The sequence below is a fragment of the Paenibacillus wynnii genome (genome assembly GCF_030812855.1).
GTDB classification, from domain to species: Bacteria; Bacillota; Bacilli; order Paenibacillales; family Paenibacillaceae; genus Paenibacillus_AQ; species Paenibacillus_AQ wynnii_A.
Genome location: NZ_JAUSTK010000029.1, coordinates 1 through 56,035 on the forward strand (window position 1 = coordinate 1; position 56,035 = coordinate 56,035).

At 44.9% G+C, this 56,035-nt stretch carries 74 protein-coding genes and 1 other annotated feature (1 of these 75 cut by a window edge); of the genes, 5 read left to right on the forward strand and 69 right to left on the reverse strand.

The genetic code is table 11. The features are described from left to right. Positions 1-382: 382 nt before the first annotated feature. Positions 383-613, reverse strand: a complete 231-nt coding sequence (locus J2T20_RS20940; RefSeq protein WP_036648017.1) for a hypothetical protein — start codon at positions 611-613, stop codon at positions 383-385. A 180-nt stretch (positions 614-793) separates the two neighbouring features. Beyond that, positions 794-1,402: a stage II sporulation protein M gene (locus tag J2T20_RS20945; protein WP_307591263.1), complete on the reverse strand. Its 609-nt coding sequence runs from the start codon at positions 1,400-1,402 to the stop codon at positions 794-796. 111 nt (positions 1,403-1,513) lie between these two features. Here J2T20_RS20945 and pdaB point away from each other — a divergent pair, with 111 nt between their 5' ends. Next, positions 1,514-2,317, forward strand: coding sequence for a polysaccharide deacetylase family sporulation protein PdaB (pdaB, locus tag J2T20_RS20950; RefSeq protein ID WP_307591264.1), 804 nt, complete (start codon positions 1,514-1,516; stop codon positions 2,315-2,317). A 17-nt stretch (positions 2,318-2,334) separates the two neighbouring features. On the opposite strand, the gene J2T20_RS20955 is transcribed toward pdaB, so the two are convergent. Beyond that, positions 2,335-3,156 carry a PPK2 family polyphosphate kinase gene (locus J2T20_RS20955; RefSeq protein ID WP_307591265.1) on the reverse strand — a complete coding sequence of 274 codons (822 nt, stop codon included), beginning with the start codon at positions 3,154-3,156 and terminating at the stop codon, positions 2,335-2,337. Between the two features lie 123 nt (positions 3,157-3,279). Beyond that, a complete protein-coding gene (locus J2T20_RS20960; RefSeq protein ID WP_373457838.1) occupies positions 3,280-3,903 on the reverse strand; it encodes a KinB-signaling pathway activation protein in 624 nt (207 codons plus the stop codon). 128 nt (positions 3,904-4,031) lie between these two features. Between J2T20_RS20960 and gerD the strand changes: the two genes are divergently transcribed. Continuing rightward, positions 4,032-4,703, forward strand: a complete 672-nt coding sequence (gerD, locus tag J2T20_RS20965; protein ID WP_307591267.1) for a spore germination lipoprotein GerD — start codon at positions 4,032-4,034, stop codon at positions 4,701-4,703. Positions 4,704-4,793: 90 nt separating this feature from the next. On the opposite strand, the gene J2T20_RS20970 is transcribed toward gerD, so the two are convergent. From J2T20_RS20970 to J2T20_RS21165, 40 genes are all read right to left on the reverse strand, one after another. Next, positions 4,794-5,900, reverse strand: a complete 1,107-nt coding sequence (locus J2T20_RS20970) for an Mrp/NBP35 family ATP-binding protein (RefSeq protein WP_307591268.1) — start codon at positions 5,898-5,900, stop codon at positions 4,794-4,796. A 76-nt stretch (positions 5,901-5,976) separates the two neighbouring features. After that, positions 5,977-6,729 (reverse strand): N-acetylmuramoyl-L-alanine amidase CwlD, encoded by a 753-nt coding sequence (gene cwlD, locus J2T20_RS20975; protein WP_307591269.1) that lies wholly within the window; start codon positions 6,727-6,729, stop codon positions 5,977-5,979. A 78-nt stretch (positions 6,730-6,807) separates the two neighbouring features. Further along, complete coding sequence (sat, locus tag J2T20_RS20980) at positions 6,808-7,977, reverse strand: sulfate adenylyltransferase (RefSeq protein ID WP_307591270.1); 1,170 nt, start codon at positions 7,975-7,977, stop codon at positions 6,808-6,810. Positions 7,978-8,017: 40 nt separating this feature from the next. Then, entirely contained in the window at positions 8,018-8,710 is a 693-nt protein-coding gene (locus J2T20_RS20985) for a phosphoadenylyl-sulfate reductase (protein ID WP_307591325.1), read from the reverse strand. A gap of 298 nt (positions 8,711-9,008) precedes the next feature. Further along, a complete protein-coding gene (rpsI, locus tag J2T20_RS20990; RefSeq protein WP_307591271.1) occupies positions 9,009-9,401 on the reverse strand; it encodes a 30S ribosomal protein S9 in 393 nt (130 codons plus the stop codon). 19 nt (positions 9,402-9,420) lie between these two features. Then, positions 9,421-9,858, reverse strand: coding sequence for a 50S ribosomal protein L13 (gene rplM / locus J2T20_RS20995; RefSeq protein WP_307591272.1), 438 nt, complete (start codon positions 9,856-9,858; stop codon positions 9,421-9,423). A gap of 233 nt (positions 9,859-10,091) precedes the next feature. Next, on the reverse strand, positions 10,092-10,871 hold the full coding sequence (gene truA / locus J2T20_RS21000; RefSeq protein ID WP_307591273.1) for a tRNA pseudouridine(38-40) synthase TruA: 780 nt from the start codon (positions 10,869-10,871) through the stop codon (positions 10,092-10,094). Positions 10,872-11,059: 188 nt separating this feature from the next. Next, positions 11,060-11,425 carry a 50S ribosomal protein L17 gene (rplQ, locus tag J2T20_RS21005; protein WP_307591274.1) on the reverse strand — a complete coding sequence of 122 codons (366 nt, stop codon included), beginning with the start codon at positions 11,423-11,425 and terminating at the stop codon, positions 11,060-11,062. Positions 11,426-11,458: 33 nt separating this feature from the next. Next, positions 11,459-12,403 carry a DNA-directed RNA polymerase subunit alpha gene (locus J2T20_RS21010; protein WP_307591275.1) on the reverse strand — a complete coding sequence of 315 codons (945 nt, stop codon included), beginning with the start codon at positions 12,401-12,403 and terminating at the stop codon, positions 11,459-11,461. A 133-nt stretch (positions 12,404-12,536) separates the two neighbouring features. Further along, positions 12,537-12,932 carry a 30S ribosomal protein S11 gene (rpsK, locus tag J2T20_RS21015; RefSeq protein ID WP_019908251.1) on the reverse strand — a complete coding sequence of 132 codons (396 nt, stop codon included), beginning with the start codon at positions 12,930-12,932 and terminating at the stop codon, positions 12,537-12,539. A gap of 19 nt (positions 12,933-12,951) precedes the next feature. Next, positions 12,952-13,320 carry a 30S ribosomal protein S13 gene (gene rpsM / locus J2T20_RS21020; RefSeq protein ID WP_307591276.1) on the reverse strand — a complete coding sequence of 123 codons (369 nt, stop codon included), beginning with the start codon at positions 13,318-13,320 and terminating at the stop codon, positions 12,952-12,954. 19 nt (positions 13,321-13,339) lie between these two features. Further along, complete coding sequence (gene rpmJ / locus J2T20_RS21025) at positions 13,340-13,453, reverse strand: 50S ribosomal protein L36 (RefSeq protein WP_003322638.1); 114 nt, start codon at positions 13,451-13,453, stop codon at positions 13,340-13,342. Between the two features lie 93 nt (positions 13,454-13,546). Then, the gene (infA, locus tag J2T20_RS21030; protein WP_036652996.1) at positions 13,547-13,762 is read right to left on the reverse strand and encodes a translation initiation factor IF-1; all 216 of its coding nucleotides are present in this window, start codon (positions 13,760-13,762) and stop codon (positions 13,547-13,549) included. Between the two features lie 2 nt (positions 13,763-13,764). Next, complete coding sequence (locus J2T20_RS21035; protein ID WP_307591277.1) at positions 13,765-14,073, reverse strand: KOW domain-containing RNA-binding protein; 309 nt, start codon at positions 14,071-14,073, stop codon at positions 13,765-13,767. Positions 14,074-14,083: 10 nt separating this feature from the next. Further along, a complete protein-coding gene (gene map, locus J2T20_RS21040) occupies positions 14,084-14,836 on the reverse strand; it encodes a type I methionyl aminopeptidase (protein WP_307591278.1) in 753 nt (250 codons plus the stop codon). 4 nt (positions 14,837-14,840) lie between these two features. Next, positions 14,841-15,485, reverse strand: coding sequence for an adenylate kinase (locus tag J2T20_RS21045; RefSeq protein WP_307591279.1), 645 nt, complete (start codon positions 15,483-15,485; stop codon positions 14,841-14,843). Positions 15,486-15,582: 97 nt separating this feature from the next. Continuing rightward, positions 15,583-16,881 (reverse strand): preprotein translocase subunit SecY, encoded by a 1,299-nt coding sequence (gene secY, locus J2T20_RS21050; RefSeq protein WP_307591280.1) that lies wholly within the window; start codon positions 16,879-16,881, stop codon positions 15,583-15,585. Next, positions 16,881-17,321: a 50S ribosomal protein L15 gene (gene rplO / locus J2T20_RS21055; protein ID WP_307591281.1), complete on the reverse strand. Its 441-nt coding sequence runs from the start codon at positions 17,319-17,321 to the stop codon at positions 16,881-16,883. The genes secY and rplO overlap by 1 nt, the downstream gene beginning before the upstream one ends. 40 nt (positions 17,322-17,361) lie before the next feature. Further along, positions 17,362-17,547, reverse strand: coding sequence for a 50S ribosomal protein L30 (gene rpmD, locus J2T20_RS21060; protein ID WP_036652983.1), 186 nt, complete (start codon positions 17,545-17,547; stop codon positions 17,362-17,364). Positions 17,548-17,561: 14 nt separating this feature from the next. Then, entirely contained in the window at positions 17,562-18,059 is a 498-nt protein-coding gene (gene rpsE, locus J2T20_RS21065; protein ID WP_036652980.1) for a 30S ribosomal protein S5, read from the reverse strand. A 27-nt stretch (positions 18,060-18,086) separates the two neighbouring features. Next, positions 18,087-18,455 carry a 50S ribosomal protein L18 gene (gene rplR / locus J2T20_RS21070; protein ID WP_036652970.1) on the reverse strand — a complete coding sequence of 123 codons (369 nt, stop codon included), beginning with the start codon at positions 18,453-18,455 and terminating at the stop codon, positions 18,087-18,089. An 84-nt stretch (positions 18,456-18,539) separates the two neighbouring features. Further along, complete coding sequence (gene rplF / locus J2T20_RS21075; protein WP_036652967.1) at positions 18,540-19,082, reverse strand: 50S ribosomal protein L6; 543 nt, start codon at positions 19,080-19,082, stop codon at positions 18,540-18,542. Between the two features lie 30 nt (positions 19,083-19,112). Then, entirely contained in the window at positions 19,113-19,511 is a 399-nt protein-coding gene (gene rpsH / locus J2T20_RS21080) for a 30S ribosomal protein S8 (protein ID WP_036652964.1), read from the reverse strand. A gap of 32 nt (positions 19,512-19,543) precedes the next feature. Further along, the gene (locus J2T20_RS21085; protein ID WP_013312154.1) at positions 19,544-19,729 is read right to left on the reverse strand and encodes a type Z 30S ribosomal protein S14; all 186 of its coding nucleotides are present in this window, start codon (positions 19,727-19,729) and stop codon (positions 19,544-19,546) included. Positions 19,730-19,768: 39 nt separating this feature from the next. After that, positions 19,769-20,311 carry a 50S ribosomal protein L5 gene (gene rplE / locus J2T20_RS21090; RefSeq protein ID WP_307591282.1) on the reverse strand — a complete coding sequence of 181 codons (543 nt, stop codon included), beginning with the start codon at positions 20,309-20,311 and terminating at the stop codon, positions 19,769-19,771. Positions 20,312-20,341: 30 nt separating this feature from the next. Beyond that, a complete protein-coding gene (rplX, locus tag J2T20_RS21095; RefSeq protein WP_307591283.1) occupies positions 20,342-20,695 on the reverse strand; it encodes a 50S ribosomal protein L24 in 354 nt (117 codons plus the stop codon). A gap of 47 nt (positions 20,696-20,742) precedes the next feature. Continuing rightward, a complete protein-coding gene (gene rplN / locus J2T20_RS21100) occupies positions 20,743-21,111 on the reverse strand; it encodes a 50S ribosomal protein L14 (protein ID WP_036652959.1) in 369 nt (122 codons plus the stop codon). Positions 21,112-21,150: 39 nt separating this feature from the next. Further along, positions 21,151-21,417: a 30S ribosomal protein S17 gene (gene rpsQ / locus J2T20_RS21105; protein WP_036652956.1), complete on the reverse strand. Its 267-nt coding sequence runs from the start codon at positions 21,415-21,417 to the stop codon at positions 21,151-21,153. A gap of 43 nt (positions 21,418-21,460) precedes the next feature. After that, positions 21,461-21,658: a 50S ribosomal protein L29 gene (gene rpmC, locus J2T20_RS21110; protein ID WP_019908232.1), complete on the reverse strand. Its 198-nt coding sequence runs from the start codon at positions 21,656-21,658 to the stop codon at positions 21,461-21,463. Further along, positions 21,648-22,082: a 50S ribosomal protein L16 gene (gene rplP, locus J2T20_RS21115; protein ID WP_036652954.1), complete on the reverse strand. Its 435-nt coding sequence runs from the start codon at positions 22,080-22,082 to the stop codon at positions 21,648-21,650. Before rplP ends, rpmC begins: the two co-directional genes overlap by 11 nt. 2 nt (positions 22,083-22,084) lie before the next feature. Continuing rightward, positions 22,085-22,750: a 30S ribosomal protein S3 gene (rpsC, locus tag J2T20_RS21120; protein ID WP_307591284.1), complete on the reverse strand. Its 666-nt coding sequence runs from the start codon at positions 22,748-22,750 to the stop codon at positions 22,085-22,087. 13 nt (positions 22,751-22,763) lie between these two features. Next, positions 22,764-23,096 carry a 50S ribosomal protein L22 gene (gene rplV, locus J2T20_RS21125; protein WP_036652942.1) on the reverse strand — a complete coding sequence of 111 codons (333 nt, stop codon included), beginning with the start codon at positions 23,094-23,096 and terminating at the stop codon, positions 22,764-22,766. 33 nt (positions 23,097-23,129) lie between these two features. Continuing rightward, positions 23,130-23,408 carry a 30S ribosomal protein S19 gene (gene rpsS / locus J2T20_RS21130; protein WP_036652940.1) on the reverse strand — a complete coding sequence of 93 codons (279 nt, stop codon included), beginning with the start codon at positions 23,406-23,408 and terminating at the stop codon, positions 23,130-23,132. Positions 23,409-23,483: 75 nt separating this feature from the next. Next, entirely contained in the window at positions 23,484-24,314 is an 831-nt protein-coding gene (gene rplB / locus J2T20_RS21135; RefSeq protein WP_307591285.1) for a 50S ribosomal protein L2, read from the reverse strand. 27 nt (positions 24,315-24,341) lie between these two features. Continuing rightward, a complete protein-coding gene (gene rplW / locus J2T20_RS21140; RefSeq protein WP_036652931.1) occupies positions 24,342-24,635 on the reverse strand; it encodes a 50S ribosomal protein L23 in 294 nt (97 codons plus the stop codon). Further along, complete coding sequence (gene rplD, locus J2T20_RS21145) at positions 24,635-25,258, reverse strand: 50S ribosomal protein L4 (RefSeq protein WP_307591286.1); 624 nt, start codon at positions 25,256-25,258, stop codon at positions 24,635-24,637. Before rplD ends, rplW begins: the two co-directional genes overlap by 1 nt. A gap of 22 nt (positions 25,259-25,280) precedes the next feature. After that, entirely contained in the window at positions 25,281-25,904 is a 624-nt protein-coding gene (gene rplC / locus J2T20_RS21150; RefSeq protein WP_307591287.1) for a 50S ribosomal protein L3, read from the reverse strand. A gap of 42 nt (positions 25,905-25,946) precedes the next feature. Beyond that, positions 25,947-26,255, reverse strand: coding sequence for a 30S ribosomal protein S10 (rpsJ, locus tag J2T20_RS21155; protein ID WP_036652923.1), 309 nt, complete (start codon positions 26,253-26,255; stop codon positions 25,947-25,949). 226 nt (positions 26,256-26,481) lie between these two features. Continuing rightward, on the reverse strand, positions 26,482-27,831 hold the full coding sequence (locus tag J2T20_RS21160) for a globin-coupled sensor protein (protein ID WP_307591288.1): 1,350 nt from the start codon (positions 27,829-27,831) through the stop codon (positions 26,482-26,484). Positions 27,832-28,035: 204 nt separating this feature from the next. Then, a complete protein-coding gene (locus tag J2T20_RS21165) occupies positions 28,036-28,731 on the reverse strand; it encodes a Crp/Fnr family transcriptional regulator (protein WP_307591289.1) in 696 nt (231 codons plus the stop codon). A 170-nt stretch (positions 28,732-28,901) separates the two neighbouring features. On the opposite strand from J2T20_RS21165, the gene J2T20_RS21170 reads away from it, so the two are divergent. The 3 genes from J2T20_RS21170 to J2T20_RS21180 are packed head-to-tail and all read left to right on the forward strand — an operon-like array spanning position 28,902 to position 29,998. Continuing rightward, positions 28,902-29,348 (forward strand): V4R domain-containing protein, encoded by a 447-nt coding sequence (locus tag J2T20_RS21170; RefSeq protein WP_307591290.1) that lies wholly within the window; start codon positions 28,902-28,904, stop codon positions 29,346-29,348. Positions 29,349-29,377: 29 nt separating this feature from the next. Next, positions 29,378-29,623: an amino acid decarboxylase gene (locus J2T20_RS21175; RefSeq protein ID WP_307591291.1), complete on the forward strand. Its 246-nt coding sequence runs from the start codon at positions 29,378-29,380 to the stop codon at positions 29,621-29,623. Positions 29,624-29,656: 33 nt separating this feature from the next. Continuing rightward, on the forward strand, positions 29,657-29,998 hold the full coding sequence (locus J2T20_RS21180) for a cupin domain-containing protein (RefSeq protein ID WP_307591292.1): 342 nt from the start codon (positions 29,657-29,659) through the stop codon (positions 29,996-29,998). A gap of 138 nt (positions 29,999-30,136) precedes the next feature. On the opposite strand, the gene tuf is transcribed toward J2T20_RS21180, so the two are convergent. The 25 genes from tuf to J2T20_RS21305 form a co-directional block, all read right to left on the reverse strand. Then, positions 30,137-31,327: an elongation factor Tu gene (tuf, locus tag J2T20_RS21185; RefSeq protein ID WP_307591293.1), complete on the reverse strand. Its 1,191-nt coding sequence runs from the start codon at positions 31,325-31,327 to the stop codon at positions 30,137-30,139. Positions 31,328-31,435: 108 nt separating this feature from the next. Then, complete coding sequence (fusA, locus tag J2T20_RS21190; protein WP_307591294.1) at positions 31,436-33,514, reverse strand: elongation factor G; 2,079 nt, start codon at positions 33,512-33,514, stop codon at positions 31,436-31,438. A gap of 47 nt (positions 33,515-33,561) precedes the next feature. Beyond that, positions 33,562-34,032 (reverse strand): 30S ribosomal protein S7, encoded by a 471-nt coding sequence (rpsG, locus tag J2T20_RS21195; protein ID WP_036652908.1) that lies wholly within the window; start codon positions 34,030-34,032, stop codon positions 33,562-33,564. A gap of 44 nt (positions 34,033-34,076) precedes the next feature. Next, on the reverse strand, positions 34,077-34,496 hold the full coding sequence (rpsL, locus tag J2T20_RS21200) for a 30S ribosomal protein S12 (RefSeq protein WP_307591295.1): 420 nt from the start codon (positions 34,494-34,496) through the stop codon (positions 34,077-34,079). 140 nt (positions 34,497-34,636) lie between these two features. Next, on the reverse strand, positions 34,637-34,888 hold the full coding sequence (locus J2T20_RS21205) for a ribosomal L7Ae/L30e/S12e/Gadd45 family protein (protein WP_307591296.1): 252 nt from the start codon (positions 34,886-34,888) through the stop codon (positions 34,637-34,639). A 176-nt stretch (positions 34,889-35,064) separates the two neighbouring features. After that, positions 35,065-38,676 carry a DNA-directed RNA polymerase subunit beta' gene (rpoC, locus tag J2T20_RS21210; protein ID WP_307591297.1) on the reverse strand — a complete coding sequence of 1,204 codons (3,612 nt, stop codon included), beginning with the start codon at positions 38,674-38,676 and terminating at the stop codon, positions 35,065-35,067. A 116-nt stretch (positions 38,677-38,792) separates the two neighbouring features. Beyond that, complete coding sequence (gene rpoB / locus J2T20_RS21215) at positions 38,793-42,335, reverse strand: DNA-directed RNA polymerase subunit beta (protein ID WP_307591298.1); 3,543 nt, start codon at positions 42,333-42,335, stop codon at positions 38,793-38,795. A 428-nt stretch (positions 42,336-42,763) separates the two neighbouring features. Beyond that, positions 42,764-43,360: a class I SAM-dependent methyltransferase gene (locus J2T20_RS21220; protein ID WP_307591299.1), complete on the reverse strand. Its 597-nt coding sequence runs from the start codon at positions 43,358-43,360 to the stop codon at positions 42,764-42,766. A 79-nt stretch (positions 43,361-43,439) separates the two neighbouring features. Next, positions 43,440-43,799 carry a 50S ribosomal protein L7/L12 gene (gene rplL, locus J2T20_RS21225; protein ID WP_036652889.1) on the reverse strand — a complete coding sequence of 120 codons (360 nt, stop codon included), beginning with the start codon at positions 43,797-43,799 and terminating at the stop codon, positions 43,440-43,442. Positions 43,800-43,868: 69 nt separating this feature from the next. Continuing rightward, on the reverse strand, positions 43,869-44,372 hold the full coding sequence (gene rplJ, locus J2T20_RS21230) for a 50S ribosomal protein L10 (protein WP_307591300.1): 504 nt from the start codon (positions 44,370-44,372) through the stop codon (positions 43,869-43,871). Between the two features lie 63 nt (positions 44,373-44,435). Continuing rightward, positions 44,436-44,588 (reverse strand) — a sequence feature (ribosomal protein L10 leader region). Positions 44,589-44,660: 72 nt separating this feature from the next. After that, positions 44,661-45,353 (reverse strand): 50S ribosomal protein L1, encoded by a 693-nt coding sequence (gene rplA / locus J2T20_RS21235; protein ID WP_307591301.1) that lies wholly within the window; start codon positions 45,351-45,353, stop codon positions 44,661-44,663. An 80-nt stretch (positions 45,354-45,433) separates the two neighbouring features. Next, entirely contained in the window at positions 45,434-45,859 is a 426-nt protein-coding gene (gene rplK, locus J2T20_RS21240) for a 50S ribosomal protein L11 (protein WP_036652881.1), read from the reverse strand. A 75-nt stretch (positions 45,860-45,934) separates the two neighbouring features. Beyond that, positions 45,935-46,468 (reverse strand): transcription termination/antitermination protein NusG, encoded by a 534-nt coding sequence (gene nusG / locus J2T20_RS21245; RefSeq protein ID WP_036652878.1) that lies wholly within the window; start codon positions 46,466-46,468, stop codon positions 45,935-45,937. Between the two features lie 21 nt (positions 46,469-46,489). Further along, positions 46,490-46,681: a preprotein translocase subunit SecE gene (gene secE / locus J2T20_RS21250; RefSeq protein ID WP_036652875.1), complete on the reverse strand. Its 192-nt coding sequence runs from the start codon at positions 46,679-46,681 to the stop codon at positions 46,490-46,492. A gap of 20 nt (positions 46,682-46,701) precedes the next feature. Next, the gene (rpmG, locus tag J2T20_RS21255; RefSeq protein WP_076099620.1) at positions 46,702-46,851 is read right to left on the reverse strand and encodes a 50S ribosomal protein L33; all 150 of its coding nucleotides are present in this window, start codon (positions 46,849-46,851) and stop codon (positions 46,702-46,704) included. Between the two features lie 417 nt (positions 46,852-47,268). Then, entirely contained in the window at positions 47,269-47,913 is a 645-nt protein-coding gene (sigH, locus tag J2T20_RS21260; RefSeq protein ID WP_307591302.1) for an RNA polymerase sporulation sigma factor SigH, read from the reverse strand. Positions 47,914-48,075: 162 nt separating this feature from the next. Then, complete coding sequence (locus tag J2T20_RS21265; protein ID WP_307591303.1) at positions 48,076-48,600, reverse strand: NYN domain-containing protein; 525 nt, start codon at positions 48,598-48,600, stop codon at positions 48,076-48,078. A gap of 1 nt (position 48,601) precedes the next feature. Next, positions 48,602-49,363, reverse strand: coding sequence for a 23S rRNA (guanosine(2251)-2'-O)-methyltransferase RlmB (gene rlmB / locus J2T20_RS21270; RefSeq protein ID WP_307591304.1), 762 nt, complete (start codon positions 49,361-49,363; stop codon positions 48,602-48,604). Positions 49,364-49,402: 39 nt separating this feature from the next. Further along, positions 49,403-49,846: a Mini-ribonuclease 3 gene (locus J2T20_RS21275; RefSeq protein WP_307591305.1), complete on the reverse strand. Its 444-nt coding sequence runs from the start codon at positions 49,844-49,846 to the stop codon at positions 49,403-49,405. Further along, the gene (cysS, locus tag J2T20_RS21280; protein ID WP_307591306.1) at positions 49,843-51,249 is read right to left on the reverse strand and encodes a cysteine--tRNA ligase; all 1,407 of its coding nucleotides are present in this window, start codon (positions 51,247-51,249) and stop codon (positions 49,843-49,845) included. The genes J2T20_RS21275 and cysS overlap by 4 nt, the downstream gene beginning before the upstream one ends. A 58-nt stretch (positions 51,250-51,307) precedes the next feature. Further along, entirely contained in the window at positions 51,308-52,000 is a 693-nt protein-coding gene (cysE, locus tag J2T20_RS21285; protein ID WP_307591307.1) for a serine O-acetyltransferase, read from the reverse strand. A gap of 527 nt (positions 52,001-52,527) precedes the next feature. Next, the gene (gene gltX, locus J2T20_RS21290) at positions 52,528-53,991 is read right to left on the reverse strand and encodes a glutamate--tRNA ligase (protein ID WP_307591308.1); all 1,464 of its coding nucleotides are present in this window, start codon (positions 53,989-53,991) and stop codon (positions 52,528-52,530) included. Between the two features lie 51 nt (positions 53,992-54,042). Further along, on the reverse strand, positions 54,043-54,531 hold the full coding sequence (ispF, locus tag J2T20_RS21295) for a 2-C-methyl-D-erythritol 2,4-cyclodiphosphate synthase (protein ID WP_307591309.1): 489 nt from the start codon (positions 54,529-54,531) through the stop codon (positions 54,043-54,045). After that, positions 54,528-55,226 (reverse strand): 2-C-methyl-D-erythritol 4-phosphate cytidylyltransferase, encoded by a 699-nt coding sequence (ispD, locus tag J2T20_RS21300; protein ID WP_307591310.1) that lies wholly within the window; start codon positions 55,224-55,226, stop codon positions 54,528-54,530. Before ispD ends, ispF begins: the two co-directional genes overlap by 4 nt. Before the next feature lie 80 nt (positions 55,227-55,306). Next, on the reverse strand, positions 55,307-56,035 hold the 3' portion of the coding sequence (locus J2T20_RS21305; protein ID WP_307591311.1) for a PIN/TRAM domain-containing protein. Its footprint extends 360 nt past the window's final position; 729 of the gene's 1,089 nt are visible here — the last part of the coding sequence; its start codon lies beyond the right edge, outside the window; its stop codon occupies positions 55,307-55,309.

Genomic DNA, 56,035 nt, shown 5'->3' on the forward strand with positions numbered 1-56,035 from the left:
TGCTCATTTTGAAACATCTGACGAGAATTAAAAAATTCTCTTGATGAAATTTCAAAAGCGTGAAACACGCTGTGAAACTCATCTATTTTGGATTTTACTCTCGTAAAATCCCACTCACTCGTTGTTCAGTTTTCAAAGATCAATGTCTCGTTTTAGCTCTTCACCGCGTCTCAGCGGCGACCTTTATAATATATCACAGTAGTTCTTGTTTTGGCAAGCTTTTTTTTGAAAAATGTTTTTTTCAATTTTGCTTGCCTGCTAACTCCTTATAAACAAAGTAAAAGGAGCGCGAGATATAATGTATCATGTCCGCTCCCTTTTCGTCAACCTATTTTATTAAATTAATTGCGAATCACTCACAATCGTTCAAAATCCGCTTACTCTAATGTTTGAATTGGGATGAACGTCCACCCCAGGCATATCTGGAGAGTTCCTTTTGCGGAGCAAATCTGGCATACATACGGAAGACAGTTTTATACCTATTAGCAATGGCATGCCTAATATTTTGGTCCAAGCGTTGATCGCTTAAATCAAGTAGCATCTCGTCAAGCTCTTTACGCAAAACATAGTCCAGCTCTTTACACTCTTTTTCATTAAATAACATACCCAACATATGCTTGGCCTCCTTTGTGTATTTAAGCCGCAATGATTACTACTTACACTAGATTAACCGGAGCGTTGAAACTATAACCATAAATATAAGTTTTTTCCTTTAGATCACATTGGAACATTCTAATACCCTTTGGTAGGGTATAAAACATGACCTTATTGTTATGCTCACTTCCCCTAAATTTTATGATAAAAGTGAGAAGGTAATTGTACTTTCAATAATAGCCGCTATAAAAAGTAGAATAACGATCCAAATGGAGGCCGTCAGCGTTTGGCGCATAAAGACAGGCCATTCCGTCCCTCTCTTTTCTAGCCGGCTTGAAGACCTGAATATACTTGACGATACCTTGCTTCCAAAATGCAACCCGAAAGCACAGGCAATTATAATAGCCGGAATCTCAATGATCCCGTGCGGCAGTAATCCTTTAACAACTAAATTGAATATATTCAGGCCTTGAATTGAAGATATGTGTATCAAGTAGCCGATTACCGCTCCGTTCACCAGTAGAAACAGGGCTGGAATGATACCAAACAACGCACCTAGGAATATCGTTAAGACACCTTTAATACTGTTGTTCAAAAAAATAAATACAAAGAAGCTCCACATAGGGTTCGAGGATTCCTTAAGATCCTTGCTGATTTCACTAAGCCCCTCTATTTGTTGAAGTAGAAGCTTTTCCAGACTGGTAGTTCCGACCCATCCGATGATTCCACCGGCCACGAACAATATGCAAGATAAAAGTAATGCAATGCGTATGGTCTTTAAGTCTTTAAGAAACGTGAAAAACGACATATATATCCTCCTGGATTTATCGATCTGTAATGTGCCAAGTCATAACGGAACAGTACGAGCATACATTTATAACAAACAAGCATTTTGTATTGGAGAGGAGCGCTGTAAATTATGAATTCTTTTTATGTATTCAGTGGCAAAAAGATAAAACGGTTCATCTACCTTTTTGCTGCTGCGCTTCTTGCCGCCGGAGTTGTTTATGTCGAGAGGGGTAATATTACGGTCTTTTCTGAAGCCGCCCCTTCTGCGATCTACAGTGTTCCGACGGAGAAGAAGCTGATTGCGCTTACGTTCGATATTAGCTGGGGGGAAAAAAGGCCTGAACCTATTCTCAAAGTACTGGAAGATAAAAAAGTAGAGAAAGCTACTTTCTTCCTGTCTTCCCCTTGGAGCAAGACACATCCGGAAATTGTAACAAGCATTAAGGCTTCCGGATACGAAATTGGAAGTCACGGTCATAAGCATGTCAATTACAGCACTCTTAGCAGTGAGGAAATCCGCAAACAAATAACAACGGCTCATGGGATTTTAACCGATTTAACCGGCAAGGAACCGAACCTCATTCGGATGCCTAACGGAGATTTTGATAAAAGAGTGCTGCAGGTCGCCAGTGATCTCGGTTACAAAGTCATTCAGTGGGATACAGATTCGCTCGACTGGAAGAACCCTGGTGTCCAAAACATTGTAAGCCGGGTTACTACAAAAGCACATCCCGGAGATATTGTATTGCTACACGCCAGCGATTCATGCAAGCAAACTCATGAGGCTCTTCCGCTTATCATTGATGAGCTTAGAAAGCAGGGATATGAATTTGTAACAGTCTCTGAGCTGCTTAGCCAAAGCAGTGCTGAAGGAAAAGAAGTCCGGGATTCAGCCTGGTTGAATGATAGGCTTGAGGATGCAGCAGGTTTATAAATTTTTGTGTACTAGCCTTAATGACGTGGAGATATAAGTTCCGAAATATCCGGAGTTGGTGTATCTAGCTTCGGATATTTTAGATCCAGACCTTCTAATGTCTTCACAACAATGGAAAGTGCCAGATAATTGCGATACCACCTGTGATTAGCCGGAATCCAATACCACGGTGATTTATCTGTGTTGCTATGCACAAATATATCCTCATAAGCTTCTTGATATTCATTCCAGTATTGCCTTTCCTGAAGATCACTCACATCAAATTTCCAGTGTTTCTTGGGATCATGTAACCGCTCCTGGATTTTTTCCAGCTGCTTTTCTTTGGAAATATGCAAAAAGAGTTTGATGATCGTAGTCCCCTCATCTGCCAACATCTCTTCAAAGTTCCGAATTTGCTTGAAACGCCTCCTCAGGTCGTCATCCTTCAAACTCCCATGCACGCGAGGAACAAGTACATCTTCATAATGAGAGCGATTAAAGGCGGAGATATAACCTTTGGGCGGTGTCTTCTGATGAACTCTCCATAGGAAGTCATGAGCCGTCTCTTCCAGTGAGGGTTTCTTGAAGCTGGTTACCATAAACCCCTGTGGGTTAATTCCGGAAAAAATATGCTTTACTGTTCCATCCTTGCCGCTTGAATCCATCCCTTGAAGAATGACCAATACGGAGTGCTTTTTCTGAGCGAACAAAATGTCTTGTAACTCGGCAAGCCGCTCCTTCAACTGCCCCATCTCGCCTTCGGCTTCTTCCCTGGATTTAAAAGAGCCCGTTTCGTTAGGGTCCAGCTGCTTTAGTACAGTTTCTTCTGTGTCTTTTATCATATAGCGCTTGATGTTCATATATTCCCCTCCTAAAGTTTTGCAAAGCAAAACTGAATTCGTAAGCATACGCTATTCTTAAAGATTAACCCTGTATCACATCTTTTAACCGCCATAATTAACAAAGAACAAAAACCCCGTGTCCTATTTAGGAACGGGGTTCGTGCTGTAATCGATTCCTGTAGCTGAAGGCTTAATAATACGATGTAGCATCAAAATCTGGAATGCATTGCAAGCGATGAGCGGAACAACAATAAAAACAGTAGCACTATCGACACCGATTCGCAGTACACCGATAACTTCCACAATTGAAACGGCCGTCATAAAGAAAAAAGTAGGAATCCAGGCTGAGATGTTGGTGTTGCGAACTTTAAAATAGGACACAATAACTGCTGTCAACAAAATAGAAACTGCCAAGGTCAGATCTGAAGCCACATTTCTCTCTCCGCCCACGAAGGTACGCAGGAACATCAGCTCAAGAAGAGACAGTACAGCAAGCACCAATTGTATGTACTTCCAGACTTTTCTCGGAAACACACCGATCCCCATATAATTTAGTATCAGATAGGCAAAAAAACCAAGCTGGGAATAGACACTGACAAGCACCCCGTAACCAAATAATATAAGCGGATATATAATAAAGTCAGTCACGCTCTTAAATTCTATTCGGCCATTGGCTAGTTGAAGTGAAAGACCTGCAATAACAGCCCCCCCTGCTCCAATCAAAAGCGTAGTCCAAAACAAATGGAACCATTTTCTTATACTCAGACAGCTCACCCCCTATGTGTGATTTATTTTACCAAGGTTACCGGCAAAAAACCATTCATCCTACAACATAAATGTTTTTGCAAGCGGCATACTACATACAGGAATCCTATAAAGGAGGTCAATGCCACATGAAATGGGCAGTTTATTGCGCACGCGGGTTGACGTTAAGTATGGTGGTTTTAGCTTTAACCGCCTGCGGTGGAGAAAGCAGCTCTTCTTCATCAAGTCAAACAAGTTATAAGGAAGCAAAGACAATGGTTGTAGATATATTGAAAAGCGATGAAGGCAAAAAAGCACTTCAGGAGGCATTATCATCCCCCTCGGCGGAGTCCGCAGGCGGCAGCGGCGGAATTAATGTTTTAAGCAAGAGTATGCTCCCCCTTCAGACATCAGAGGATATCCGCGTTGCCGTTAAAGATACAATTACAGCACCGGAGTATAAAAAGGAAATCGAGAAAATAATGACCGATCCTAAGTTCGCAGGGGATTTTGCCAAAGCGATAAATTCCCAAAGTAAGCAGCTGCACATGCAACTCATTAAAGATCCCACTTATCAGAAGTCAGTTACTGATATTATGAAATCCCCTGAAATGATGAAAATGTTTCTTGATCTTACCAAATCTCCAGATTATCGTAAGCAGACTATGACTATTATGCAAGAAACCATGCAAAATCCTTTATTCCGTATGGAAGTGCTCGATTTACTTAAAACAGTTGTGCAGGAGGAGCTAAAGCCTAAGGTTGAAAAGAAAGGCGGAGAACAAAAAAGCGGTGATGGCGGTGGAGATTCCGGTTCCTAAGAAATGCCACTACAATTTAACTTTAATAAAAAGAGGCTTGTCCCACGGTTCATGTGCGAGACGAGCCTCTTTTTAGGTTCAAAGCCAGTTTTACATCTCACATTTAGAAATCAGTTTGGCTGCAATTTCAGAAAAAATCTGAGCGGTTGGTGTTTCCGCTTTATATACAGAAGGTGAAAAATCAGGTTCAGAAATATGATTATCAGGTGCACCTAATGGTATTTGGGCGATTAGTTCCGTATGCAATGTCTCCGCCAATCTTGCTCCACCGCCCCGGCCAAATATATAGTCCTTTTGTCCGCAGGCAGAGCATTCATAATAGGACATGTTCTCAATAACACCAATCACTTCATGGTCTGTCTGCAGAGCCATAGAACCTGCCCTAGCGGCTACAAACGCCGCAGTAGCATGTGGAGTCGTAACAATGATCTCCTTGCTCTGAGGCAGCATTTGGTGTACGTCTAACGCGACATCGCCGGTACCAGGAGGTAGATCTAGCAGCATGTAATCCAGCTCACCCCAGCCTACATCACTAAAGAACTGCCTCAACATCTTGCCGAGCATGGGTCCACGCCAAATCACCGGACTATTTTCACGGATAAAAAATCCCATAGACATTACTTTAACTCCAAATCGTTCTACAGGGATGATGGTTCCTTCTTCAACAATCGGGCCTTCTTCGATCCCCATCATATCCGGTATGCTGAACCCGTAAATGTCCGCGTCTATCAAGCCTACCTTCTTACCCATTCTTGCTAACGCTACCGCCAAGTTAACGGTTACAGTTGACTTTCCGACGCCGCCTTTACCACTGGCTACCGCCACAAAATGAACGCCTGAGTTCTCATTTATTAACTCATGACCCTCAAGTCCTGCAGCATGTCCTTTTAACTTACCCTCATTACCTTCATCCGTCTCTTCTTCGCTTCCGCCACGAATCTGGGACCGTTCGTAGTCTGTTGCATCCCGCAACCGGATATGTACATTGCCAACTCCACCAGCCTCAAGAAGTTCTCTAACCCGCTGCTCTAACTCCATACGGTCTTGTTCGTCCGTATTCAGGCAAATAACTGACAAAGAAATACGATCTTCCTTGATCATAATGTCACGGATCAACTGTAATTCTACCAAGCTTTTTCCCGATTCCACATCGGTTAGTGGCAGTAATATTTCCTGAATTTGTTCTCTCGTCAGCATAAAGCACCTCTATTTCGTATCCGGATGACCGAATAGTTTTTGTCTATTATAGCATTACCTCTCCGGTGAAGAGTAGTCATTCAGAGGGGGCTTCTGATTCGTAGCGTAAAATACCCCGGTAAATGCTTGTCGCCACTTTACGCTGGTATACATCATCCCCAAGCAATAGTGACTCTTGAGGGTGAGAAAGAAATCCAACCTCTACAAGTACAGAGGGCATACGCAGTGCTTGTAATAGATAAATTGTATTGGCGGTCTTTGCGGTTCTGTTTGTATTTTCCAACGTATTTTTTAGTTCCTCCTGAAGTAAGTTAGCCAACTGTTTGTTATCCGGGTGATTCGGATAGTAGAATGTCTGTGCCCCACTCCAACGATTAGATGGAATACTGTTCATATGAATGGATATAAACAGATCTACACCCTGTCCTTCAATACCTCTTACCCGCTGTCTAAGGTCTTCTGACTTCCTCCTGCTATATCCTTTAGTACTATCCTGAGCTAGGTCATAGTCACCTTCACGGGTCATAACTACAATCGCACCCGCTTGCTGCAGGTAGTCACGTAAGTAGAGCGATATCGCCAGATTGATATCCTTTTCAATCAACCCTTCACGGCTCACTGCCCCTCCGTCAGGACCGCCATGTCCAGCGTCAATGGCTATCACTTTTCCGGAAAGCGGCAGGCTCCAGTAATTCCATGTTTTTGCCGTGGGCATATCATACGAGATTATTCCGATTAGCAGTGCGAACAACGCCGCACCCAGTACAGTTTTCTTGATGCTGCTCCAAGATATCCAGACCGAGACTTTACTGTATTTACGGCCAGACATAACAAAGACCCCCTCGTCCCGATAGATTCTACTCATCTATATGGGACAAGAGGGTCAAATAGTACATGCATTATTAGATTATGAGGTTACTTCCTGAGACATCCCCTCGATCAGTATCTGAGCAACCTCAGGACGTGTAAATTGAGGGGGAGGACAAATACCGTCACGAAGCAAAGCACGTACCTTAGTACCGGATAGCGCCATGTGATGCTCCTTGGAGTGAGGGCAGGTTTTGTTGGAGGCCATGCTCTCACACTTTTGGCAAAAAAAGCTGTGCTCGAAGAATAGTGGAGTTATATCCAATTCCTCTGCGGTAAAATTAGCGAATATCTCCTGCGCTTCATAGGTTCCATAATAATCGCCAACACCCGCATGGTCACGGCCCACTATGAAGTGAGTACAACCGTAGTTTTTACGTACCATAGCATGGAATACAGCTTCCCTTGGACCAGCGTAGCGCATTGCCGCCGGAAAAACACCAAGGAATGTACGATCCTCCGGGTAATAATTTTCTAGGAGGGCAAGATAGCTTTTCATACGGACATTCGCAGGTACATCATCCGATTTCGTCTCACCTACTAAAGGATTGAGGAATAGAGCATCTACAATCTCCATAGCGCACTTTTGGATGTACTCATGAGCACGATGGACCGGGTTACGTGTCTGGAAGCCTACAACGCTTCTCCAGCCCTTCTCAGCAAAGATATGACGTGTATCCGCCGGATCAAAATAAAACTCCCCAAACTTCTCTGGCTGCGGACGATTAAGAACTGTTATTGGACCTCCAACATAGGTGTTAGGTCTAGCCAACAGCTTGCTTACTCCGGGATGTTCAGGGTCAGTGGTTTTAAAGACATTCTGCGCCTCGATGCTTTGATCGACACTATAAATGCTCTCAACATCGAGTAATCCGTAAACAACACCATCTTCTTCGCCAATCAGTGACACTTTATCTCCAATAGAAAGACTTGAGGCAACTTCATTCGTTACAGCTAATGTAATCGGGATACTCCAAACCGTTCCATCAGCTAATCTCATGCTTTTAACCACAGAGTGGTAGTCATCCTCATTTAAAAAACCGGTAAGCGGAGAGAAGGCCCCCACACCAATAAGATCTAAATCAGATAAAGTCCATGTATTAAGTGCAATAGATTTGTAGTTGGCGGATTCTTGAAGCAGCTGTTGACGCTCCTCTCCCTTTACTACACGCTGTACAAGTGTTCCTCCATGAGGAAGTATTGACGTCATTTCGATTCTCCTCTACATTGATGTCACGGCAAAGTATGCCTTATTTGTGGAGTCCACACTCCGTCTTCTCTGATCCTGACCATCTTCCTGCACGCGGATCTTCTCCTGGCATAACTGCACGTGTACACTGCTCGCAGCCGATACTCGGGAAATTACGATCATGCAGAGGGTTATAAATTACATCATTCTCTCGGATATACTCCCATACATCTTCTGTTGTCCAATGGGCAATAGGATTAAATTTAACCAAACCAAATTTGTAGTCGTACTCTACCTTTTTAGAATTGGCACGGGTTGGAGCTTGATCACGACGGATTCCTGTAATCCATGCATCATATTGAGAAAGGATACGGGTTAAAGGTTCTACCTTACGGATGGCACAGCATTGGTTCGGATCTGTGTTCCATAGTGCTTCCCCATAGGCTTGTACTTGTTCCTCCGGGGTGATTTTTGGTGAGACCCGAACAAACTCCAAATCGTATTTCTCTGCCATTAAGTCTCTGGTTTCATAAGTTTCTTTAAAGTGAAAATCCGTATCCAAGTAGAAAACATCGGTAGACGGGCTAATTTTGTGTAGCATATCGACCAGAACTACATCTTCAGCACCGAAGCTGCAGGCAAATGTTATATTAGGGAAAGTATCAACAGCCCAGCGGATTATCTCTTCCGGGGAGGCATTCTCCAGCTCTTCGGCCTTCACTTTGATTAAAGCCTCTTTCTCCAACAAATTCATCATCGTTCCTCCATCCATGATTGTGTTTCTTTAATTCCAACTAATTTTATATGAATTAATATTTAGTATATAGTTTTCGCGGAGGATGGTCAATGGGATTAATGCTTTGTTAACCCTTACAAAATAAAAAAACCTCTCCATTATGGAGAGGTTTTACTGGAACCATTATAATTATTGAACGTTTGGTAATGATAACGACTTATCTGAATTTTGAAAATCGATTTGAATTTGATAGAAAATAATAAAAGCCCCCGACCGCGAGGGCCAGAGGCTTGAATTCCTTGAAATACAAGGGATATTAACGTTTCGAGAACTGAGGAGCACGACGTGCTGCTTTCAGACCGTATTTCTTACGTTCCTTCATACGTGGGTCACGAGTCAGGAATCCTGCTTTTTTAAGTGATGGACGGAAGTCCGGATCAGCTTTCAAAAGTGCACGGGAGATACCATGACGGATTGCTCCGGCTTGGCCAGATATTCCGCCGCCATGAGCGATAACCAGAACATCATAATTTCCCAGTGTTTCAGTCAGTGTCAAAGGTTGTTTGACGATCATCTTCAGTGTTTCCACACCGAAATATTCGTCCATCTCACGTTTGTTAATGACAATGCGTCCTTCACCCGGTACGAGGCGAACACGTGCTACCGAATGTTTACGACGACCTGTCCCATAGTATTGTACTTGTGCCATGAAACTGTCCTCCCTTATCTTATCCGCGAAGTTCGTAAACTTCTGGTTTTTGTGCTGCGTGTGGATGCTCAGCGCCTGCATAGACTTTCAATCTCAGCTTCATATGGTCGCCTTGACGAGTCTTAGGTATCATACCGTGAACGGCGAATTCAATCATCCGCTCAGGTTTAGTTTTGATCAAATCTTCAGCAACAGTGACTTTCAAGCCACCTGGGTGCATCGAGTGACGGTAGTATTTCTTGTTTTGCATTTTCTTGCCTGTCAAGTGAATCTTCTCAGCGTTGATAACAATAACGAAATCTCCTGTATCAACATGTGGAGTGAATTGCGGTTTGTGTTTGCCACGGATCAAAGCAGCGGCTTCACTGGCCAAACGACCAAGAGTTTTGCCTTCGGCGTCGATGATGTGCCAATTGCGCGCAACTTCGTTCGGCTTCGCCATATAGGTGGTACGCATGAATGTTTCCTCCTTGTTCTCGTACGAAAATCAGCTGTTTCGTATATCTTGTTTCTCATTGAATTACGATTATGTGAGTTAGGTAAAGCATTTGTTGGTGTAATCTCGATCGGGGCTGTGGGATAGCCATCAAGAAAACACAACTTTTATATTACAGCATAAACATACCAAGTGCAAGCATATTTTCATATAATTCTGTGCTTTTTTAAAATAAAAAAACAACAGTGACAAACTCACTTTTCAGTCTCACCATACTCGACATTCCAAAGTGCCAGACCTTTTGCAACAGCTGTCGGACCAGCTGCGGACCGATCGCATGCTGCTAAAATATGAGCAACCTCATCAGCCTGACATTTGCCTTCTCCAACGTTGATCAGAGTCCCCATTATTATGCGAACCATGTGTTGAAGAAACCCACTCCCTGTAATATAAGTATGAATAACCCCTTGATCCGAGGATCCCGGTCGGCACATACTGCGGTCTACTTCCATATGAGCCTCAAAGATTGTTCTGACGTGCGAAGTCTTTGTGGACCTACGGGAAGCAAACGACGTAAAGTCATGTGTACCTATAACATGAGCCAATCCTTGCTCCATGGCTGGTATATTTAAAGCTACTGGATGATGATACTGCCAGCGCCGCTGAAAAGGATCAGGGAACCGATTACCGTTAATCAGATAGCGGTAAGTCTTACGTTTCGCCCCCCTGCGGGAGTGAAAGGAAAGCGGAACCTCACAAGCTTCTGTAACCACGATATCTTGCGGCAGCCTGGTATTCAGCGCTAGACACCAACGTTCTATAGGTATACGTGATGAAGTCAGGAAATTAAACGGCTGTCCGTAAGCATGTACACCTGCGTCTGTCCGGCCTGAAGCTGTAATCTTAAGGCCTTCACCCGTCAGATGATGTATTGCCTTCTCCAACTGATCCTGAATCGTATTGCCCTTAGGTTGAGTCTGAAAGCCATCATAATGGGTTCCGTCATAATTGACCTTCATGAATAGATTGCGCATAGCGTTCTCCTTCTCTTTTCAAAAAAAAGAAGCCCCGGCGGGAGCTCCTTCCATTGATCCAAGGTGATCTCCGCGTTTTACTGCACAACAGGCTAACGCCCAAGCAGTACAGTAATTCTGATCTTCCCCCACTCCATTTTCCTAAGAAAATGGATGTCAGGGGTACAATCGGAAATCATAACTTGTTACTACGCACGGTCTACTAGTTCAAGATAAACCATAGGCGCAGCGTCACCACGACGAGGTCCGAGTTTCAGGATACGAGTGTATCCACCTGGACGCTCTGTGTAGCGAGGAGCAATTTCAGCGAACAATTTTTGAATTGCATCTTGTTCACCGTCAACAGTCTCGCGACGAACAAAAGCTGCAACTTGACGACGAGCATGAAGATCGCCCTTTTTCGCCTTAGTGATTAGTTTCTCAGCGATGGAACGTACTTCCTTCGCCTTGGCTTCCGTGGTTTGGATACGCTCGTATAAGAACAGGTCCGTTACCAAGTCGCGAAATAACGCTTTACGCGCACTGGAATCACGGCCCAACTTTTGGTATGCCATGTTAATTCCCTCCTTTACTCTAGCAATCTTGTGCTATTCTTCAGTCCGAAGTCCTAAACCGAGTTCCTCAAGCTTCTCTTGTACTTCTTCCAAAGATTTGCGGCCCAAGTTACGGACTTTCATCATATCTTCTTCAGTTTTAGTGGTCAGCTCTTGCACGGTATTAATACCAGCACGTTTGAGGCAGTTGTACGAACGAACAGAAAGATCAAGCTCTTCGATTGTCATCTCAAGCACTTTTTCTTTTTTGTCTTCTTCTTTTTCAACCATAATTTCGGCGTCTTTCGCTTCATCCGTAAGACCTACGAATAATACGAGGTGCTCGTTCAAAATTTTGGCTCCGAGGCTTACAGCCTCTTCCGGTCTGATACTGCCATCTGTCCATACTTCCAACGTTAATTTGTCATAGTTAGTTACTTGACCAACACGAGTGTTGTCTATGCCATAGTTAACGCGTGAAATAGGAGTGTAGATAGAGTCAACTGGAATAACACCAATAGGCTGGTCATCACGCTTGTTACGGTCCGCTTGGACGTAACCGCGACCGCGGCCTGCAAAAATACGCATGTGAAGTCTCGCGCCAGGTCCCAGCGTTGCAATGTGAAGATCCGGGTTCAGGATCTCGACGTCGCTGTCCGCACGGATATCACCGGCGGTAACGACGCCTTCCCCTTCAGCATCAATCTCAAACACTTTTTCTTCGTCTGAGTGAATCTTTAAAGACAAAGCTTTCAGGTTCAAGATGATTTCTGTCACATCTTCCATTACGCCAGGAACGGTCGAGAACTCATGCAGAACGCCGTCAATTTGGACCGAAGTCACTGCGGCTCCTGGAAGGGAGGACAGCAGTATCCGGCGAAGCGAGTTCCCCAGAGTTGTGCCATATCCACGTTCCAACGGTTCAACTACGAATTTCCCATAGGTTCCTTCATCATTCGCTTCTACGGTCTCAATCTTCGGCTTTTCGATTTCTATCACGAGTGTACCCCTCCTTCAAACGTCGCTCCTATATGAAACTGTCACCCCATCAGGTGGATCATGTAGTATGCCTAAACACCCATTATTAGCAGTTAGTGCCGGATTTATACCACACATCTCATTGCTGACTTAACTATACGCGGCGACGTTTCGGTGGACGGCAACCATTATGAGGAACCGGAGTAACGTCTTTGATAAGGTTAACTTCGAGGCCTGCGGCTTGAAGTGAACGGATGGCTGCCTCGCGGCCCGCGCCCGGTCCTTTAACCATAACTTCAACGGATTTCATGCCGTGTTCCATAGCTGCTTTAGCTGCTGATTCAGCTGCCATTTGCGCTGCAAATGGAGTGGACTTACGGGAACCTTTAAATCCTTGGCCGCCGGAGCTAGCCCAGGAAATTGCATTTCCGTGAGGATCCGTGATGGTAACGATGGTATTGTTGAACGTGGAACGAATATGTGCCACGCCGGATTCGATATTTTTACGGTCGCGACGTTTTGTACGTACGACTTTTTTCGGTTTAGCCATTGTCTCTTATCCCCCCCTATTATTTTTTCTTGTTAGCTACCGTACGACGCGGGCCCTTACGGGTACGGGCATTCGTTTTGGTACGTTGACCGCGAACAGGTAATCCACGACGGTGACGAACACCGCGGTAGCAACCGATCTCGATAAGACGTTTAATATTCAAGGAAATTTCACGACGCAAGTCGCCTTCTACCTTAGCTGTTTTGTCGATCGTTTCACGCAGTTTGCTGACTTCATCTTCCGTCAAATCACGGACACGTGTATTAGCGTCAATGCCTGTTTCGTTAAGAATTTTCTGGGAAGTCGTTTTACCGATTCCGAAAATATAAGTCAAGGCGATCTCAACGCGTTTGTCACGTGGTAAGTCCACTCCAGCTATACGAGCCATTTTACGCTACACCCCCTTCTTATCCTTGTTTTTGTTTATGTTTCGGATTTTCGCAAATCACCATAACAGTCCCTTTGCGGCGAATTACTTTACATTTCTCGCAAATGGGCTTTACAGAAGGTCTTACCTTCATGTTAATTACCTCCTATAAGTTTTACGTAAGTAAAACTGGGTTCGAAAGCCTATGCTTAGTTTGTGAAGCAAAACTTTCTTTAGTACTTCCCATCTATTTACGGTAAGTTATACGTCCTTTTGATAAATCATAAGGCGATAACTGTACGACTACTTTGTCTCCAGTCAAAATACGGATAAAGTGCATCCGGAGCTTGCCGGATACATGGGCAAGAATTTGATGACCATTCTCCAATTCAACTTTAAAGGTTGCATTTGGCAACGGTTCAAGAACGGTTCCTTCTACCTCAATAACGTCTTCTTTAGCCACAATTAGTCTCCTTTCTCATTAGCGCTTTTATCGGTGGATTTCAAAAACTTCGTAACTGCAAAACGCAGCTTTCCGTTCGTAACCCGTCCGCTTTCGTTCAAACTGTTCACAACCTCACTGCTGACGATAGGTAAAGGCTCCAGATGAAGAATACTCTTCTTCTTAGGCACGTCAAACTTACGTTTGTCCCCGTCCGCAATATACACAAACCTGCTGTCTACTACATTGATAACAACGGCAACCTCTCCAGCATCTTTGCCTTTAAGGATTCTCACCAATTGACCAACCTGCGGGCTGCTCTGAGCATTCAACTAAGATCACCTACGCATTCAGTTTCGTGAAAATTTCCATGCCGTCCGGAGTTACCGCAACCGTATGCTCAAAGTGAGCGCACAGTGAGCCATCAACCGTAACGACTGTCCAGTTATCTTCCAGCGTTCTGACATAACGCTTACCTACGTTAACCATGGGCTCAATCGCGAGTACCATACCCGGTTTCAGCCGCGGTCCGCGGTCCGATATGCCATAGTTCGGAATTTGCGGTTCTTCATGCAGTTCTGCCCCAATGCCATGACCGACATACTCGCGTACAACCGAGAAACCAGCCTCTTCGATGTACGTCTGGATAGCATGGGAGATTGTAAACAAGCGCACATCCGGTTTAACTAACGCCAGTCCTGCGTAGAGAGAGCCTTCCGTAACGTCCAGCAATTGCTGAGCCTGTTCCGAAATACTACCCACTCCGTAGGTCCAAGCGGAATCACCGTGATAACCACGGTATTGCGCACCGATATCCAGCGTTATAATATCGCCTTCGATCAACTTGCGTTTACCCGGAAATCCATGCACCAATTGTTCGTTGACTGAAGCGCAAATGCTGGCAGGAAAACCGTTGTAGCCTTTGAAAGATGGCACGGCACTTTGACTGCGAATGTATTGATCGGCGATGCTGTCGAGCTCTCCGGTCGTAATCCCAGGTTCAATAGCCTGTGCGATAAGACGGTGGCTCTCGGCAACAATTCGACCAGCTTCCCTCATAAAGGTAAGTTCCTGTTCGGATTTACAAATGATCATTACATTAACCCCGCAGTAAAGATACAATTTCAGAGGTAACGACATTAATTTCGTTTTCTCCGTTAACCTGACGCAAAAGACCCTTATTCTCATAAAAAGCAAGCAGTGGTGCAGTCTTGTTGTCATACTCATCCAGACGCTTGCCTACACTTTGTTCATTATCATCCGGACGTTGATACAGTTCACCGCCGTCAACATCGCAAATGCCATCTTGCTTCGGCGGGTTGAAAATCAAATGGTAGGATGCCCCGCAAACATTGCAGATACGGCGTCCTGTTAGACGCGCCATCAGCAAGCCCCGGTCCACATTCAAGTTGATTACATGATCCAATGAAGTATTTAAGCGGGCTAAAATTTCATTCAGCGCTTCCGCTTGCGAAAGAGTTCTTGGAAAGCCGTCCAATAAAAAACCTTTTTCGCAATCGGACTGCTGCAACCGCTCTTCTACAATTCCAATGGTCACATCATCTGGTACAAGTAAGCCTTGATCAATGAAGGACTTGGCCTTCAGACCCACAGGAGTACCTTGCTTAATAGCTAAGCGGAATGCATCTCCTGTAGAGATATGAGGTATTCCAAGTTCCTTCACGATCTCTGCTGCTTGTGTTCCCTTGCCTGCCCCAGGAGGGCCCATGAATAAAATGTTCACGATTTCTCTCTCCCCCCAAAAGTTCGCCACCAAGCAAGAAACAGCACAATAGGTGCCGGGAAGGCAGTAAACTCAAAGCTTCTCCGGAACCTATCGCCTATTTATTAATGAAGCCTTTGTAATGGCGTTTAATCAATTGGCTCTCGATCTGCTTCATAGTATCCAATGCCACACCGATTACGATCAGCAGTGCAGTACCGCCGATTTGAACCTGTCTTGGCAACCCAGAGAAACTACCGAAGATTACTGGCATTACAGAGATAAGAGCCAGGAACAACGCACCAGACATGGTCAGGCGGGACATTACCTTGGTCAAATACTTCTCCGTTGCTTTACCAGGCCGAATACCAGGTATATATCCACCGTTCTTCTTCATGTTATCAGCCATCTGCTGTGGATTCATCTGAACGAACGTGTAAAAGAACGTAAATCCAATAATCATCACAACATACAGAAGCATGCCGAGCGGTGCGTCCATTGCCATATACTTAGCAATCCACTTCGCCCAATCATGTGTTGACCAGAAACTGGAGAGAACAACTGGAAACTGAAGTAGTGACACTGCAAAAATAACTGGAATTACACCTGCAGCATTAATTTTCATCGGAATGTGGGTGTTTTGTCCACCGTACATTTTGTTACCGACTACTCGTTTAGCATATTGTACTGGTATCTTACGAATACCTTGCTGCACGAAAATAACTCCTGTAATAATCGCAATAATCACAATCATCACAATAACCACTTTAAGAATATTCAGGAACACCTGATCCGGCTGAATAAAGCTTGATTGTGCCGTACTCGTGATATAACCCGGTATGGCAGAGACGATTCCAGCAAAAATCAGGATCGAAATCCCGTTTCCTATTCCCTTTTCTGTGATCTGCTCACCTAGCCACATCAGGAAAGAAGTACCTGCAGTCAAAATAATAGCTATGAGCAGGTAATCCGCAAAGGTCGCATTCGGAATCATTTCAGTACCATAAATCCGGTTAAACCCGATTGAAGTAGCAAAACCCTGGATTAGAGCCAATACTACTGTACCGTATCGGGTAATCTGCGCCAATTGTTTTTTTCCGTGCTCCCCTTGTTTTGCCCATTCAGCAAACTTAGGGACAACATCCATCGAAAGTAATTGTACGATAATGGATGCTGTAATGTACGGGTAAATACTGATCGCAAATATCGAGAAGTTTTTGAGCGCTCCACCCGAGAAGGTGTTCAAAAGACCCATCAAAGCGTCGCCGCTCTGATTCGCTGTTTCCAGTACATCTTTGTTCACGCCTGGCACTGGTACGAACGAACCAATCCGATAGATGAACAGAATAAACAGGGTGAACAGGATCCTTTTGCGCAAATCTTCAACATGCCATATATTCTTAAGCGTCTTGAACATTAGATCACCTCGGTTTTACCGCCGGCAGCCTCGATTTTCTCCACCGCAGATTGAGAGAACTTATTAGCTTGTACAGTCAATTTAACGGATATTTCGCCATTACCAAGAATCTTAATACCGCTCTTAGAGTTCTTGACAACGCCTGTTTCAAGCAACAATGCAGGGGTTACTTCAGTACCTTCTGCAAAGTTGTTGAGATCTTCAAGGTTCACAATCGCGTACTCTTTACGGGTAGGATTGACGAAACCACGTTTAGGCAGACGACGATAGAGTGGGTTTTGACCCCCCTCGAAGCCTAGACGAACACCACCGCCGGAGCGGGAGTTTTGACCTTTATGACCGCGGCCGGACGTTTTACCGTTTCCGCTACTAGGACCGCGACCTACGCGATTGCGTTCTTTACGGGAACCCGGTGCCGGAGCAAGTTCATGTAACTTCATCGTTTGCACCTCCTTATGTCTGATAATTTATACGAGGCTTTTAGCCTTCGATTTCAGTAACTGCTAACAAGTGGCCCACTTTATTGATCATTCCGCGAATCGCGGGAGTATCATTGTGAACCACGGACGAGTTAAGTTTACGCAGGCCGAGCGTCTTAACGGTAACACGTTGTGTTTCCGGACGTCCGATTACGCTGCGAACGAGGGTAATTTGCAATTTTGCCATTGACGTTCCCCTCCTTAACCGCGTAATTCTTCGACAGATTTGCCGCGAAGTTTCGCGACCTCTTCAATGCGCTTCAAGCGGGAAAGTCCCTCCAAAGTTGCATTGACCATGTTCATGGAATTCGAAGAACCCAAAGATTTTGTCAAGATATCGCCAACGCCCGCCAATTCCAATACTGCACGAACCGGACCACCAGCAATAACGCCGGTACCTTCTGATGCTGGTTTCAGCAACACGCGGCCTGCGCCGAAATGTCCTGTAACCAAGTGAGGAATCGAAGTTCCTACGATTGGAATGTGGATCAGGTTTTTCTTAGCATCTTCAATGCCTTTACGGATGGCATCCGGTACTTCGCCGGCTTTACCGATTCCAGCACCAACGTAGCCATTGCCATCGCCGACAACTACCAGTGCGCTAAAGCTGAAACGGCGTCCGCCTTTTACAACTTTAGCAACACGGTTGATGTGTACAACTCTTTCTGTCAGCTCTAAACTGTTCGGATCTACACGCAAGTCGTTAACCTCCTTTTAAGAATTATTCTAGAACTCAAGACCAGCCTCGCGAGCTGCATCAGCCAATGCTTGAATCCGTCCATGGTACAAGTATCCACCGCGGTCAAATACAACCACTGCGTAACCTTTTTCTTTAGCACGTTCAGCGACCAATTGGCCCACTTTACTTGCAGCTTCAACGCTGCCGCCATTACCGATTGTAGCACTCAGATCTTTATCACGTGTTGAGGCGGATACGATTGTAACGCCAGTCACATCATCAATCAATTGAGCATAGATGTGTTTCGAAGAACGGAACACATTCAAACGTGGACGCTCAGTAGTACCCTGGATTTTCTTACGAACACGCAGGTGTCTTTTGAGGCGAGCCTTGTTTTTATCGTCTTTTGTAATCATGACTTTCCTTTCACTCCCTTCAGTTGCCGTAGGGCAGTTTCACATTAAGATGCGCGGGGCATTTCCCAATTAAGGCTTAGCCGGTTATTTCTTCTTACCGGCTTTACCTTCTTTGCGGATGATACGCTCGCCTTCATATTTGATACCTTTACCTTTATACGGCTCTGGTTCACGTACGGAACGAATTTTAGCAGCATAAGCGCCAACGCGTTCTTTGTCGATTCCTTTAACGATGATTTTCGTGTTCGCAGGAACTTCGAACTCGATACCTGGCTCCGGTGAAATTTCAACCGGGTGGGAGTAACCAACGTTCAGAACGATTTTGTCTCCGGATTTGCTGGCACGATATCCGACCCCTACCATCTCCAGAGATTTCGAGAACCCTTCAGTAACACCACTCACCATGTTGTTGACAACGGAGCGGGTTGTGCCGTGAAGTGAACGATGCAATTTGTTGTCCGACGGGCGAACAACTGTGATTTCGTTATTTTCAATCGTAATCTTCATGTCTTTATGAAGCTCACGAGTCAAAGAGCCTTTTGGACCTTTTACTGTAATAACGGTGTTATCCAAAGTGATATCTACACCGCTAGGTACTGCGATTGGTTTGCGACCAATACGAGACATGTGTTGCACCTCCTTATCTTGTGACGTTTATTACCAAATGTAGCAGACAACTTCTCCGCCGGATTTAGATTGACGAGCTTCTTTATCGGTCATAACTCCCTTAGATGTGGAGACAATCGCGATTCCTAGACCGCCGAGTACACGAGGAACTTCATTGCTCTTCGTGTATACGCGAAGGCCTGGTTTACTAATTCTTTTCAAACCTGTAATTACACGCTCTTGGTTAGGGCCGTATTTCAAGAAGATACGGATAATCCCTTGTTTGCTATCTTCAACATATTCCGCATCACGAATGAAACCTTCACGCTTCAAGATATCAGCGATTTGTTTCTTCATTGTCGAAGCAGGCATTTCTACGGTTTCGTGACGCACTGTATTGGCGTTACGAATACGAGTAAGCATATCTGCAATAGGATCAGACATAGTCATGTGTGTAAACCTCCTTCCCGTTTATAAACTTCTTACCAACTTGCTTTTTTGACGCCAGGAATCTGGCCTTTATAAGCTAACTCACGGAAACAAATTCTGCAAATTTTGAACTTTTGCAGTACTGAATGTGGACGACCACAACGTTCGCAACGTGTATATGCACGTACTTTAAACTTAGGCGTACGTTGTTGTTTAACTTTCATCGAAGTTTTTGCCACTTTAGCCTGACACCTCCTAAACAGTTTCGGAAACCGAACTTATTTTGCGAAAGGCATTCCCAGCTGACCCAGCAGCTCACGGGATTCCTCATCCGTCTTTGCCGTCGTTACAATAACGATGTCCATACCGCGAACTTTATCAACCTTATCGTACTCGATTTCAGGGAAGATCAACTGTTCTTTCAAACCAAGTGTGTAGTTACCACGACCGTCGAAAGCTTTAGTCGAAACACCGCGGAAGTCACGTACACGAGGAAGAGTTACATTGAACAATTTGTCCAAGAAGTAATACATACGCTCACCGCGCAGTGTTACTTTAACCCCGATTGGCATATTTTCGCGCAATTTGAAACCGGCGATAGATTTCTTTGCTTTTGTGATTACTGGTTTTTGACCAGCGATCAGTTGCATGTCATTAACTGCAGCATCAAGTACTTTCGAGTTCGATACAGCGTCACCCACACCCATGTTGATGACTACCTTCTCAATTTTCGGCACTTGCATTACAGTCGTATAGTTAAACTTCTGCATCAAAGCAGGTGTAATTTCGTTAAGAAAACGTTCTTTCATTCTTGCCGCCATGAAGATTTACCTCCTTTCCTTAAGGCTATATTAGTCGATAATCTCTCCGGATCTCTTAGCAACCCGAACCTTTTTACCGTTGTCCAATACTTTGTAACCGATACGAGTTACTTTACCGCTCTTCGGATCAATGTGCATTACGTTGGACACATGGATTGAAGCTTCTTGCTCAATAATTCCACCCTGTGGGTTCAGCTGGTTCGGCTTCTGATGTTTCTTCATCATGTTCACGCCTTCTACCAGAACGCGGTTTTGACGAGGATAAGCAGCGATGACACGGCCTTTTTTGCCTTTGTCTTTCCCGCTAATCACAATCACCACGTCGTCTTTCTTCACATGCAGTTTATTGTTATGGGATTCCAGAACTTTTTTCACTCTAGGCATTTATTACACCTCCTATGACTAGCCTTCAGCTTGTTATCGCCGTTTATTTAGATAACTTCCGGTGCCAAGGAAACGATCTTCATATAGTCTCTATCGCGAAGTTCGCGAGCAACAGGTCCGAAGATACGTGTTCCACGTGGGCTTCTGTCGTCTTTTACAACAACAGCTGCATTTTCGTCGAATGCGATGTAAGATCCATCTTTACGGCGTACGGAACGTTTAGTACGAACAACAACCGCTCTAACAACATCACCTTTTTTGACAACGCCGCCTGGTGTTGCTTGTTTAACGGAACAAACGATCAAATCACCGATTGCTGCTGTACGGCGTCCTGTACCACCTAGTACGCGGATACACATCAGTTCCTTCGCACCAGAGTTGTCAGCCACATGCAAACGTGTAAATGGTTGAATCATTATAATTTCCTCCTTCCGGTAAAAGGGTTACTGATCATCTTAAAGGATGATCGCTTTTTCAATCACTTCAACCAGTCTCCAGCGTTTGTCTTTAGACAATGGACGAGTTTCCATGACTTTAACGACATCACCAATTTTAGCCACGTTCTCTTCATCATGTGCTTTGAATTTCTTCGTAGACTTGATGCGTTTGTGGTACAGGTTATGCTTTTTATAGGTTTCAACAGCAATTACAACGGTTTTATCCATCTTGTCGCTGACTACTTTACCAACCAGCACTTTACGTGCATTCCGTTCTTCGGTCATTGTTAGCCTCCTTCCTGAATACGGATAATTAAATCCGTCTCACTTAACTAATCCCAAGTACTCTTTGATGGATAACGGTTTTAGCACGAGCTATTTCCTTACGCACATCACGAATCCGAGTAGGGTTATCCAGTTGGCCTGTTGCCAATTGAAAACGGAGATTGAAAAGTTCTTCTTTGAATCCAGCGATCTTTTGTTCAATCTCAGCAGTGGTTAAGTTGCGAAGTTCATTAGCTTTCATTTGCTTCACCACCCAATTCTTCACGTTTCACAAACTTAGTCTTGATTGGGAGCTTGTGAGCGGCAAGACGCATCGCTTCACGAGCGATTTCTTCCGACACGCCTCCGAGTTCGAACATAATCTTACCCGGTTTAACTACAGCAACCCATTTCTCAACGTTACCTTTACCACTACCCATACGAACCTCAAGAGGCTTTTGAGTAATTGGCTTATCAGGGAAAATCTTAATCCATACTTGACCGCCACGTTTGATGTAACGAGTCATTGCTATACGGGCAGCTTCGATCTGACGGTTAGTGATCCAAGAAGGCTCTAAAGCTTGCAGGCCGAATTCGCCGAAGTTTAGTTCTGTACCGCCTTTTGCCATACCCTTCATGTGACCGCGTTGTTGCTTGCGGTGTTTAACGCGTTTTGGTACCAACATGATTAGTTGCCTCCTTCCTGAGCAGCGTGTTTCTTAGCTGGGGGAAGAACTTCTCCACGGTAGATCCATACCTTTACGCCGATAAGGCCGAAAGTTGTATGTGCTTCAGCCGTTCCGTAGTCGATATCGGCACGAAGCGTATGAAGTGGAACTGTTCCTTCGCTATAACCTTCTGAACGAGCAATCTCAGCGCCGCCAAGACGTCCGCCTACTTGAGTTTTAATTCCCTTTGCACCTGAACGCATAGTTCTTTGAATCGCTTGTTTCAAAGCACGACGGAACGATACACGACGCTCCAATTGTTGTGCAATGCTTTCAGCAACAAGAATTGCATCAAGCTCAGGGTGTTTGATTTCATTGATGTTGATGTGAACTTTTTTGCCGCCAGCGATTGCAGTAACTGCGCTGCGAAGTACTTCTACTTCTGCTCCGCCTTTACCAATAACCATACCAGGTTTCGCTGTGTGAATAGTAACATTCACGCGGCTTGCCGCTCTTTCAATTTCAATGTGGGAAACAGAGGAATCCTTCAACTTACCTTTAAGGTATTCCCGGATTCTGACGTCTTCCATTAAAAGAGTACCGAAATCTTTGCCTGCATACCATTTAGATTCCCAATCGCGAATAATCCCGATTCGGAGTCCGACTGGATTTACCTTTTGACCCACGTGTTATCCCTCCTTATTTCTCAGATACCACTAATGTAATGTGGCTAGTACGTTTATTGATCCGACTCGCACGACCCATCGCGCGTGGACGGAAACGTTTCATTGTTGGACCTTGGTTAACGAAAACTTCGCTAACGAACAAGCTGTTCACGTCCAGAGAATAGTTATGCTCAGCATTCGCAATCGCCGAATTAAGCAATTTCTCAACAACCGGCGAAGCGGATTTCGGAGTGTGGCGAAGAATTGCAATTGCTTCCCCCACTTGCTTTCCGCGAATCAAGTCAATAACCAGTTTCGCTTTACGAGCGGAAATCCGCACCGATCTTGCATGTGCTTTTGCTTCCATTGTTTTCCCTCCTCTCAAACGAAGACCTTTTAATTATCTTCTTGTTTTCTTATCGTCACCCGCGTGGCCTTTGTAAGTACGCGTTGGAGCGAACTCGCCCAACTTGTGACCCACCATATCTTCCGTTACGTATACAGGCACGTGTTTGCGGCCATCATATACACCAAACGTATGTCCGATAAACTGAGGGAAAATAGTTGATCGACGTGACCAGGTTTTCACAACAACCTTTTTCTCAGCCTCGTTCAGTTCTTCAACCTTTTTCAGCAGGTAACCATCGATAAATGGTCCCTTTTTTAAACTGCGACCCATGTGTGTATCCTCCCTTCATCAACTGTTCAAGCCGCGAATCGACGCTTCGGGCTATTACTACTTGCTAGAAGCGTCTTATTTCGTGCGACGACGAACGATGTATTTATCAGAAGCTTTGTTTTTCTTACGTGTTTTGTAGCCAAGGGTTGGTTTGCCCCAAGGAGACATTGGTGATTTACGACCGATTGGAGCGCGTCCTTCACCACCACCGTGTGGGTGATCGTTCGGGTTCATAACTACGCCGCGTACTTGAGGACGATTGCCAAGCCAGCGATTACGTCCAGCTTTACCAATCTTGATCAATTCGTGGTCTTCGTTACCTACGGAACCGATAGTTGCACGACATACGCTCAAGATTCTGCGAACCTCACCGGATGTCAAACGAACGGAAACGTATTTTTCTTCTTTACCAAGCAATTGAGCTTCTGTACCAGCAGCACGAACAAGTTGTCCGCCTTTGCCTGGTTTCAACTCAATGTTGTGGATAACTGTACCAACTGGGATGTTAGCCAGTGGAAGACTGTTACCAATTTTGATGTCGGCCGCAGGACCGGACTCAATCTTATCCCCAACTTTAAGGCCTTTAGGAGCGAGGATGTAACGTTTCTCTCCATCAGCATAGTGGATCAAAGCAATATTGGATGTGCGGTTCGGGTCATACTCAATCGTAGCAACGCTACCTGGTATGCCGTCTTTAGTCCGCTTGAAATCGATAATACGGTATTTACGTTTGTGTCCGCCGCCGTGGTGACGAACCGTAATTTTACCTTGGTTGTTACGTCCCGCATGTTTGAACAGCGGTGATAGCAACGATTTCTCAGGCTGGTTTGTGGTGATTTCTTCAAACGTAGACACGGACATGTTACGTCTGGCCGGAGATGTCGGTTTGTACTTTTTGATTGGCACTGTATTCCCTCCTTACTTCACAGAGTTTTATTCTACCGCTTCAAAAAATTCAAGCGGCTTACTGTCTGGGCTAAGTTTAACGATGGCTTTTTTCCACTCCGGAGTATAACCGGAATATTTACCATAACGTTTCAATTTGCCAGGTACACGCATTGTGTTCACATTGGTAACTTTAACTTTAAAGATAGCCTCAACAGCTTTTTTGATTTCGGTTTTGTTAGCACGAATATCCACTTCAAAAGCGTATTTCATTTCGCTCATGTATTCGGATGTGCGTTCCGTAATCACCGGACGTTTGATAATATCACGAGGATCTTTCATTACGCGAACACCTCCTCTACCTTCAGAACTGCTTCCTTGGTGATGATCAGTTTGTCGTACGTCAGTACGTCAAGAACATTAATGCCGTCAGCCGCTACGAATTTCACCCCAGGGATGTTACGTGCGGATAGTGCTACGTTATCATCATAACCAACAGCTACGATCAACGCTTTGCGATCAACTTTCAAGTTGTTCAAGATTGCCGCGAATTCTTTCGTCTTCGGAGCATTCATAGTCAAGCTATCCAATACGATGATCTCATTAGCAATAACTTTTGAGGACAATGCGGATTTGATGGCCAAACGACGAACTTTCTTAGGCAATTTCCAGGAATAGCTGCGTGGTGTTGGTCCGAAGACAACGCCGCCGCCTTTCCATTGCGGTGAACGAATGGAGCCTTGACGAGCACGACCTGTACCTTTTTGTTTCCAAGGCTTACGTCCGCCGCCACGTACTTCAGAACGTCCTTTTACTTTATGTGTACCGCGACGAAGGGAAGCTCTTTGCATAAGTGCTGCTTCATGCAAAACGTGTACATTCGGTTCAATACCGAATACTGTATCACTCAGTTCAACTTCGCCTACTTCGGTTCCACTCATATTAAAAAGTGTTACTTTTGGCATTTCATGTTCCTCCTTTCTTTGACTATTTCTTAACGGTTTGTTTAACTTTCACGAAGCTGTTTTTAGGACCTGGAATAGCGCCTTTAACCAGCAATACATTGCGTTCTACATCTACCTTGATAATTTCAAGCTTTTGAACCGTTACGGTGCTGTGACCCATATGTCCTGGAAGGCGTTTGCCCTTCGGTACACGGTTAGCTTGAATGGAACCCATGGAACCCGGTCTTCTGTGGTAACGCGATCCGTGTGCCATTGGTCCGCGGCTTTGTCCCCAACGTTTGATAACGCCTTGGAAACCTTTACCTTTAGATGTACCAGTTACGTCAACAAATTCGCCCTCAGTGAAGACATCAGCCTTCAGCACTTGTCCAACCTCGAATGACGCGAGGTCAATACCGCGAATTTCGCGAACGTAGCGCTTAGGTGTTGCATTTGCCTTTTTGGCGTGACCTTGTTCAGGCTTGTTGGAGCGACTTTCTTTTTTATCAGAAAAGCCCAATTGCACTGCTTCATATCCGTCGATATTCAGGTCTTTCTTTTGCAGAATGACACAAGGGCCAGCTTCGATAACAGAAACTGCGATTACGTTACCTTCTGGAGTAAAGACTTGAGTCATTCCGAGTTTTTTTCCTAAGATACCTTTCAATGTTGACACCTCTTTTCTTTTCCTAGTTCTTTAATAGATGAATTACAATTTGATTTCGATATCTACACCGGACGGTAGATCCAAGCGCATCAAGGCATCCACAGTTTGTGGTGTTGGATTCACGATATCAATCAAACGTTTGTGAGTCCGTTGTTCAAACTGTTCACGGGAATCCTTGTACTTGTGTACCGCACGTAGAATAGTAATGATTTGTTTTTCAGTTGGCAGCGGGATCGGTCCAGATACACTAGCACCCGAACGTTTTGCTGTTTCAACGATCTTCTCTGCGGATTGATCAAGAATTCTGTGGTCGTATGCTTTCAAGCGAATACGAATTTTTTGCTTTGCCATTTTAGTCCCTCCTTCTATCGCCCAATTTATTATCGGACATACTCCGCGAAAATTTTCCGACATCGACCTCATGGCAAAGGGGCCGGGTGTGTCAGTAACCTCTCACATCATCGCAACGTCTCAGAACAACATTTATTATTATATATAATATTGGGCACTATTGCAATAGCTAATTAAAACAACGCATGATTTTTTTCACGCGTTGTTTTTTACAATGAATATATGGTTATAAACTTGCCGTTGCAGTCTTAAAATACTCGGCAGAAGCTGCTGTTTGAGCTGTTGTTGAACCTATTCCTTCTATAGTATGAATCAGTAGTTTAATCTCCTCCTCCACAGTAACAATTTCTTGAGTACTGCTCTTCATAGATTCCACAATATCGGAGAATAACCGGCTGGTCTCCACCGATTGAAATTTTCCGCTCTTAGTAAGTTCCTGTACCGTTCGGATTTCATTTACTACCTGTGTAGTCAGCTTACCTGATTTATTTGTTAATTCACCGATTAGAATAACAGTGCTCTTAGTTTCTTCTGCTAATCGACTGACCTCTTGGGCCACCACAGTAAATCCTCTACCATGTTCTCCGGCTCTGGCAGCCTCAATAGTAGCATTAAGAGAGAGAATTTTGGTCTGGTCTGCTATCTCTTGTACAGCACTTACTATTTTTTGAATTTGTTTAGAAGACCTGCTCAATTCTTCTATTGAAAGCTCCATCTCATTTGTGCTCTCAAAAATACGATTAATCTGTCCGCTAAGATCACTTAGCTGATCTCGTCCATCTCTAGCCATCTCCTGTGACTCCAGAGCGGAGGAAGCGGTACGTTGGAAAGATGTATTCACTTCATTACTGCTCGCCACCAGCTGCTCAACAGCGGCATTAGTATCGATGCTCAGATCAACCAGTTCACCGCTAAACTCAGCTATTTTCTGTTTCAGCTCATTTTTTACGATCTCGTACTGTTCTTCCTTCTCACGTATGTTTTCTTTCTCGTAAGCTTCCAAAACAAGCTGCTGTTCCAGATTAAGAAGCTTTGTTACCGTTTGGACTACTTTCAACCGATCGATGTCATTATTCGTCTCATTATAAATAACTTGAATAAAAACATTCTGCAAATTCTGAAAAGCGGACAAATACCATTTCGGTTCAAGTCCTACCTTTTTATGAATTCTTGCTATAACTAGGCGTTTTGCTATATATGCTTGATCTACCTTACCGTCAAAAATCTCAATAATATGATCCCGCAGAGTTTTTTTAAGTCGGTCTATACTGCTGTGTTCAATGATGATCTCTTCCAGCTTCTCCACACCCAACACCGAGTTGTAAAAATGATCAATAATATACTCAATGTTGCGTTCCACCCCCGGCTTCATGCCTCGCAGCAGGTTCAGGTCTTCCTCAGTAAGAGCAATCATCTTCATTTGTTCATTCAACTCCTCATGACCCTCAAGAGCGTGAAAAGAGGCACCGGTAGAGAAGGAGGGGCCGGTAGCGTCCACAATAGGGGCGCCGGGAGATTTCAAATCTTTTTTCTGTGGAACTAAAGCATGCATAAAAGCAAAAGGACATTTTCCCATAGTACCACTCTCTCTTTTCTCCTGATATGTTACACAGCATCGCATGTCTTCTTTTGTCGAATATTGACGGATACTAGATAATTATAGTTATCATCGGTATAAATGAATCTAGTGTTTATATCTATGCTTCAATTTTTAAATAAATAATTAGATATATGCCCACAAAAAAACCGCCTCATTCATAAAGAGAATGAAACGGTTAACTTAACTGCGATTTGTACCAGCTAAATGCTGCAGATCGTCCAGCTCAAGGATGTGGATAACTCTTCTGCTAACTTTAATGAGATTAAGCTCTTCGAATTGATTCAACTTACGGCTAAGCGTTTCAGCGGTTGTCCCAATCATTGCTGCTATCTCTTTTTTGGAAGCCGGCAAGTTCACCTTACTATTTAGTATGTCCTTAGAATGAAAGTACAGTAGAATCTTAGCTAAACGTTTATCGACCTCCAACATATGAAGGGCTGCAGCCCAATCCTCAGCATGATGTAGCTGTTCACTCATGGATAATAGAAAGTTATATGCCAGTGTTGTGTTTTTTTCTAACAAAGGTATAAAGTCCTTGCGATGTATAAGACACACCGTACTGCTCTCAATTATCTCTGCATTCACATAGTTTTGTTTATTCTGGAGTAACGCGAACTGTCCAAAGTAGTCCCCCGGGAAAAGAAACCTCAATATATGCTCCTTACCGTCACGACTGCTCTGTGTGAGCTTGATCAAACCCTCATTCAATACGAAAAGTGAGTCAGATCTCTCCCCTTCTCTAAAAACAAAAGCCCCTTTATCATAAGGCCTTGATTCTACAAGGCTTTCAATTTGATTGATTTCAACATCGGAAAGTCCATTAAATACAGGCACACGACGGACACAGGATGCTGAAGCGCAACTGGAACAAACCATGCCACCGCCCCCTTTCTAACTGATACTTATACTAACCTTATCAACGAATGTCCCTGCCCCTTGTGATCGCCATCACAAAATATATTATTACTTGATCTATATCAAGGTTATAGTCTCCCCCCTATGTCACAATACGTATATAGACGATGTAGTTAGAAAGGGATGAACATATGCTATCTTATTCTTTTGAAGATATGAAAAAAATGAACAGGAAGATACTTGGCGATACGGTTCCACTAGAGTTATTCCGTACGATCAGGCTAATCGGTATGAGTCAGGGTTTACCATTAGGTGGTAAAGGAACGACCGTAACCATTGGCCGGAAGATTGGAGAGAACTTGCCCGTTGAGTCCATCGATGATTTATTGCAATTATTTGAGCGGTTGAAAATTGGTATACCACGTATCGTATATCAAGATGAGCGTAGAATAAATATTGCTGTAGAGGATTGTTTTTGTATAGGGCTTCCCCTTTCAGAAGAAAAAATGATTTGTGATCTAGAAGGCGCCATGCTGGAAGGTGCACTATGCAAGATTCTGAATAAGAAGGTTTCTGTAAAGGAAATAAAATGTAATGTCACGGGGCATGAGCATTGTGAGTATGAAGTCAGACTCTAATTCCTTTTCACAAGAACAGGAGGTATGAAGTGTTAGATGTAAATTATAAAGGTGACGTTGCCATTCTGGATTTGCGTGAAAGCGTCTTGCGAGGAGAACATCCTAAGCAGGAGATCATGGAGTTCGTAAGTGAAGCGAAGCAAGGCACTGTAATCGAAATTCATTTACCTCACCGGGCAGAACCGCTTGTTGCAGCGCTTGAGTCTCTTGGGATCTCATCTATAATCAATCAGCTAGAGGACAATCATTTCCGTTTAATGTGTGTAAAGATGTAATTAGAACACCCAAAATCGAGGAGGAACTTTATCATGGAAAAGAAACAACTAGTAGAAGCTGTACAATATCAAGAGGAACGCTTTACAAAAAAAATATTGTTTCAAAAAGGGGAGAGTGTAGTATTTATCTTGAACTTTATGCCCGGTCAAACCTTACCTACTCACAAACACCCTGGAACTGATGTTTATATTCTAGGTCTTGAAGGCAATGGAACGATGACCGTAGATGGAGAAGACACTCCCCTTGTGAAAGGAGAAACAATCCACATCGGTGGTGAAGAAGCCTTTGCCTATAGCAACAGCGGTGATACTCCTGCTAGTCTGCATGTTGTACTGTGTAAAATACCTAGTCCCATTTACGCTCAAGAAGTGTAGTCAATCGTTAAAAAGTCTGAGCTGGTATTATACCAGTCTCAGACTTTTTGTGTTATCCATATAAAAAAACAGAGGATCTTCGCGAGAAGACCCTCTGTCCTTAAGTTTCAGTATCTACCCATTAAGGATAGACTGAAATTATTTTTGGATGGATGCTACTGAACCCGCTCCAACTGTACGTCCACCTTCGCGAATGGAGAATTTAGTACCTTCTTCAATAGCGATTGGGGAGATCAGGGAAACAGTTACAGTGATGTTGTCACCAGGCATAACCATTTCAGTACCTTCTGGCAAGTTGATAATGCCAGTTACGTCAGTTGTACGGAAGTAGAACTGTGGACGGTAACCAGTGAAAAATGGTTTGTGACGTCCGCCTTCTTCTTTAGTCAAAACGTAGATTTGAGCAGTGAATTCAGTGTGTGGCTTAACGGAGTTCGGTTTAGCCAATACTTGACCACGCTCGATCATAGTACGGTCAACACCACGCAGCAATGCGCCGATGTTGTCGCCTGCTTGAGCGGAATCCAGCAATTTACGGAACATTTCAACGCCCGTAACTACAGATTTCTTAGTTTCTTCATGAATACCAACGATTTCGATTTCTTCTCCGACTTTAACTGTTCCGCGTTCTACGCGACCAGTTGCCACAGTACCGCGGCCAGTGATGGAGAATACATCCTCGACAGGCATCAAGAAAGGTTTGTCAGTTTGACGTTCTGGAAGCGGAATGTAAGTGTCAATCGTTTCAAACATTTCAACGATTTTCGCTGCATAGTCGCCTTCAGGGTTTTGAAGAGCTTCACGAGCAGATCCACGGATGATTGGAGTATCGTCACCTGGGAAATCATACTCGCTCAGCAAATCGCGTACTTCCATTTCAACCAATTCCAAAAGCTCTTCGTCTTCAACCATGTCGCATTTGTTCAAGAATACAACGATGTAAGGAACACCTACTTGGCGGGACAACAGGATGTGTTCGCGAGTTTGCGGCATAGGGCCGTCAGCTGCGGATACAACCAGGATCGCTCCGTCCATTTGCGCTGCGCCAGTGATCATGTTTTTAACATAGTCGGCGTGACCAGGGCAGTCTACGTGTGCGTAGTGACGGTTAGGAGTTTCATATTCAACGTGAGCTGTAGAAATAGTGATACCGCGCTCGCGCTCTTCAGGAGCTTTGTCGATTTGGTCGAATGCTACAGCAGCACCACCGTATTTTTTGGACAATACAGTTGTGATTGCAGCAGTCAGAGTCGTTTTACCATGGTCGACGTGACCAATAGTACCGATGTTAACGTGCGGTTTGTTACGTTCAAACTTTACTTTTGCCATTTGAACAGTTCCTCCTTAATGTGGGGTTCCTTATATTGGAGCCGTCCGTTGTATGCTTAATCTAGGATGACTGAGTGGTTATACCCGGACGGCAAATCAAAACAAATATTATTCTCCGCCTTTGTTCTTAGCAACGATCTCATCCGCAATGGATTTAGGAACTTCTTCATAGTGAGAGAGTTCCATCGAGAATACGCCGCGTCCTTGTGTACCAGAACGGAGTGTTGTGGAGTATCCGAACATTTCGGAAAGAGGCACCTTAGACCGAATAATTTGCGCTCCACCACGGGAATCCATACCTTCGATTCTTCCGCGACGGGAACTCAGCATACCCATTACATCGCCCATATATTCCTCAGGAACAGTTACTTCCACTTTCATGATTGGCTCAAGCAGGACAGGCTTACACTTGTCTTTAGCTGCTTTGAGTGCCATCGAACCGGCAATTTTAAATGCCATTTCGTTGGAGTCAACATCATGATAAGAACCATCTACGATAGTGGCTTTTACATCAACAAGCGGGAAGCCTGCGATAACACCATTTTTCATAGCTTCTTCAATACCCGCAAGTGCAGGAGCGATGTACTCTCTAGGAACCGAGCCACCGACAACTTTACTTTCGAATGTATTGCCAATACCTGCCTCGAGAGGTTCAAACTCAACCCATACGTGACCATACTGACCGCGACCGCCGGATTGGCGAACGAATTTACCTTCGACGCGAGCTGGTGCCTTGAAAGTCTCACGATATGCTACCTGTGGTTTACCAACGTTAGTCTCAACGTTGAATTCACGGCGCATACGGTCGATGATAATTTCAAGGTGAAGTTCACCCATACCTGCCAGGATCGTTTGGCCAGTTTCTTCATCAGTATGTGCACGAAGAGTTGGATCCTCTTCAGTCAACTTACCGAGAGCAACGCCCAATTTATCTTGGTCAGCTTTGGTTTTTGGTTCAACAGCGATTTCGATAACCGGATCAGGGAAGTTCATAGACTCCAGAATTACTGGATGCTTCTCATCACACAGTGTATCACCAGTACTAGTATCTTTCAAACCTACAGCTGCAGCGATGTCACCAGAGTACACAATGGAAATCTCTTGGCGGCTGTTCGCATGCATTTGCAGGATACGTCCAATACGTTCCCGTTTGTTCTTAGTAGCATTCAATACGTAAGATCCGGATTCCAGGACACCTGAATATACACGGAAGAACGTAAGTTTGCCTACATAAGGGTCTGTCATGATTTTAAATGCCAAAGATGAGAACGGCTCTTCATCCGAAGAATGACGAATCGTTTCAGTTCCATCATCAAGGTGACCAGTGATAGCTGGTACATCGATAGGAGCTGGCAAGTAATCGATAACAGCATCCAGCATAAGCTGAACCCCTTTGTTACGGTAGGAGGATCCAACGATTACAGGGAAAATCTTAACTTCTACTACGCCTTTGCGCAGAGCTGCTTTGATTTCCGCAACTGTAATTTCTTCACCTTCCAGATATTTCATCGTAAGATCTTCGTCAAGTTCTGCTACCTTCTCGATTAACTCGAGACGCAATTCAGCAACTTGTTCCAGATACTCAGCTGGAATATCTGTTTCTTCAACGTCGCGGCCCATATCATCCTTGAAGATATGTGCTCTTTCTTCAACCAAGTCGATGATTCCAACGAAATCATTTTCTGCTCCGATTGGAAGTTGAATAGCTACTGCATTCGCCATAAGACGTTCGCGCATAGCATGTACAACGTTAAGGAAGTCTGCACCAATGATGTCCATTTTGTTTACATATGCGATACGAGGAACGCCATATCGGTCAGCCTGTCTCCATACGGTTTCAGACTGAGGCTCAACGCCTTCTTTCGCACTGAATACGCCTACTGCTCCATCCAATACACGAAGGGAACGTTCAACTTCAACAGTGAAGTCAACGTGTCCCGGGGTATCAATGATATTGATGCGGTAGCCCTTCCAAGCAGCGGTCGTAGCAGCGGAAGTAATGGTAATTCCGCGCTCCTGTTCTTGTTCCATCCAGTCCATTGTAGCTGCACCCTCGTGAACTTCACCGATTTTGTGCGTACGGCCTGTGTAGAAAAGAATCCGCTCAGTGGTAGTAGTCTTACCAGCATCAATATGAGCCATGATCCCGATATTACGTGTATTTTTTAAGGAGAACTCTCTTGCCATGAAATGGGTCTCCTTTCAAAATAGAAGTTATTTGAACGACTATAATCCTACCAACGGTAGTGAGCAAACGCTTTGTTCGCTTCAGCCATTTTGTGCGTGTCTTCACGTTTCTTAACGGAAGCGCCTGTGTTGTTGGAAGCGTCGATGATCTCAGCCGCCAAACGCTCTTCCATAGTCTTCTCTCCGCGGTTGCGTGAGTAGTTTACAAGCCAACGTAATCCCAAAGCAGTACGTCTTTCAGGTTTAACCTCAATCGGCACCTGGTAGTTAGCTCCACCGACACGGCGAGCTTTTACTTCCAAAACCGGCATGATATTCTTGATGGCAGCTTCGAAAACTTCCATCGGATCTTTACCCGTACGTTCTTGAATTAACTTGAACGAATTGTACAGAATGCTTTGAGCGACACCTCTTTTACCACCCAGCATAATGCGGTTGATCAAACGAGTAACCAACTTGCTATTATACAACGGATCTGGCAATACGTCTCTCTTAGTAACTGGACCTTTGCGTGGCATGGATATCCCCCTTTCTTATATGTTTATTATTCGAATTTGTCTTACTACTTCTTAGCCTTAGGACGTTTCGCACCGTATTTAGAACGTGATTGCATACGGTTAGCTACGCCTGCTGTATCAAGTGCACCGCGAACGATATGGTAACGAACCCCTGCAAGGTCCTTTACTTTACCTCCACGAATCAATACAACACTGTGCTCTTGAAGGTTATGTCCAATACCCGGAATGTAAGCTGTTACCTCGAGACGGTTAGTCAAACGAACACGAGCATACTTACGAAGCGCTGAGTTTGGTTTACGTGGAGTCATAGTACCTACACGAGTGCACACACCGCGTTTTTGCGGAGCGCTCAAATTTGTACTCTCACGCTTAAGGGCGTTGAAACCTTTTTGAAGAGCGGGAGATTTAGATTTGTCGATTTTGGCTTGACGGCCTTTACGAACCAATTGATTAATAGTTGGCATGTTATTGCCACCCCCTTCCTGAAATGATTATCTAGTTATAAACCTCATTATTAAGTCCACAGACCCAGGTGGTTCATAAAAAGACAAATGAAAAGTCCTTGCATCCGAAGTGTACCCCCGGTACAAAAACGTTTCTAGAGCTATTGTTTTAAGACGGCTGCCATAGCAGCGCCCACTTCAATTCCGCAGGCTTTGCCTAAATTCAGCATCGTATCCACATAAGTGACTTTGACGCCTTGTTTACTACAAAGCATAACAATCTTGGAAGTAAGCCGTTGATCTCCGTCCTCTGCCACATAGACTTCTGCGGCTAGGCCCAACTCAACCGCTTTGACGGTTTGCTTGGTCCCGATCTTGACTTGAGCATCCTGTAGTCCTCTATCATCAGTCATTATCAATTCCTCCAATGAAAAAGGATAACATGGCTACTCACGCACCTTAAACATTTTAGCATCAACATTCGCTGATGTCAAGAATTTAAGGATAAGATTTATTATATTCATAACAGGCAGCCACACTATGCCCCTAAAAGGGACATAGCGTGAAATGCTCTGATGTGATTATTACATTATTCAGCCGGAACAGTCTCTAAAGACTCTTTCGAGCTTTCTTCGTTGGCATTGCTTAGTTTTACATTACGGTAACGATTCATACCTGTACCAGCAGGAATCAACTTACCGATAATAACATTTTCTTTCAGTCCAAGCAACTTATCCACTTTTCCTTTGATCGCAGCATCTGTTAAGACACGTGTAGTCTCTTGGAAAGATGCGGCAGACAGGAAGGAATCCGTCTCAAGTGATGCTTTGGTGATACCGAGCAATACAGGTTTTGCAACTGCTGGCTCTTTACCAGATAGAATTGCTTCTTTGTTAGCAGATTCATATTCATGAATATCTGCAAAAGCACCTGGCAGCAATGTGGTATCACCGGCATCAATAATGCGGATTTTACGCAGCATTTGCTTGATCATAACTTCAATGTGCTTATCATTGATTTCAACGCCTTGGTTACGATATACACGCTGCACTTCTTGCAGAATGTAGTTCTGTACCCCGCGGATACCTTTAATACGCAACATTTCTTTAGGATCGATAGAACCGTCTGTCAGTTCATCACCAGCTTCAATTTCCTGTCCAACGGTAACACGCAGGCGTGAGCCGTAAGTGATGGAGTAAGTCTTGGATTCTGCTTCACCTTGAACCTCGATTTCGCGACGGTCCTTCGTTTCACGGATTTCCTTGATTACGCCGTCAACCTCACTGATTGTCGCCTGACCTTTTGGATTCCGGGCTTCAAACAACTCTTGAATACGCGGCAAACCTTGGGTAATATCGTCTCCGGCAACACCACCGGTATGGAACGTACGCATGGTAAGCTGGGTTCCTGGTTCTCCGATAGATTGTGCCGCGATAATACCAACCGCTTCACCGATCTCAACGTGTTTACCAGTAGCCAAGTTTCGTCCGTAGCACTTCTTACATACGCCATGACGGGCACGACAGCTTAGTACTGAACGAATTTGCAATTTGGTGATGCCTGCATTGATAATTTCCTCCGATTTATCGGAGTCAATAAGATCGTTGCGATGTACGATGATCTCACCCGTTTCTGGGTGGCGGATCGTTTCGAAGCAATAACGGCCTTCGATACGGTCATATAGATCCTCGATAATCTCTTTACCATCTTGAATGCGTGCAACCATAAAGCCTTTATCCGTTCCGCAATCTTCCTCACGAACGATAACGTCTTGTGCTACGTCTACGAGACGACGTGTCAAGTAACCGGAGTCAGCGGTACGAAGTGCTGTATCGGCTAGACCTTTACGCGCTCCGTGAGTGGAGATAAAGTACTCTAAGACCGTAAGACCTTCACGGAAGTTCGCTTTAATTGGAAGTTCAAAAATCCGACCTGATGGTGTTGCCATCAGTCCCCGCATACCACCCAGCTGAGTGATCTGCGATTTGTTACCCCGTGCCTTGGAATCAACCATGAGCATGATGGAATTGAAACGATCCATCGATTTCAAAAGTACGGTAGTAAGATCATCCTTAGTCTTGGACCAAATCTCAATGACACGGTCATACCGCTCTTCATTGGTAATCAGACCGCGGCGATATTGGTTAGCAACCACATCGACCTTAGCTTCGGATTCTTTCAGGATTTGAGCTTTTTCCTCAGGCACGATAACGTCCGATACGGCAACCGTAACACCGGAACGTGTGGAGTACGTGAAGCCAAGCTGTTTGATCTTATCCAAAATCACAGATGTTTTGGTCGTGTGATAGGTTTCGAAGCAGCGAGCAATAATCAGACCTAAGTATTCCTTACCTACAGCGCTGGCTTCTGGAGCATCCATAATCAACTGACGGACATCTGCGCCTTTTTCATAGATAAAGTATTTCTCAGGTGTGCCGTGTAGCAAGTTTGTTTTGGTAGCTTCATTGATGTACGGGAAGCTGCTCGGGTAGATCTCATTAAAGATAATCTTACCGACCGTCGTAATCATCATTGCGCCTTGTTGCTGTTCCGTAAAGCACGTTTTACCTAATGCCTTAACAGGAATAGCTACTCGGGCGTGAAGACCTGCTGTACCCCGTTGGTAAGCTGAAACAGCTTCATTCACGGTACGCAAAATCATTCCTGTGCCTTTTTCCTCTTTGTTGTCCATGGTTAAGTAGAAAGTACCTAGAACCATATCCTGTGAAGGAGTAACAACCGGTTTACCATCTTTAGGGTTCAGGATGTTACCGGATGCCAGCATTAAGATACGAGCTTCCGCTTGCGCTTCTGCTGACAGAGGTACGTGCACCGCCATTTGGTCACCGTCAAAGTCGGCATTGTAAGCCGTACATACGAGCGGGTGAAGACGAATAGCATGACCTTCTACTAGAATCGGTTCAAAGGCTTGAATACCGAGACGGTGAAGTGTTGGTGCGCGGTTAAGCAGTACTGGATGCTCTCTAATAACTTCTTCAAGTACATCCCATACTTCAGGGCTTACACGCTCAACTTTACGTTTAGCGCTCTTTATGTTATGAGCCAGTCCTTTGTTAACTAACTCTTTCATGACAAACGGCTTGAACAATTCTAGAGCCATTTTTTTAGGCAGACCGCATTGGTACATTTTCAAGTAAGGTCCAACTACGATAACAGAACGACCGGAGTAATCCACCCGTTTACCAAGCAAGTTCTGACGGAAACGTCCTTGTTTACCCTTCAGCATATGGCTGAGGGATTTCAAAGGACGGTTACCAGGACCCGTTACCGGGCGGCCGCGACGACCGTTGTCGATCAATGCATCGACAGCTTCCTGCAACATCCGTTTTTCATTTTGCACGATAATATCAGGAGCACCGAGGTCAAGCAGTCTTTTCAGACGGTTGTTCCGGTTGATTACACGGCGGTACAGGTCATTCAAGTCAGACGTTGCAAAACGGCCACCATCCAATTGAACCATCGGACGAAGCTCCGGAGGAATAACCGGAAGAACATCCATGATCATCCAATCCGGTTTGTTGCCGGAATTGCGGAATGCTTCAATAACTTCCAGACGTTTAATCGCCCGGTTACGACGTTGGCCTTGAGCCGTACGCAGTTCTTCTTTGAGGAATTCCAACTCTTTGTCGATATCGATATCTTGAAGCAGTTTTTTAACGGCTTCTGCACCCATACCCGCTTGAAATCCGTATCCGTATTTCTCACGGTAGCTGCGATATTCCTTCTCAGACAACAGTTGTTTCTTCTCAAGAGGAGTTTCACCTGGATCAGTTACAACATAAGATGCGAAGTAAATGATCTCTTCAAGAGATCTTGGAGACATATCAAGGGCCAGACCCATACGGCTCGGAATACCTTTGAAGTACCAGATATGCGATACAGGAGCTGCCAGTTCAATATGACCCATACGCTCACGGCGTACCTTAGCGCGCGTTACTTCAACGCCACAGCGATCACATACAACGCCCTTATAACGGACGCGTTTGTATTTACCACAATGACATTCCCAGTCTTTTTGCGGTCCGAAGATACGTTCGCAGAAAAGACCTTCTTTTTCCGGTTTCAACGTACGATAGTTAATGGTTTCCGGTTTCTTAACTTCTCCGCGGGACCAAGAACGAATTTTCTCCGGAGATGCAAGTCCGATTTTCATAAATTCAAAATTGTTAACGTCCAACAAGGAGCAACCCTCCTTAACCTAATCCTGATTTAGTACCGCTTAACCCTCCCTTAATCCGAAGATCAAAAGAGGGCGCACGGTTCTTTTTAAATGCAATTTATATATCGTGTATTTACTTATTCTGCTCCGACTTCTGCGCCTTCTAAATTGAGGCTCAGCTTGTCGCCTGACGTCTCGTCCTCATCGTCCAGTTCTTTCATCTCAATCTCCTGCTCATCACCGCTGAGGATTTTGACATCCATACCCAGTGACTGCAGTTCCTTGATCAATACTTTGAACGATTCTGGAACACCCGGTTCCGGTACATTCTCACCTTTGACGATAGATTCGTAGGTCTTCACACGACCAACCACATCATCAGACTTGACGGTAAGAATTTCTTGCAGGGTATAGGCAGCACCGTATGCTTCAAGTGCCCACACTTCCATTTCCCCGAAGCGCTGACCACCGAATTGTGCTTTACCACCCAACGGCTGCTGCGTAACGAGAGAGTAAGGTCCTGTTGAACGGGCGTGAATCTTATCATCAACCATGTGCGCCAGCTTGATCATATGCATAACGCCAACCGTAACTTCACGTTCAAAACGCTCACCAGTCCGGCCATCATACAATACGGTCTTACCATTACGCTGCATGCCTGCTTCTTCCATGGTGTCAAACACGTCATACTCACGAGCTCCATCAAATACCGGTGTTGCCACATGAATACCAAGACGCAATGCTGCCATCCCGATATGGACTTCCAGCACCTGACCGATGTTCATCCGTGAAGGTACGCCCAACGGGTTGAGGACAACCTGTACAGGTGTGCCATCCGGTAGGAACGGCATATCTTCTTCTGGAAGAATACGTGCTACGACACCTTTATTACCATGACGTCCGGCCATTTTGTCACCTTCAGAAATCTTACGTTTCTGTGCGATGTAGACACGAACCAATTGGTTAACGCCCGGAGGCAGTTCATCACCATTCTCACGTGTAAATACTTTAACGTCGACGATGATACCATCACTACCATGAGGAACGCGTAGGGATGTATCACGAACTTCACGCGCCTTCTCACCAAAGATCGCATGCAGCAAACGTTCTTCTGCTGTAAGCTCTGTTACGCCTTTCGGAGTAACTTTACCCACCAGAATGTCGCCGGCACTAATCTCTGCACCGATACGAATGATACCGCGCTCGTCTAGGTTGCGCAGTGCTTCTTCGCCTACGTTTGGAATATCACGCGTAATTTCTTCAGGTCCCAGCTTAGTGTCACGAGCTTCTGATTCGTATTCCTCGATATGGATCGAAGTATATACATCTTCTTTGACCAGTTTCTCACTTAGCAGGATTGCATCCTCGTAGTTGTAACCTTCCCAAGTCATGAACGCAACGACAACGTTGCGGCCAAGAGCTAACTCGCCCATTTCCGTGGAAGGACCATCTGCCAGAATATCACCTTTCTTAACAATGTCCCCTCTTTTTGCTAGAGGACGCTGGTTAATACAGGTACCTTGGTTAGAACGCATAAATTTGTGTAATTTATATTTAACGATATCGCCTTTGACTTCTTTACCTTCAACAGCCTCTACGCGGCGTAACCAAATTTCATTAGCCGATGAGCGTTCGATAATACCGTCATATTTGGAAACAATACATACACCGGAGTCTTTAGCAGACTTATGCTCCATCCCTGTGCCGACAAGCGGCGCTTTTGGAATAAGCAAAGGAACTGCCTGACGCTGCATGTTAGATCCCATCAGTGCGCGGTTAGAGTCATCGTTCTCAAGGAACGGAATGAGCGCTGTCGCAACGGATACAACCTGTTTCGGAGATACGTCCATGTAGTCGACACGATTACTTGGCATCGTTGTAATGTTATCTGAGTCTTTGTTGTAACGAACGATAACCATGTCTTCTTTAAATGCACCATTTTCCTCAATTTGAACATTTGCCTGAGCAATTACGTAGTTATCTTCTTCATCCGCAGTCAAGTAGTCGATTTGCTCGGTTACTCTGCCTGTCTTCGGATCTACCCAACGGTACGGCGCTTCAATAAATCCGTATTCGTTAATACGGGCAAAAGTAGACAAAGAGTTGATCAGACCGATATTCGGTCCTTCCGGTGTTTCGATAGGACACATACGACCGTAGTGACTGTGATGGACGTCGCGAACTTCAAAGCCCGCGCGTTCCCGAGTCAAACCGCCGGGTCCGAGTGCTGATAGACGACGTTTATGCGTCAGTTCAGCAAGAGGATTCGTCTGGTCCATAAACTGGGACAGCTGGGAACTACCGAAGAACTCTTTGATCGACGCAATAACTGGACGAATGTTGATCAGTGCCTGCGGTGTAATCGCATTGGCATCCTGAATGGACATTCTCTCACGCACTACGCGTTCCATACGGGACAAGCCGATACGGAACTGATTCTGCAAGAGTTCGCCAACGGAACGCAGACGACGGTTACCCAAGTGGTCAATGTCATCGGTATTGCCAACACCATGTAGCAAATTAATAAAGTAGCTGATTGAGGAGATAATATCAGCCTGAGTAATATGCTTAATTGACTTATCGATATTGCCGTTAGCAATCAGCTTAAGAACACGGCCTTCTTCGATTGGCGAATGAACGTCAATGGTTTGAAGAGAAATGTCTTCGCTGTCAAGAACTCCGCTTACGCGATAGTTTTTGAAGCCAACTTGCTTCTCAAAATAAGGCAACAGTTCATCAAGCAAACGACGGTCAACCATTTGTCCTGCTTCTGCAAGGATTTCCCCTGTAGATTCATCAACCAAAGGTTGAGCCAAACGCTGATTAAATAGACGATTCTTGATGTGAAGCTTTTTGTTGATTTTGTATCGACCAACATTGGCCAGATCATAACGCTTTGGATCAAAGAAACGCGCAACTAGCAAGCTCTTGGCATTATCCAATGTTGGAGGCTCGCCTGGACGTAGACGCTCATAGATCTCGATAAGCGCCTTCTCCGTGGAGTCGGTGTTGTCCTTATCCAGCGTATTCCGAATATATTCATCATTACCAAGCAGTTCCAAAATTTCAGCATCACTGCCGAAACCAAGAGCACGAAGCAATACAGTAACCGGGATTTTACGAGTCCGGTCAATACGGACATACATGATGTCCTTAGCGTCGGTCTCAAGCTCCAGCCAAGCTCCGCGATTCGGGATTACTGTGGCGGTATAGGTTTTTTTGCCGTTCTTATCCACTTTCGTGCTGAAATAGACGCTTGGAGAGCGAACCAACTGGCTGACAATAACCCGTTCCGCACCATTGATAATAAAAGTGCCGGTCTCCGTCATCAGCGGGAAATCTCCCATGAACACTTCCTGCTCTTTGACCTCTCCGGTCTCCTTGTTGATGAGCCGCACTTTAACCCGTAGAGGCGCCGCATACGTAACGTCCCGCTCTTTCGCGTCGTCAACCGTATATTTCGGTTCACCCAGGCTGTAATCAATGAACTCTAGTACCAAATTACCTGTGAAATCCTGGATCGGCGAGATGTCCTGAAACATTTCCCGCAATCCTTCCTCCAAAAACCAATCATAAGATTTTTGTTGGATCTCGATCAGGTTCGGGACCTCGAGTACCTCGTTAATTCTCGCATAGCTCCGCCGAGTGCGTCGACCATACTGAACAAGATGTCCTGCCAACTTTACTCACCCCTCATGTCTACTCACTTAAAAATTGATTGCGAACCCCTGTTTGGACCATTATAATGGAACCAAGGCAGTAGATTCATCCATAAATAAAGAAAAGCCCTTATCGAAATCTTCGAATAAAGAGCGCACTTATCCATGGTCAAAATACCCCATATCCAGTAGATTTGCCCAAAACGTACATATTATACGTCACCAAGCAACAGTTTATGCGCTGCCGCTCTCAAATTGTCAGGGCTAAATCCGCCTTAACAGTTAGCTTAGAGAACAAAATCCGCAAAAACTTGCCGTACGGCATGCGCTTACCGGGCGACAATATACCACTTGACATTTCAGAAAACTAAAGAAATGGAGCCTATCTTAATACTGACATTTTATAATAATAACACTATCAATAGTAGAAGTCAATGACCCCTACCTATTTATTTTTTCGCTTTAATAATTCGATAGCCTTTGTCTTTCGCCACTTCTTCCACACTTCCAAACAAACTCTCCAGCTTAGCCGCTGCTGACGGAGCCCCTTGTTTCTTCTGAATCACAATCCAGAGAGTTCCGCCTTCATTAAGATGATCATAGCTTTGCTCGAATATCTGATGGACTACAGCCTTCCCGGCCCGTATCGGAGGATTCGTTAGGATTACATCGAATGTCTGTCCATCCAATGCGCCGAGCATGTCGCTTTCCATTATAGTAACATTCCGGATTCCGTTATTCAGAGCGTTCTCTTTAGCCAGTTCAACTGCCCGACTATTGATATCAATCATTGTCACATGCCCTTTTGGGATAAGGTGGGCAGCTGTAATTCCGATGGGCCCATATCCACAACCCACATCCAGCACCGCAGCACCTTCAGGTATATCCATTGCTTCTATTAGAACCCGACTGCCGTAATCAATATCCCCTTTGGAGAAAACACCCGCATCACTTGTAAAGCGAAGACTTTTTCCTCTAAGGACTGTATCAATGGTTCGTCTGTCATGACGAGCTCCCGGTTGTTGTGAGTAATAATGCTCCGACATGCCAATCCTCCATTTCCATGATTTATATTAAAAACAAACCCCTTGAACAAGTTCAAGGGGTTTGCCGTAAGAGAAGGAATTACTTCACTTCTACAGATGCGCCTGCTTCTTCTAATTTTGCTTTTGTAGCTTCTGCTTCTTCTTTACTTACTTTTTCTTTGATTGCTTTAGGAGCGTTGTCTACAACGTCTTTAGCTTCTTTCAAGCCAAGACCTGTGATTTCGCGAACGATTTTGATAACGTTGATTTTGGAAGCGCCAGCGCCTGTCAAAATTACGTCAAACTCGGATTGCTCTTCTTCAACTGCTGCTACAGCGCCGCCAGCTGCTACTGGAGCTGCTGCAGTTACGCCGAATTCTTCTTCGATTGCTTTTACCAGGTCGTTCAGTTCCAATACGCTCATGCCTTTAATTGCTTCCAAGATTGCTTCTTTACTCATGATTGAACCTCCATTTTTTATATTAAAATTTTTGTGTTTGGTGTTGATTATACTGCGAAGATCAAAGGCTTACGCGCTTTGTTCTTCTTTCTCAGCCACTGCTTTAACCGCAAGCGCGAAGTTGCGCATTGGAGCTTGCAGAACGCTAAGCAACATGGAGAGCAAACCATCGCGGGATGGTAGTTCTGCCAATGCTTTGATTTGGTCCGCGCCGATAACTTTACCTTCTACAACTCCGCCTTTCAATTTCAAAGCGTCGTTCTTTTTGGCGAAATCATTCAAAATTTTAGCTGGAGCTACTACGTCAGTCGTACTGAACGCGATCGCAGTTGGTCCTGTCAAAACTTCGTCCAATTCAGTCAACTCAGCCGCAGCAGTTGCGCGGCGAAGCAATGTGTTCTTCAGAACTTGGAATTCAACGCCAGCTTCACGAAGCTGCTTACGCAGTTCAGTCACTTGAGAAACGTTCAATCCACGATAGTCAGCAACAACAGTAGTAATACTGTTTTGCAATTTAGCGGCAACAACGTCTACCGCGTCCTGTTTTGCTTGGATTACTTTTTCATTTGCCAATGTATACACCTCCTGAAAATTTATGTGACAGCATCATTTCCGAAGAACCTCAGCTGTTCCTACGCAGGCATTAGAAAAGCCTCCGCAGAATCACGAAGGCTTGATAAACGTTAGTTGCACGGGCGAACCCAGTAGCATCTTGTTTCTATCACAACACCTCGGTAGGAAATTAAGCCTTAGGGCACCTACTGTCTACGGTAAGCATATTCAAGTTAAAGAAGGACAACCGTTAATTTTCTTCACAACTGCTATAGATTATCAAAGATGACTCATAGAGTCAAGCATTAATTATCTGAAGTTAGCTGTGTTTACACGAGCGCTTGGTCCCATAGTCGAAGAAATCGAAATGCCTTTAAGGTATACACCTTTAGCAGCAGCCGGTTTCGCACGGTTAAGAGCGTCGATAAGAGATTTAAGGTTCTCGTTCAATTGATCAGCATTAAAAGACACTTTGCCGATTGGCGCGTGAATTTGGCCTGCTTTGTCGAGACGGTATTCAATTTTACCGGCTTTAATTTCTTGAACAGCCTTGGTAACATCGAATGTAACTGTGCCAGCTTTAGGGTTAGGCATAAGGCCTTTACCACCGAGCAGACGACCCAGTTTACCGACTTCACTCATCATATCAGGTGTAGCTACGCAGACATCAAAGTCAAACCAGCCTTGTTGGATTTTATTGATCATATCTTGATCGCCTACAAAATCCGCGCCAGCAGCTTCAGCCTCTTTCGCTTTTTCACCTTTTGCAAATACAAGCACGCGTTGAGTTTTACCTGTGCCGTGAGGCAAGACTACTACTCCGCGAACGGCTTGATCTTGTTTACGGGGATCTACTCCCAAACGAACTGCTGCTTCAACGGTTTCGTCAAACTTCGCAGTCGCTGCCTTTTTAACAAGCTCTACAGCTTCTGAAGGCTCGTAAGTTGCTTCGCTGTTGATCAGCTTAGCAGCTTCTTGGTATTTCTTACCATGTTTAGCCATGAAAATGTTCCTCCTTTGTGGTGTTAGCGGAAATTCCTCCCACATATTAAGGTCACGAATGACCGATCCTCGAAGACATATTAGTCTTCGATTGTGATTCCCATACTGCGAGCAGTACCTTCAATCATAAGCATAGCAGCTTCAACACTAGCAGCGTTCAAATCGGGCATTTTTTGCTCAGCGATTTCACGAACTGCAGCGCGGCCTAGCTTACCTACTTTTTTCTTGTTTGGTTCGCCGGATCCTTTTTCTACTTTCGCAGCGATGCGAAGCAAAACAGCAGCCGGAGGAGTTTTGGTGATAAAGGTAAATGAACGGTCTTCAAATACTGTAATTTCAACCGGGATGATAAGACCAGCCTGGTCAGCTGTACGAGCATTGAATTCCTTACAGAATGCCATGATGTTGACACCCGCTTGTCCTAACGCCGGACCTACTGGTGGCGCTGGATTCGCTTTCCCTGCAGGAATCTGCAGTTTCACCATTTTAATAACTTTTTTAGCCATGAGTGACACCTCCTTGCGTAAATAGTGGTCTTCGGTACGCTTACGCGCCCTCCCACAAGAAACCCTGATGCGTAGTTATATTTTCTCCACTTGAGTGAAATCCAACTCTAGCGGGGTTTCCCGTCCAAACATGTTAACATGTACTTTGATCTTACTCTTATCCACCAAAATTTCTTCCACGGAGCCCACAAAATTCGCAAAGGGACCAACCATAATGCGTACCGATTCCTTGATTTCGAAATCAATCTTAGCTTTAGGTTCTACCATACCCATATGTTTCAGAATTTGTTCTACTTCTTCTGGAAGCAGAGCCGTAGGCTTCGAACCTGAGCCTGTCGAACCAACAAATCCAGTAACGCCCGGCGTATTGCGGACAACATACCAGGAATCATCAGTTTGGACCATTTCCACCAAGACATATCCAGGATAAACTTTACGCATGACCGTTTTGGTCTTGCCGTCTTTGCTTACCAGTTCTTCTTCCATAGGAACAAGAACACGGAATATCTTGTCTTCCATGCCCATAGACTCAACGCGTTTTTCTAAATTGGCTTTGACTTTGTTCTCATACCCTGAATAGGTATGAACGACATACCATCTTTTTTCCATATCAAGCCACCTGGGACCTCTCTAAATAATCGCTTCAATCACAGCGGAAATACCGATGTCCAGAACCCAGAAGTAAACAGCGACAACTACAATTGTACCGAGAACGATCAATGTATAGTTTGTCAGTTCCTTACGGCTAGGCCAGCGAACTTTTTTGAGTTCACTCCAGCTCTCAGTGAAAAAGGAAAACATTGACTTGAAACTACGTTTCACGCCGACTACACCTCCAAAGACTATCTGGTTTCGCGATGAGGAGTTTGCGAGTTACAATACTTGCAAAATTTCTTCATCTCCATGCGGTCGGGGTGATTTCGCTTGTTTTTGGTTGTCGCATAGTTTCTTTGTTTGCAACTTGTACAAGCCAAAGTGATAATTACCCGCATGATGTGCACCTCCCGAGACGTTCTTCTAATATGCAAATTAGAAGACGCAAATATTGATCCCAAAAAGAAAGGGTGTTGACGTCCTTATTAGAACGGCATCCTATCTCTTTGAAATATCAAAAAGCATGGAGCAGAGCTCTATCTTTCCGATATTTAAAAAAAAGCCGCGAATTTAGGCCTACCTAAAACACTTTAGCATAATGTCAAGGTCTGTGTCAACGAAAGAATTGCCTTCTGCACTGGGTAAATATAGGATATGCAACATCTTTCCGATCGCTGTCTTTGCTATAGTCTTTTCCTTTTCACTCCGCTGTGATTCTTACATTATGATGCATTCCCGCTATGAATAAACATAGGGCCCATGATCACAAACTAAAAAAAGACTCGAAGTCCGAGCCTTTCCCTGTCATTATATCATTAATTGTCACGCACTTCCAGATATCTTTCCAATTTCCGCTTTACCCGCTGCAGTGCATTGTCAATCGACTTCACATGTCTCTTCAAATCCTCAGCAATTTCCTGATAGGATCGTCCGTCCAGGTATAGCATTAGAACTTTACGTTCAAGATCACTGAGTATCTCGGCCATCTTGTCTTCCAATCCCATGAATTCTTCCTGATTGATAATCAGTTCTTCCGGGTCCAACACCTGGGTGCCGCAAATGACGTCCATAAGTGTACGGTCAGAATCTTCATCATAGATGGGCTTGTCCAATGAAACGTATGAATTAAGAGGAATGTGCTTCTGACGGGTCGCTGTCTTAATCGCAGTTATAATCTGCCGTGTGATACATAACTCGGCAAATGCTTTGAATGAAGAAAGCTTATCCCCTTTAAAATCACGAATTGCCTTATAAAGGCCAATCATACCTTCTTGTACAATGTCTTCACGATCAGCACCGATCAAAAAGTAAGAACGGGCTTTGGCGCGGACGAAATTGCGGTATTTATTAATCAAGTACTCCAATGCGCCACTGTCGCCACCACGGAAAACCTCGACAATATCTTCATCGCTTATGCAATCATACTCGGATAGCATTAATTCCTTGAGGTCGACACTCACCAAGAATCCCCCCGGCTGCAACGCAAGACACATCGTTACTTCTCGAAATATACGAACAGTATATATTATGTTACCTTACACCGTCAACCGAAGTTTGTCCAAAAACAATCATCAATAGAATATTATGGCATTTGTAAGTGGACTGATGTTCCTTGGGCTTACTCAAGACTTTCTGCGCCAATCTTCAAGCTTGCTACGCACTTCCGGGGGAAGCTTATCTTCTAGGGCATGCCGGGAGTTACGAGCACCCGGCTTGTCGATGGCTTTTTTGACTTCCCTTTGATTCTCTTCTATCTCCAGACGCAGTTCTCTAGCAGATAGACGTAAGGCACCGTGAGCAAAAATAACATGCTGCTCCACCAAGTCGCTGGTTGCCACATAAATCTGCCGGCGCCGGTGACTGAGTTCTCCTACCAGCCGTTCAATGCATTCATCGGCGGTTTCTTTTTCTTTTGTAAAATAAACCTGCACCTTGCCCTGAACAAAAGCTCGTCCTAGTCCGGGAACACGATAAGCATCAAATACAGCAATAATGCGACGGCCCGAAAAGGCCTGATAATCAGCCAGCATATCCAGAAGTCGGTCGCGAGCTTCCTTCATGCCTGTATGCGATAATTCCGCTAAATCTGGCCAGCCGCCAATCATGTTATAACCATCCACAAGAAGCACGTCCCGCCAGTCAACCATATTATCCCTGTCGCCGACGCCGTAGCACTTCGTACATAATAACACCGGCAGCTACAGATGCATTCAGTGAATTTATTTTTCCGGCCATCGGTAATTTAAGCAAAATATCGCATTTTTCCCGAATCAGACGACCCATGCCTTTGTTCTCATTCCCGATAACTACTGCTACAGGTCCCGTGAAAATGTCCGATCCAAACAGATCTTGATCTGTATCCACATCTGTCCCGACAACCCAAATCCCCATTTCTTTGAGACGATCTATCGTCTGTCCGAGGTTAGTGACTCTAGCTACTGGAACATACTCTACTGCACCAGCTGATGTTTTTGATACCGTAGCAGTGATCTGAGCGGAGCGCCGTTTAGGGATGATAACGCCATGAACGCCAGTACAGTCAGCCGTACGCAGAATTGAACCCAAATTATGAGGATCTTCAATTTCATCCAGGAGTATAAGAAATGGTGCTTCACCTTTGACTGCTGCTGCAGCTAGAATATCCTCTACTTCTACATATGCATATGGCGCTGCCTGTGCAACTACCCCTTGATGCTGAACATCCGGTGCAAGTTGGTCAAGCTTCCGCTTATCAACATGCTGAATAACAATCCCGGCTTTTCTTGCTTCAGCAATAATAGGTGCTGTTAAATGCTTTTGAGCCGTTTCAGCGATCCATATTTTATTGATTGTACGGCCTGCACGCATCGCTTCTAACACTGAATGCTTACCGGCCAGCATTTCCTCTTCTGTCTTCAAATCTTCTTCCATCTTTTATTCCTCCAGTTGTATATTCCGACGATTTCCCGCTTACCGATTCTTCATAAACTCAATTCCGCTGTGCACTAGTTTCTGTATTCTTTCCAGCTGACCCGTATAGTATAGATGACCGATTAAGCATTCAAAAGCCGTCGCATGCCGATATTCCGCCACATCTGCATTTTTGGGTACAGTCCCTGATTTAGCATTACGCCCCTGACGTGCTACATCACGTTCTTCTTCAGTAAGCATAGAGCTATCTAGAAATTGAAGAATCGCGCATTGTGCTTTGGCGGATACAAGACCCGTAGCTGAACGGTGTAAATGATTAGGACGCAGATTCGGAAGGGAAATCAGATACTGCCTCACAGCCACTTCATAAATCGCATCCCCCATATAGGCTAAGACAATAGGCGAAATCAGCTTTACTGGCTTGGATGGTTCATAAGGGAACCACCCGTCTACGGCTGGAGTTTGAGGATTCTCATTGCTCATTTTCTCCGCCACCGCATTCCCTGCGGCGTATCCTCAAGCAGGATACCCATAGCACTAAGCTCGTCCCGAATTTCATCGGATCGGCTCCAATTCTTATTCTGACGAGCCTCTAACCGCTCAGCAATAAGTCGCTCTACCTCTTCTCCTGCCACTTCTTCCGTATGCTCGGGTGTTAAACGGAGCACCGAATTCATTTCATCAAAAGCCTTCAGTAATGCTGTAAGATCAGCGGCGGCAGCAGCTTCTCCAGCTAGCAGTACATTTGCCACACTGACCCAATCAAAAACAGCTGTGATAGCATCCGGCGTATTAAAATCATCCTGCATTTTTTCATGGAAATTATGCAGAATCTCAGACATTTTAGCTTCAATCTCACCGCTGACATCAGATTCAGCGCCACTGTTATTCAGTTCAAGGCGATGTTTCACGTTGGCTGCTGCTACTGAGATACGTTCAACACTTTTCTCTGCAGAAAGCAAGGCTTCTTCGGAGAAATTGAGTGGGTTGCGATAGTGTGTTGAAAGCATGAAATAACGGATGGGTCCTGCCTTAAAGCGCTGGCGAATTTCCTTAACTTGCATACCATTCCCGAGCGATTTCGACATTTTTTCGTCACCGATGTTAATAAAGCCATTATGCATCCAATAGTTTGCCATAGGCTTGTCAGTCAGCACTTCGGTCTGTGCACATTCGCACTCATGATGAGGGAATTGCAGATCCTGTCCACCACCGTGGATGTCTATGGTATCGCCAAGAAATTCCCGGACCATAGCTGAGCATTCAATATGCCAGCCGGGACGTCCTTCTCCCCATGGGCTTTGCCAGGAAACCTCGCCCGGTTTCGCCGCTTTCCATAGCACAAAGTCCTCCGGGTTCTCTTTTCGCGAGTCTACATCCACACGGATTCCAAATTGAAGCTCCTTCAGATTCTGCCGGGACAGCTTACCGTAGCTCTCAAAGGTGGAAGTCCGGAAGAATACGTCACCGCCATTTTCGTATGCATGTCCTTTTTGCTCCAGTTCTTTGATGAAGTCAATAATTAGGTCCATGCTGTCCGTAACCCGCGGATTCATAGTAGCCGGTTTTACTCCGAGGCCTTCAATATCCTCACGGTACGCATCAATAAATATTTCTGCAACCTTTGCCACAGTAATATTCATCTCTTCCGCTTTGCGAATCATCTTATCATCTACATCTGTGAAATTTGTAAGAAAACGCACCTCGTTGCCAAGCTGTTCCAAATAATTACGGACTAAATCAAAGACAATAACGGGTCTAGCATTTCCGATATGCATATAACCGTAAACGGTCGGACCGCATACATACATTTTTACCTTCCCAACCTCGAGAGGTTGAAAAGGCTCCTTACTTCTAGACATCGTATTATAAATTTGTAAAGCCATGCTGTTTCCCAATCCTTTCTGTTGTTGTCCTCGGAATCCTCTGAAACCGGGATCTATATTAAATTTCATAGTCTCCAATGTACTGTTGGCTTTCTATTCTTCTTTGTTCCGTTTTTTGCTTATCTTCGGAGCCTAGCCGATCACGCAGCTCTTCGATCTCTTTTTGCAAAAAACGAAGAGAATCGACAAGCGGATCGGGCATCTTGGCATGGTCCAGCCGATCGGATACACGCTCCCCATTGCGCTTTACCACACGTCCCGGGTTGCCTACTACTGTACTATTATTAGGTACCTCGCGCAGAACAACCGCATTGGAGCCTATATTCGAATTATCGCCTATACGGAACGAACCTAACACTTTTGCACCCGAACCAATAACTACATTGTTTCCAACTGTTGGATGACGTTTCCCCTTTTCTTTACCCGTTCCCCCAAGGGTGACACCCTGATAAATAATAACATCATCACCTATCTCACAGGTCTCCCCTATAACAATACCCATGCCATGGTCAATAAAGAGCCTGCTACCAATAACAGCTCCGGGATGTATCTCAATACCCGTCATGAATCTGCTAATTTGCGATACCATCCGCGCCAGCGTATACCATTTATGCTTAAAAAGAAAGTGGGCTACCCGGTGACCCCAAATAGAGTGCAGCCCGGCATAGGTGAATACAACTTCGAACCAACTGCGTGCAGCCGGATCATTGTCAAATACTGCCCGAATGTCAGACTTGATATTGTTAAACATCACGGTTCCCCTCTTCCTGATTCCTTGCCTCCTGTTTACAGGTACGCAAAGAAGGTATTCTTCAGCCCATCTGTCTCATAGAATGAATATGCAGCAAATCTAGCTTTGTTGTTGTATGTTGAAATAATTATTAATTCCTCTTAAATTTCAACAAAAAACGCCCCTGCAGCATAAAGCTGCAGAGACGTTTAACCGCGGTCCCACTCTGCTTGGACGACTATTCACTCTACTACTAGTACTAGCAATAGGCAATATCGTCCCACTTGGCGTCTTTAACGGCAACGTTCCCGGCACGAACTAACAGGTCTCCTAATGAGACTCGCTCAACCGTGCAGCTCACAGGCGCATGTTCCGCGGCGGACAAATGAATAACTCTCAGCCTGAAAAGGAGGACCCTTTCCTGGTTATTCTCTCTGGCATCTGCCCTTGTACACGTACTTTTCCTGATCAATGCTATTCTAATATTCTTCTATTTTAGCGAAAAGGGCGGGGACTGACAAGAGGGTCTCCCTACCTTTAACACATTCTTAAGCCCCTTTAATCTGCGATTTCAAGCGCTCAACAACACGGTTTTTGCCCAGTAGCGCAATCGTCACATTCAGATCACGACCGTGAGTTTGTCCCGTCAAGGCCACGCGAATCGGCATAAATAATGCCTTGCCCTTGTGTCCGGTCTCTTTCTGCACTTCTTTAATCAGAACTGCCATATGAGCGGAAGTGAATTCTTCAGTTCCTTCAATCTTGGCAAGTAAAGCAGAAAGAACTTCCGGGACCTGGCTCTCAGCGAGAATCTGAGCCCCTTCGGAATCCAGCTCCAAGTGACTGCGGAAGAACATCTCCGACAAACCTACAATATCAGAAGCAGAATTCATTTGCTCTTGATAAAGTGCAACAAGGCTCTTAGCCCAAGCTTCTTCTTCCTCGTTAAGCTTCTCCGGTAATCTTCCAGCCTTCTGCAAATGCGGAATGGCTAGTGCAGCAATCCGCTCAGGATCAGCATGTTTGATATAGTGATTATTTAAGTGAGCCAGTTTGTTTGTGTCAAACACGGCCGGGCTCTTAGATAAACGGTCTGTATTAAATATAGAGATAAGTTCTTCTTTGCTGAATATTTCCTCTTCTCCCTCAGGAGACCAGCCTAGAAGAGAGATGAAATTGAACATCGCTTCAGGCAAATAACCCAATCCATCATACTGCTCAATAAATTGAATAACAGACTCATCACGTTTACTCAACTTTTTGTGGTTATCACCGACAATTAGCGTCATATGGCCAAACAAGGGTGCTTCCCAGCCGAGAGCTTCATAAATCATAAGCTGACGCGGTGTATTTGAAATATGGTCTTCCCCACGGAGAACATGAGAGATTTTCATGAGATGATCATCTACAGCAACCGCATAGTTATAGGTAGGAATGCCATCCTTTTTCACGATAACAAAATCGCCCATTTCCTTAGTTTGGAAGGAAATACTGCCTTTTACGATATCATCGAAAGTATAAGTGCGGTCCTCTGGAACTCTAAAGCGAATGCTCGCAATACGGCCTTCGTCCTCGAATGCCTGGCGCTGCTCTTCCGTCAAATCACGGTGCTTACCGGAATAACGTGGTGTCTCTCCTCGTGCAGTTTGTTCTTCCCGCTCTGCTTCGAGTTCTTCTTCCGTGCAGTAACAACGGTAGGCTAAGCCACGATCCAGCAAGTCTTGTGTATGCACACGGTATAAATCAAGCCGTTCGGTCTGCCGATAAGGGCCGTATTCTCCGCCCACATCAACACTCTCATCCCAGCTCATACCCAGCCATTTCAAATACTTCAGCTGGCTTTCCTCGCCGCCTTCAACATTGCGCTTCACATCGGTATCTTCGATCCGAATAATAAATTTACCGCCCTTATTACGGGCAAATAGATAGTTAAATAGAGCCGTTCTGGCATTTCCGATATGTAAATGTCCCGTAGGGCTTGGTGCATACCGCACCCGGACTTCATCCGCCATTTCATTCCCTCCGCTTCATATGTTTAAAACTTCTAGTCGAAATCTTCCATCTCAAGATGATATCACATCTTGAAGCAGACAGACAATAGATTGGGCAGCAATGCCCTCGCCGCGTCCCGTGAAGCCAAGCTGTTCCGTAGTGGTTGCTTTCACATTCACCTTGGATGGATCTGCTCCCAATGCCCGGGCGATAATTTCCGTCATTTGCGGAATGTAAGGTGCCATTTTCGGCCTTTGAGCAATAATGGTATTATCTATGTTCCCCAGGCGATAGCCTTTCTGACGAGCCATATCCCAGACCTGCTCTAATAATTTAAGACTGTCCGCATCTTTAAAAGCCTCATCGGTATCGGGAAAATGCCTGCCGATATCACCCAGACCAAGTGCACCCAGAATGGCATCGGTCACTGCATGTAAAAGTACATCTGCATCAGAATGACCCAGCAATCCCTTCTCATAAGGAATTGTCACACCGCCAATGATACATGGGCGTCCCTCTACAAGCTGATGTACATCAAAGCCCTGTCCTACAGCAATCATGACTGTCCATCTCCTCTTGATCTTCTAGTATATTCCGCAAAATCTAAATCCTCTGGTGTAGTTATCTTAATGTTACTGTAGCTTCCCTCAACTACAGAAACTGAGATCCCCGCTCGTTCTGCTAAGCTTGCGTCGTCTGTTCCGACAAAGCCATCCCGTTCCGCTAACTCATAGGCGGCTTTTAATTCAGAAAGACGAAAAGTCTGCGGGGTTTGAATCGCCCACAGACTTCGCCGATCCGGCGTTGACAGAACTCTGCCCGCGCCGTCCACCTGCTTAATAGTATCTTTCACGGGTACAGCCAGCACGGATGCGCCAACCTGCTCAGCACGCCGGTAACAGGCTTCGATTTGATCGGGTTGAACAAAAGGGCGAACCCCATCATGTACCATTACCCACTGGGTTCTAAGTTCCAGCAGCCCTTTATAAACGGAATACTGCCGTTCGGTACCCCCGGCTATAACAGCGATTACCTTGTCCAGCTTATAGTCTGCGATCCATTCCTTGCAGCGATCTATATCCTCTTCACCGGTAACCAGTACGATCTCGGAGATCAGCTCATGTTGCTGAAATACTTCAAGCGTATGAACGACAATCGGCTTGTCCTGCAGCAGCAAAAACTGCTTGCTCTCCGCCGTCCCCATACGTGTTCCTCTGCCTGCCGCCACAATGACGACGCCAACACTGTTTGACATGATCAAGGCTCCTGTCTTTCCTATATAACCTTATCATAACGTGTTTAGCAGGCGATTTCCAACCCTTTCAACTGATAGATCTATTGTGCTTTTTCCAATAGCTTGGGTTTGGCGAAGATCATCCGGCCTGCTGAGGTCTGTAAAACACTTGTAACCAGTACCTCCATGGTTGTGCCGATATATTCGCGTCCACCTTCCACTACAATCATAGTACCATCATCTAGATAAGCAACACCTTGACCATGTTCCTTACCGTCTTTAATGACCTGAACTATAATTTCCTCACCAGGAAGCACAACCGGCTTTACAGCATTAGCAAGGTCGTTGATATTAAGAACAGATACCCCTTGCAGCTCACATACTTTGTTGAGGTTGAAGTCATTTGTAACTACTTTACCGCGCAAAACCTTGGCTAACTTCACCAACTTGCTATCCACTTCGGAAATTTCCTCGAAATCCCCTTCATAGATCAACACTTTTACATCCAGCTCTTTCTGGATCTTATTGAGTATGTCCAGTCCGCGACGCCCGCGGTTACGCTTAAGCAGATCGGATGAATCTGCAATATGCTGTAGTTCTTCCAGTACGAACTCCGGAATGACAATTGTACCCTCAATAAATCCTGTCTTGCAGATGTCGGCAATTCGCCCGTCGATAATGACACTTGTATCTAAAATTTTGTGTTCTTCCAAGCCTCGTCCTTCCGGCTCTACAGGAGGACCCCACCGACCGCTTGTCCATAAAGAAGCTAATTCTTCTTTTTTCGCCAGACTTACACGTAGCCCCATGTAACCGCATGCTACGGTTAG

Coding starts and splice junctions, on each gene's coding strand:
- J2T20_RS20940 (WP_036648017.1), bottom strand. CDS start 613: ATGTTGGGTATGTTATTTAATGAAAAAGAGTGTAAAGAGCTGGACTAT.
- J2T20_RS20945 (WP_307591263.1), bottom strand. CDS start 1,402: ATGTCGTTTTTCACGTTTCTTAAAGACTTAAAGACCATACGCATTGCA.
- pdaB (WP_307591264.1), top strand. CDS start 1,514: ATGAATTCTTTTTATGTATTCAGTGGCAAAAAGATAAAACGGTTCATC.
- J2T20_RS20955 (WP_307591265.1), bottom strand. CDS start 3,156: ATGAACATCAAGCGCTATATGATAAAAGACACAGAAGAAACTGTACTA.
- gerD (WP_307591267.1), top strand. CDS start 4,032: ATGAAATGGGCAGTTTATTGCGCACGCGGGTTGACGTTAAGTATGGTG.
- J2T20_RS20970 (WP_307591268.1), bottom strand. CDS start 5,900: ATGCTGACGAGAGAACAAATTCAGGAAATATTACTGCCACTAACCGAT.
- cwlD (WP_307591269.1), bottom strand. CDS start 6,729: ATGTCTGGCCGTAAATACAGTAAAGTCTCGGTCTGGATATCTTGGAGC.
- sat (WP_307591270.1), bottom strand. CDS start 7,977: ATGACGTCAATACTTCCTCATGGAGGAACACTTGTACAGCGTGTAGTA.
- J2T20_RS20985 (WP_307591325.1), bottom strand. CDS start 8,710: ATGAATTTGTTGGAGAAAGAGGCTTTAATCAAAGTGAAGGCCGAAGAG.
- rpsI (WP_307591271.1), bottom strand. CDS start 9,401: ATGGCACAAGTACAATACTATGGGACAGGTCGTCGTAAACATTCGGTA.
- rplM (WP_307591272.1), bottom strand. CDS start 9,858: ATGCGTACCACCTATATGGCGAAGCCGAACGAAGTTGCGCGCAATTGG.
- truA (WP_307591273.1), bottom strand. CDS start 10,871: ATGCGCAATCTATTCATGAAGGTCAATTATGACGGAACCCATTATGAT.
- rplQ (WP_307591274.1), bottom strand. CDS start 11,425: ATGGCATACCAAAAGTTGGGCCGTGATTCCAGTGCGCGTAAAGCGTTA.
- rpsK (WP_019908251.1), bottom strand. CDS start 12,932: ATGGCTAAACCGAAAAAAGTCGTACGTACAAAACGTCGCGACCGTAAA.
- rpsM (WP_307591276.1), bottom strand. CDS start 13,320: ATGGCTCGTATAGCTGGAGTGGACTTACCACGTGACAAACGCGTTGAG.
- rpmJ (WP_003322638.1), bottom strand. CDS start 13,453: ATGAAGGTAAGACCTTCTGTAAAGCCCATTTGCGAGAAATGTAAAGTA.
- map (WP_307591278.1), bottom strand. CDS start 14,836: ATGATCATTTGTAAATCCGAACAGGAACTTACCTTTATGAGGGAAGCT.
- secY (WP_307591280.1), bottom strand. CDS start 16,881: ATGTTCAAGACGCTTAAGAATATATGGCATGTTGAAGATTTGCGCAAA.
- rplO (WP_307591281.1), bottom strand. CDS start 17,321: ATGAAGTTACATGAACTTGCTCCGGCACCGGGTTCCCGTAAAGAACGC.
- rpmD (WP_036652983.1), bottom strand. CDS start 17,547: ATGGCAAAATTGCAAATTACCCTCGTTCGCAGCGTAATCGGACGTCCG.
- rplR (WP_036652970.1), bottom strand. CDS start 18,455: ATGATTACAAAAGACGATAAAAACAAGGCTCGCCTCAAAAGACACCTG.
- rplF (WP_036652967.1), bottom strand. CDS start 19,082: ATGTCTCGTATTGGTCGCAAACCAATCGCAGTACCTAGCGGTGTAGAT.
- rpsH (WP_036652964.1), bottom strand. CDS start 19,511: ATGACTATGTCTGATCCTATTGCAGATATGCTTACTCGTATTCGTAAC.
- rplE (WP_307591282.1), bottom strand. CDS start 20,311: ATGGCGGCAAGAATGAAAGAACGTTTTCTTAACGAAATTACACCTGCT.
- rplX (WP_307591283.1), bottom strand. CDS start 20,695: ATGCCTAGAGTGAAAAAAGTTCTGGAATCCCATAACAATAAACTGCAT.
- rplN (WP_036652959.1), bottom strand. CDS start 21,111: ATGATTCAACCATTTACACGTTTGCATGTGGCTGACAACTCTGGTGCG.
- rpsQ (WP_036652956.1), bottom strand. CDS start 21,417: ATGACCGAAGAACGGAATGCACGTAAAGTGCTGGTTGGTAAAGTAGTC.
- rpmC (WP_019908232.1), bottom strand. CDS start 21,658: ATGAAAGCTAATGAACTTCGCAACTTAACCACTGCTGAGATTGAACAA.
- rplP (WP_036652954.1), bottom strand. CDS start 22,082: ATGTTGGTACCAAAACGCGTTAAACACCGCAAGCAACAACGCGGTCAC.
- rplV (WP_036652942.1), bottom strand. CDS start 23,096: ATGGAAGCAAAAGCACATGCAAGATCGGTGCGGATTTCCGCTCGTAAA.
- rpsS (WP_036652940.1), bottom strand. CDS start 23,408: ATGGGTCGCAGTTTAAAAAAGGGACCATTTATCGATGGTTACCTGCTG.
- rplW (WP_036652931.1), bottom strand. CDS start 24,635: ATGAAAGATCCTCGTGATATTATCAAACGTCCGGTGATTACGGAACGC.
- rplD (WP_307591286.1), bottom strand. CDS start 25,258: ATGCCAAAAGTAACACTTTTTAATATGAGTGGAACCGAAGTAGGCGAA.
- rpsJ (WP_036652923.1), bottom strand. CDS start 26,255: ATGGCAAAGCAAAAAATTCGTATTCGCTTGAAAGCATACGACCACAGA.
- J2T20_RS21160 (WP_307591288.1), bottom strand. CDS start 27,831: ATGGGAAAATGTCCTTTTGCTTTTATGCATGCTTTAGTTCCACAGAAA.
- J2T20_RS21165 (WP_307591289.1), bottom strand. CDS start 28,731: ATGGTTTGTTCCAGTTGCGCTTCAGCATCCTGTGTCCGTCGTGTGCCT.
- J2T20_RS21170 (WP_307591290.1), top strand. CDS start 28,902: ATGCTATCTTATTCTTTTGAAGATATGAAAAAAATGAACAGGAAGATA.
- J2T20_RS21180 (WP_307591292.1), top strand. CDS start 29,657: ATGGAAAAGAAACAACTAGTAGAAGCTGTACAATATCAAGAGGAACGC.
- tuf (WP_307591293.1), bottom strand. CDS start 31,327: ATGGCAAAAGTAAAGTTTGAACGTAACAAACCGCACGTTAACATCGGT.
- fusA (WP_307591294.1), bottom strand. CDS start 33,514: ATGGCAAGAGAGTTCTCCTTAAAAAATACACGTAATATCGGGATCATG.
- rpsG (WP_036652908.1), bottom strand. CDS start 34,032: ATGCCACGCAAAGGTCCAGTTACTAAGAGAGACGTATTGCCAGATCCG.
- rpsL (WP_307591295.1), bottom strand. CDS start 34,496: ATGCCAACTATTAATCAATTGGTTCGTAAAGGCCGTCAAGCCAAAATC.
- J2T20_RS21205 (WP_307591296.1), bottom strand. CDS start 34,888: ATGACTGATGATAGAGGACTACAGGATGCTCAAGTCAAGATCGGGACC.
- J2T20_RS21220 (WP_307591299.1), bottom strand. CDS start 43,360: ATGTCGGAGCATTATTACTCACAACAACCGGGAGCTCGTCATGACAGA.
- rplL (WP_036652889.1), bottom strand. CDS start 43,799: ATGAGTAAAGAAGCAATCTTGGAAGCAATTAAAGGCATGAGCGTATTG.
- rplA (WP_307591301.1), bottom strand. CDS start 45,353: ATGGCTAAACATGGTAAGAAATACCAAGAAGCTGCTAAGCTGATCAAC.
- rplK (WP_036652881.1), bottom strand. CDS start 45,859: ATGGCTAAAAAAGTTATTAAAATGGTGAAACTGCAGATTCCTGCAGGG.
- nusG (WP_036652878.1), bottom strand. CDS start 46,468: ATGGAAAAAAGATGGTATGTCGTTCATACCTATTCAGGGTATGAGAAC.
- rpmG (WP_076099620.1), bottom strand. CDS start 46,851: ATGCGGGTAATTATCACTTTGGCTTGTACAAGTTGCAAACAAAGAAAC.
- J2T20_RS21265 (WP_307591303.1), bottom strand. CDS start 48,600: ATGGTTGACTGGCGGGACGTGCTTCTTGTGGATGGTTATAACATGATT.
- rlmB (WP_307591304.1), bottom strand. CDS start 49,363: ATGGAAGAAGATTTGAAGACAGAAGAGGAAATGCTGGCCGGTAAGCAT.
- J2T20_RS21275 (WP_307591305.1), bottom strand. CDS start 49,846: ATGAGCAATGAGAATCCTCAAACTCCAGCCGTAGACGGGTGGTTCCCT.
- cysS (WP_307591306.1), bottom strand. CDS start 51,249: ATGGCTTTACAAATTTATAATACGATGTCTAGAAGTAAGGAGCCTTTT.
- cysE (WP_307591307.1), bottom strand. CDS start 52,000: ATGTTTAACAATATCAAGTCTGACATTCGGGCAGTATTTGACAATGAT.
- gltX (WP_307591308.1), bottom strand. CDS start 53,991: ATGGCGGATGAAGTCCGGGTGCGGTATGCACCAAGCCCTACGGGACAT.
- ispF (WP_307591309.1), bottom strand. CDS start 54,531: ATGATTGCTGTAGGACAGGGCTTTGATGTACATCAGCTTGTAGAGGGA.
- ispD (WP_307591310.1), bottom strand. CDS start 55,226: ATGTCAAACAGTGTTGGCGTCGTCATTGTGGCGGCAGGCAGAGGAACA.